We start from the raw sequence: 56,009 nt of genomic DNA, 5'->3' as shown, positions 1-56,009 counted from the left end.
GGAAGGTTTCTACACCGACCTGATGCTCTCGGTGATGCCGAAGAACCGTCCGGGCGACACCGATCTGGCCTATGCCTTCATCAACCACTCCCTGGATCCGCTGGTGCAGGGCAAGATGGCTGAAGACATCTTCAACGGCCCGGTCAACGCCAAGGCGATCATCTCCGCCGAAGCGCGCAAGAGCCCGTACATCCTCACGCCTGAACAGATCTCCGAGAAGGCGATCATGCATGACAACGCCTTCCTGGCGACCGTGCATGACCAATGGATTCGTCGTTACACGGAAATCTTTTCTTCCTGATCCGCGTTAGGCGTCGGGCCTGAATAGCCCCCTGCAGGAGCAGCCTTCGGCAGCTCCTGCAGGGATCGGGGATTCAGGGACTCCTTCGCCAATGATTGTCCATTGACGAGACCCTTGCTATGGAACACCAACCTCTGACCCATCCGGTGAGTGCCGCCCCCGTGCGCGCCGATCGCGGTGTTTCGCCGACGGCCCGTGCCTGGTTTTTCCTCACGCCGTCGATGCTGTTTCTGGGTGTGCTGATTGCCGCGAGCCTTCTGGTACTGCGCATGAGCGTGGGCACCAAGGGCGCGGAATGGTCCGGGTTCAGCCTGGCCAGCTACGCCCAATTGCTCGAACCCTATTACCTCAAGTCCCTGCTGCTGACCCTGCGTCTGGCCGCGATCAGTGCGGTGATCGCCGTGGCGCTGGCCATTCCGGTGGCCTACACCATGTCGCGCCTGACCTCGCCCTTCGTGCGCCGGGTTTTCCTGGCGGCGGTGCTGCTGCCGCTGCTGGTCAACCTGTTGCTGCAAAGCTACGGCTGGCTGGTGATTCTCGGCCCGGGCGGGATGCTCAACCAGGCGCTGATGGGCCTGGGCCTGATCAAGCGCCCGATCATGCTGCTGTACAACCAGAACGGCGTATTGATGGGCCTGGTGCAGACCGCTTTCCCGCTGGCCGTGTTGCCGATTGCCAGCGCCATGCGCGGCGTCGCCCGCAGTTACGAAGAAGCGGCCGCCACCCTCGGCGCCAGTCGCCTGCAGGTGTTTCGCCAGGTGGTGTTGCCCATGAGCCTGCCGGGGATCATCACCGGCGCGACCCTGGTGTTCGCCTACAACGCCAGCAGTTTCGTGGTGCCGCTGCTGCTCGGTGGCCGTCGCGTGCCGATGCTGGCGGTGATGGTGCATGACCAGATCGCCCCGCTGATGAACTGGCCCGCCGCGTCCGCCGCCGGTGTGGTGCTGATCGTCACCACCCTGGTGATCATGACGCTGTCCGAATACATCACTGGCCGTCGTCGGCGCATGCTGGAGGCTTCGCAATGAGTACCCTGATCAAAAAGCGCCAGTCGCTGCTGCCGGGCGAGACCGGAAAGTTCGCCGGGAGCCTCTCGGGCGTCATCCTGTTTCTGGCGGTGCTGCCGATCCTGACCATGATCGTCATGTCGTTCAGCGGCTCGGCCAACCTCGACTTTCCGCCCACCAGCTACAGCCTGCAGTGGTACAAGGCGGCCTGGCATACCTTCGTCTCGCCGGACGCCAGCGATGTGCTGAGCCTCGGCCAAGCCATGGCCACCAGCCTGCTGGTGTCGTGCCTGACCATGATCTTCGCCACGCTGATCGCGGTGCCGGCGGCCTACGCGCTGACCCGTTGCGAGTTCCGCGGCAAGGCCGTGGCGCTGCAACTGATGTCGCTGCCACTGGTGTTCCCGATGGTGGTGCTGGGCCTGGCCCTGCTGCTGGTGTTCGACAGCCTGCCGTTCCACATGACCACCTCGCGCCTGGTGATCGCCCACGTGATTCTCGCCTTGCCCTTCGTGGTGAAGAACTGCACGGCAGCCATGCTCTCCATCGGTACTGAAGTGGAAGAGGCCGCGCAAATGCTTGGTGCCTCTCCCATGCGGGCGATTGTCGATGTGGTGGTGCCGTTGATGAAGTCGGGGATTCTGGCGGGCATGCTGCTGGCGTTCATCGTCTCGTTCAACGAATTCACCGTGACCTATTTCCTCTACACCATCGACGTGATGACCGTGCCGATCTGGATGTACAGCCGCACCGTGTCGTCCCTGGACCCCACCGTATTTTCGTTTGCCGTGCTGATCGTGCTGATCGACTTCGTCCTGATCTGGGCGCTGGAGAAGCTGGTTGGTGAAGGTGGCGTTTCGTTCTGATTTCTTGAGGTAGTTCTTATGTCTGGTCTGATTCTGGAAAACGTCGAGAAACATTACGGCTCGGCCTGCGCGGTAAAGGATGTGAACCTGCATTTGCCCGAGGGCAAGCTGGTGTGTTTCCTCGGGCCTTCGGGCTGTGGCAAGACCACTCTGCTGCGGATGATCGCCGGGCTCGAATCCCTGACCGGCGGCGAGATCCGCCTGGACGGCGAAGACATCGGCCACACCCCGGCGCACCTGCGCAATTTCGGCATGGTCTTTCAATCCCTGGCGTTGTTCCCGCACATGACGGTGGGGGAGAACATCGCCTATCCGCTGAAGCTGCGCGGCGTCAGCAAGGCTGATCAGCACAAGCGGGTGGTGGAGTTGCTGGAGCTGATCCAGCTCAAGCCGATGATCGATCGTCCGGTGGCCAAGCTGTCCGGCGGCCAACGCCAGCGCGTGGCGATTGCCCGGGCGATTGCCTCGCACCCGAAAATTCTCCTGCTCGACGAGCCGCTGTCGGCGCTGGACGCCAAGCTGCGCGAATCGATGCAGGTGGAAATCCGTCAGCTGCAACAACGCCTGAACATCACCACCATCATGGTGACCCACGATCAGCGCGAGGCCATGACCATGGCCGATATCGTGGTGGTGCTGGGTGAGCATCGGGTGCAACAGGTGGGTACGCCGATCGAGATCTACCGGCACCCGGCCAACGAATTCGTCGCCGACTTCATCGGCTCCGGCAACATCTTCCCGGCCACGGCGCTGGGCGACGGCAAGGTCAGCCTGCCGGGCGGCGACGCTCTGCAGGTGCCGATCTGCAGCAGCATTGTGGTGGGGGAGAAGGTGAAGATGCTGATTCGCCCCGAAGACCTGCAACTGTCGGCGCCGCAGGCGTCGGCGGGTAATCGTCTGCTGGGCAAGGTGACGTTCGTGCGCGATATCGGCGCGACCATCGAGACCACGGTGGAGTGTTCCGGGGTGACCTTCACTGCGCTGAGCACGCCGAATCAAGGGATCGGGTTGAACATCGGGCATCCGGTGTCGGTGACCTTGCCGGCTGAGGCTTGTCGGGTGCTGGGGGCGTAATGCTCACCACCTCCCCCTGTAGGAGCGAGGCTTGCCCGCGAAAGCGTCATATCGGCCAGCATCAATGTTGAATCCGAAATAGCCTTCGCGGGCAAGCCTCGCTCCTGCAAGGGGGAGGCAATCCGTTAGACGGACAACCGCAACCGCGCCAAATCCCGCAACGGCGGCGCACCGAACAACCGGCTGTACTCCCGGCTGAACTGCGACGGGCTCTCATACCCGACGCGATACCCCGCCGCCGAAGCCTCCAGCCCTTCGGCCAGCATCAGCCGCCGCGCCTCCTGCAAGCGCAGCTGCTTCTGATACTGCAACGGACTCATCGCCGTCATTGCCTTGAAGCGGTGATGCAGGGTCGACACGCTCAGGTTCACTTCCCTGGCCAGATCATCGATGCGCAACGGCTGCTCGAAGTTGCCGTTGAGCCATTTGATCGCCTGGCTGATGCGGTGGCTTTGGCTGTTGGCAATGGCGATTTCGTACAGCCGATGACCCTGGGGACTGCGCAGCAGGCGATAGAGAATTTCCCGGCGAATCAGCGGCGCGAGCATGGCGATGTCTTTCGGTGTGTCGAGTAATCGTGCCAGGCGCAGCACCGCATCGAGCATCGCGCTGTCCAGGCGTTCCACGTACAGCCCGCGTCCGGTTGGCCGCGCCGGGACGCCCATGGGCCCGGCGTCGGCGATCAGCGCGGTGATTTCCGTAGGGTCGATGTCCAGGCGAACCGCGAGGATCGGTTCTGCGGCCGTGACATTGACCACACGCCCGCTGAGCGGCATCGACACCGACACCACCAGGTAATTGAGCGGATCGTAATTGAAGTACTCGTCCGCCAGCCGCACCTCCTTGCGGCCCTGGGCCATGATGCACAGCGCGGGTTGGGCGAGCACCGGGGCGAATTCGTGGTTCTGGCTGTGGCGCGACATGAACAGCGAATCGATGGCGGTGGCATAACTGCCATCTTCGCCGGTGGTGCGCCGGATGATCGCCGCCAGTTCCGCGCGCTGCTTTTCCATCTCTGCATCCGCGGGGGCTTGAAACTGATCGAATGAAGACATGCCAGGCATCCTCGTTAACGCATCGGTAATGGGCCGAGCATAAGTTTGTGCAAGCGAGAGCGGTAGACACATCCTGCATCATGCTTGCCTGATTCTGCACGGGCTTGTGAATCGGCCCGGACATGGCAGGACGTAGAGGGCGAAACTTGCTTGAAACTCGTGTGACGGAACCGTGACCGGGTTTTACATATTTTTACAGGTTGCCACGGCTCTTTCGCAGGATCGTGCAACGCAGCGGCAGGAATCGACTAACGACGCGGGCGCGGCACCCCTTAACCTTTGATCCTGTCGCAGCCCGTCCCAGGCTGCCACGCCACTCCCCGGGAGGATTGAACATGTCGAAACAGATCCCCGTCAGTCATATGGCTTTTGTCCGGGCACGCGCCGGGCGTTCGCAAGAGCTGGGTGTGCGCCTGAGCGCGCTGATCGAGCCGTCCCGCGCGGCCTCGGGCTGCCTGAGTTTCGCCCTGCAGCATTCGCAAGGCGATCCGGACCTGTGGCTGGTGTCCGGCTTCTGGGCCAATCAACAGGCCATGACCGCGTATTTCAGCACCCCGGCCATGGAGGTGTTTGCCGAGCTGGTGCAGGACCTGGTGGTCAACAGCCTGGATTTCCACACCTTCAAGGAAGTGTCGGAGGCCCAGGCCCTGCGTCAATCCGCAGCGGCGGTACACAAACTGGCGGGTTGAGGGTTTAATGGCGGCTTTCTCAATCAGCCAGGATGTATGACATGGCACGCAAAGCCTTTGAACACTTCGAAGCCGTATCGGCTGTAGTCCCCCGCGAAGGCGGGTATTACGCGGCAATCGCCACCAAAGCCATCGACGGCTCCGGTGCGCCTCGTTTCAACAAGCTGCTGGAAGAGCAGACCTTCAAGACCGCCATGGACGCCGACGAAGCGGCGGCCCGGGAGCTCGCCAATCTCAAGGATGTCAGCGAAGACGGCGAGTTGATCTGGTAGCTATTTGGCAGACTGGGGGTTCTTCGCCCCCGGGCGATACATCTTGAACAACGCCTCGGGCCCCAGCTGGAAGTAATCCGCCGGCCCGCCGCCGCGCAGAATCGGTTCTGCCGCGGCGGTGTCGTAGACCCCGTCCTTCAATAGCCATTTGGCGATATGCACGGCGACCACTTCGCCGAGGATCAGCCAGCTCGGCACCACGTTTGCGTCCGCGCGCTGCAACTGAATGATCTGCGTGACCTTGCACTCGAAGGACACCGGGGTTTCGGCCACCCGTGGCACCGAGATGATTTTCGAGGCCACCGGGGTCAAGCCCGACAGCTCGAACTCGTCGACCTCGGGACCGACGTTGGCACAGCTCTGGTTCATCTGCTCGGCCAGCGGCCGGGTCGCCAGGTTCCAGGCGAATTCGCCGGTCTGTTCGATGTTGTTCAGGCTGTCTTTGCGACCGATGCTGGAAAAACCAATGATCGGCGGAATGTAGTTGAAGGCGTTGAAGAAGCTGTAAGGCGCCAGGTTCAACCGGCCCTCGGCATCCTGTGAAGAGATCCAGCCAATGGGGCGAGGGCCGACGATCGCGTTGAACGGATCGTGAGGCAGGCCGTGGCCGTTGGCGGGTTCGTAGAAGTGGATGTCGTCGGGCATGGGGCAATCCTGGAGTTCACAAGTCGCCCATGGTGCAAGGCCGCACGACATTTTTCCAGCCAATCCCATTTCCTGCAGGAGCTGCCGCAGGCTGCGATCTTTTGATCCTGCTTTTGAAAGTCAAAAGATCGCAGCCTCGTTGCACTCGGCAGCTCCTACAGATTGGGTGTTGTACCGTTTTTTGCTGCCCCCCGGAAACGACCAAGCCCGGCCGAAGCCGGGCTTTGCTGTCACGCTGGGTGAATCAGCTGATGGACGCACCACCTGTGCGGTCATAACCATCTTCGGCAACGGTAGCGCCATTGGTGCGGTCGTAACCATCTTCGGCAACGGTAGCGCCGTTGGTGCGGTCGTAACCGTCTTCGGCAACGGTGGCGCCGTTGGTGCGGTCGTAACCGTCTTCGGCAACGGTGGCGGAACCGGTGCGATCGTAGCCGTCAGCAGCAACAGTGGCAGAACCGGTGCGGTCATAGCCATCCGCTGCAACGGCGGAGCCAGTGCGGTCGAAACCGTCGGCGGCGAAGGTGTTGGCGGCGAGTACGGACAGGGCGATGGCGAGGAACAGTTTGGTTTTCATTTTCATTTCTCCAGATTCTTTGGCGTTTTGTGTCTTGGGCATGGGTTTCATGCTACGCCAATTAAACTGATTAAAAAGCGCAAAATAATGGTAGTAACGATCGATTAATTAGATGTTAAAGCCGTCGGCCTTTTTCGCTTTCAGGCATCGAGTGAGCGAAGGGCAATTAATCGATCAGGCAGGATCAAGGATGGAGGGCGGGCATTAACTCGTGATTAATCTGCCTTCCATGGGGATGAAGGAATTTTCATACAAGCATTCCAGACACGAAAAAGGGGCAGACCCCCGACGGTCTGCCCCTTTTGGTGAAGCGCGGCTGGACTTAGTCCGTAACGATCCGCGAATGCTTCTGGGTGTCCTTCATGGTGACGTACACCAGCAACGAAATGGCGATACAGCCGGTGACGTACCAGTAGTAGCCGGTTTCCATGCCGATGCTCTTGAACCACAGGGCGATGTATTCAGCGGTACCGCCGAAGATCGATACGGTCAGTGCGTACGGCAGGCCGACGCCCAGGGCGCGGATTTCGGTCGGGAACAGTTCGGCTTTGACCACCGCGTTGATCGAGGTGTAGCCGCTGACGATGATCAGCGCGGCCATGATCAGGAAGAACGCGCCCCACCAGGTCTGGATGGTGTGCAGAGTCATCAGGATCGGCACGGTGAAGATCGTCCCGAGCACGCCGAAGGCGATCAGGATCGGGCGACGTCCGATCTTGTCCGACAGGCCGCCGATGATCGGTTGCAGGCACATGAACAGGAACAGCGTGGCGGCGGAAATGGTGGTGGAGTCGGAAATGCTCATGCCGACGGTGTTCACCAGGTACTTCTGCATGTAGGTGGTGTAGGTGTAGAACGCCAGCGTACCGCCCATGGTCAGGCCGACCACGGTCAGCAGTTCCTTCGGATGGCGCAGCAAGGTGCGCATCGCGCTTTCCTTGGCTTTGTCTTTCTTCACGAACGATTCGGTTTCTTCCATGCCGCGACGCAGATAGAGCGCGACTACGGCACACAGTGCGCCGATGGCGAATGGAATGCGCCAGCCCCAGGCGTACAGCTCTTCGGTGGTCAGAACCTGTTGCAGGATGATCAGCACCGCCAGCGCGATGAGCTGACCGGAAATCAGGGTCACGTACTGGAAGCTGGAGTAGAAGCCGCGACGCTCCTTGGTCGCCATCTCGCTCAGGTAAGTGGCGGAGGTGCCGTATTCGCCACCCACCGACAGGCCTTGCAGCAGACGGGCGAACACCAGCAGGATCGGCGCGCCGATACCGATGGTTTCGTAACCCGGGCTCAGGGCGATCAGCAGGGAGCCGAAGCACATCAGGTACACCGAGGCCATCAGTGCACGTTTGCGACCGGCACGGTCGGCGTACAGGCCCATCAGCCAGCCACCGATCGGACGCATCAAAAAGCCCACGGCGAAAATCGCAGCGGTGTTCATCAGCTGTGCGGTTGAAGAACCGGCAGGGAAAAAGGTCTTGGCAAAGTACAGCGAGAAGGCGGCATAGACGTACCAGTCATACCACTCGACCATGTTGCCGACGGAACCGCTGAAGATGGATTTGATACGGCTGGAGGTGGTGCGTTCTTTTGCCGGCACGGCGGCCGACCCACGGGGCAGGGTATTGGAGTTATCCATCTAAGGATCCTTCATCTAATTGTTTTTGCGGAGCGTTATGAAACGCAGCCTGCGGGGGCTATAGCAGGAGCTGTGCCAAACCGGAGAGGGCCGGTTTAGAGGGGGTAAGCCGCTTTGGTGAGCGGAAATCCGCTTATATACAGCTGGGCGTGAGCGGAAAGTCGCTCATGAGGCTTGTAGTCATTTGTTGCCTTTACCGGCCTCTTCGCGGGCAAGCCCGCAGTTGATCGGTGTACGCCGGACCATTGTGGGAGCGGGCTTGCCCGCGAAGAGGCCGGTCCGGGCGCTACAAGAACATCTCTCTGGAGAGCCCATGCCGCTGCATCTTTTCATTGAAGGTCCGACGCGGCAGTTGCAGTTCTTCCAGCACCGCCTTCACATCCCCCTTGTGCCGGGTCAGCGCCGCACGCAGGCACTGGGCTTCGAAGGCTTCCTGCTGCGCCGCCAGTGATTGTCCGGGCTCTATGCCCGCCGGCACCGGCTCGCCGAGGCCGAGCACCTGACGTTCGGCCGTGTTCGCCAGTTCGCGCACATTGCCCGGCCAGTCATGACTCAGCAGGTGGCTCAACTGCGGGCCATTCAAGGGGGAAAAGCTGCGACCCAGGCGCTCGGCGGCCTGTCGGGCGAAGGATTCGTACAACAGGGGAATGTCTTCGCGCCGGTCGCGTAGCGGCGGCAGGCGCAGTTCAGCAACGTTCAGGCGATAAGCCAGATCCTCGCGAAAACGCCCGGCCCGGGCTTCGTCGAGCAGGTCCGGCTTGGTCGCGGCGATGATCCGCAAGTCCACGCGAATGCTCTGGTTCGACCCCAGGCGCTCGAGCTTCTGCTCCTGCAGCACCCGCAGCAATTTCACCTGCTGCGCCAGGGGCATGCTTTCGATTTCATCGAGAAATAGCGTGCCGCCATCGGCGTACTCAAGCTTGCCGATGCGCTTGCCCTGGGCGCCGGTAAAGGCCCCGGTTTCATGGCCGAACAGTTCGGCCTCGAACAGCTGCTCGGGGATCGCCGCGCAGTTCAGGGCTACGAAGGGTTTGTCGGCACGGGGCCCGAAGTCGTGCAGGCAACGGGCGACCAGTTCCTTGCCGCTGCCGGTTTCGCCACGAATCAACACATTGACCGGCAGTGTCGCCAGGTCCAGCACCTGACCGCGCAGGGTTTGCAGGCCTCGGGAAACACCGAGGAGCGTCGCATCGAGCTTGGCGCGGTTGTCGGCCTGTTCGTGCAGGGCGCGGTTTTCCAGGACCAGCCGGCGTTTTTCCAGCGCGCGGTTCAGGCTGCCGAGCAGGGTTTCGGGGCTGAAGGGTTTTTCCAGGAAGTCGTAGGCGCCATCGCGCATGGCATCGACCGCCATCGGCACATCGCCGTGGCCGGTCAGCAGGATCACCGGCAGGTCGGCATCGCGTCGTTGGACTTCGGCCAACAGTTCCAGGCCGCTCATGCCGGGCATGCGCACGTCGCTGAGAATCACCCCGGCAAAATGCCTGGGCAGATGCGCCAGGCATTCCTCGGCGCGACTGAACAACTGCACCTCGAACCCCGACAGGCTCAGCCATTGCTCAACGGCGCTGCGAATGCTGCTTTCGTCGTCGACCACCATCACTGAGTTGAGCATTAGCCGTGGGCCTCCAGATCGATGGGCAGGGTCATGGCAAACACCGCGCCGTTGCCATGATTATCGGCTGTCAGGCGTCCGCCCGATTCATGCACGATAGCGAAAGACACCGCCAGACCGATACCCAGGCCATCACCCACCGGCTTGGTGGTGAAAAACGGATCGAACACCTTCGGCAGATTTTCCTCGGCGATACCGCCGCCGTTGTCGATGACGCTCAAACGCCAGATCTGCTCGTCGGCTTCGAGGCGAATTTCCAGACGCTTGCAGGGTTTGTCCTGCATCGCGTCCATTGCATTGCGCAGCAGGTTGATCAGCACCTGCTCCAGACGGATCGCATCACCGCGCACCCAGGCCGGTCGGGTCAGGTGCAGCACGGTGCTGACCTGTTCATCGCGCAGGCGGGTGTCGAGCAATTGCAGCGACTGGTCCACCACCGCCGCCAGGTCCAGGCGCTCGCGCAAGCCGCTGGGGCTTTTGCGGGCAAAGGTTTTCAGGTGACCGGTGAGGGCGGCCATGCGGGTCAGCATTTCGTCCACCGGTTTGAGTGCGGCGTAGGCTTCATCGACCCGCCCGTGGTCGAGCAGCAGACGCAAGGTGGCCAGTTGCATGCGCTGCGCGGTCAGCGGCTGGTTGATTTCATGGGCCAGGGCCGCCGACATCTGCCCGAGGGCGGCCAGCTTGGCCGACTGCACCAATCCCTCTTGGGCGGTGCGCAGGTCACGGGTGCGTTCTTCCACCAATTGTTCGAGTTCTTCGCGGCTGCGCTGGCGCATTTTCGCCAGGCGCCAGCGCTGGTTGAGGAACAGCAGCAGGAACACCAGGGTCAGCCACAGGCCGGCGGCGGCCAGTGCGGCGTTGCGACTGTCTTCGAACGCCACCTGTGGGCGACGCAGCAGGTGCAGTGTCCAGCCTTCGGCGGCCAGCGGCAGGGATTCCCAGAGGTAATCCGCCTGACCGTTCGGGCCTTGTACGCGGGCCAGTTCGCTGTTGTCGTCGAAGTGGCGCAGCGACTGATATTCAAGCGGTGTCAGTGGTTGCTTGTCGTATTGGCGAGTGGACTTGAGTTCGCTGTGATCCTTGTCATTCAGCGGTTTGAGCAGGCGATAACGCCAGCCCGGCTGGTTGGCGATGAACACCACGCCACGGGCGTCGCTGACCAGCAGGGTGTCGCTGCCCTGGCTCCATTCCCGTTCCAGTTCCGGGAACTCCAGTTTCACCACCATGGCGCCGAGAAACTGCCCGTCGTCACTGGTCACCGCGCTGGACAGGAAGTAACCCGGAATGCCGCTGGTCACCCCCACGGCATAAAAGCGTCCGGTGCCCTGGGTGCGGGTCTGGTTGAAGTAGGGGCGGAATCCATAGTTGTGCCCGACGTAGCTGCTGGGCAGTCGCCAGTTGCTGGCAGCCACGGCAAGACCGGTGCGGTCGAGCAATTCCAGGGTCGAGGATTCGGCGGCGCCGTTGATTTGTTCCAGCTTGCGGTTCAACAGATCCTGCTGTTCGGGGCTGACCGAACCCCTGAGGGCGTTGCGCAGTTGCGGGTCCAGCGCCAGCACCGAGGGCAGGGTGCGGTAGCGATCGATCAGGGTATGCAGGGACGTGGCATACAGCCCCAACTGCTGATTGGCCCGGGCCGCGTCTTCGACCATGGACTGGCGCACGGTGTGGCGCATCGCCAGGGTGGCGGCGATGACGGCGCCGGCGATGATCAGCAGGGTATAGAGCGCAAGGCGCAGGGGGCGGGAGGACAGAAACATGCAGGCATTACACATGGGGTACGGAGGGGGCGCACCATAACATGGGGCCCGCCTGTCATCACGCGCCCTGAATACGCTGCCGCAGGTTGAAATCCGTTGGTCGTTTTTTCGGCCACCGCGAATCAGGGCCGGTGTGATGCCGCAGAGGGCAATCGCGTCATTTCAGGTAATAAAAAAGGCGACAGGGGGATAAGCCCTGTCGCCTTTTTCGGGTCGGTCGAAATGCTTACTGCACTTCTACCGCCAGGCTTTCACTGATCTTTTGCTGCCAGATGGCGGGACCGGTGATGTGTACCGATTCGCCCTTGCTGTCGACCGCAACGGTCACTGGCATGTCGGTCACGTCGAACTCGTAGATCGCTTCCATGCCCAGTTCAGGGAACGCCACCACGCGGGATTTCTTGATCGCTTGCGCCACCAGGTAAGCCGCGCCGCCCACTGCCATCAGGTAAACGGCCTTGTAGTCCTTGATCGCGTCGATAGCGGTCGGGCCGCGCTCGGATTTGCCGATCATGCCCAGCAGGCCGGTTTGATCGAGGATCTGACGGGTGAACTTGTCCATCCGCGTCGCGGTGGTCGGGCCAGCCGGGCCAACCACTTCTTCGCGCACCGGATCGACCGGGCCGACGTAATAGATGAAGCGACCCTTGAGGTCCACCGGCAGGGTTTCACCCTTGTTCAGCATCTCGACCATGCGCTTGTGCGCCGCGTCGCGACCGGTGAGCATCTTGCCGTTGAGCAGGATGGTTTCGCCCGGCTTCCAGCTTTGCACTTCTTCCGGAGTCAGGGTGTCGAGGTTGACGCGGCGAGCCGATGGACCGGCTTCCCAGACGATTTCCGGATAGGCGTCCAGCGGTGGCGCTTCCAGTGCGGCCGGGCCGGAACCGTCGAGCACGAAGTGCGCGTGACGGGTGGCGGCGCAGTTGGGGATCATGCACACCGGCAGGGACGCGGCGTGGGTCGGGTAGTCCATGATCTTCACGTCGAGCACGGTGGTCAGGCCGCCCAGGCCCTGGGCGCCGATGCCCAGCTGGTTGACCTTCTCGAACAGCTCCAGACGCATTTCTTCAATACGGTTCTGCGGGCCGCGGGCCTTGAGCTCGTGAATGTCGATGGATTCCATCAACACTTCCTTGGCCATCACTGCGGCTTTCTCGGCGGTGCCGCCGATGCCGATGCCCAGCATGCCCGGTGGGCACCAGCCGGCGCCCATGGTCGGAACGGTCTTCAGAACCCAGTCGACGATCGAGTCGGACGGGTTGAGCATGGCCATTTTCGACTTGTTCTCGGAACCGCCGCCCTTGGCTGCCACGTCCACTTCCACGGTGTTACCCGGGACGATGGAGTAGTGGATAACGGCAGGGGTGTTGTCCTTGGTGTTCTTGCGAGCGCCTGCCGGGTCGGCGAGGATCGAAGCGCGCAGGACGTTTTCCGGCAGGTTGTAGGCGCGACGAACGCCTTCGTTGATCATGTCGTCCAGGCTCAGGGTGGCGCCATCCCAGCGCACGTCCATGCCCACGCGGACAAACACGGTCACGATGCCGGTGTCCTGGCAGATCGGACGGTGGCCGGTGGCGCACATGCGCGAGTTGATCAGGATTTGCGCCATGGAGTCACGGGCCGCCGGCGATTCTTCGCGCAGGTAGGCTTCGTGCATTGCCTGGATGAAATCCACGGGGTGGTAGTAGGAAATGAATTGCAGGGCGTCGGCAACGCTCTGAATCAGGTCTTCTTGCTTGATCACGGTCATGAGTCGCGCTCCTCTAAAAGACGGGAACATTCTATGGGGCAGCTACGAGCTTCAAGCCACAAGCGGCAAGATGAAGCTGTATGAGTACTGCTCTGAGCTTGCTGCTTGAAGCTTGAGGCTTGCAGCTGCTCTTCTGGCTAAAAAGGCGCGGCAGTATACCGCGCCTCGCTCAAGGGCACACCCGCCGGCAGTCAATCGTTGGTCTTATAGATGACGCCTGCCCCCTGTAGGAGCTGCCGAAGGCTGCGATCTTTTAAAGCAAGATCAAAAGATCGCAGCCTTCGGCAGCTCCTACACGGATGGTGTAAGGCGCCGGGAGAAAATTGGATGGTCATTTATCGGCCACGCCACTAAAGTGACATACGGTCTGTAGAGTAGGACGCTCTACCAGCCTCCTTTCATTCGGTGAGTCAACGATTGACCCATAACGCCATTCAACGTCTGCTGATCAAACGTTTTGCCCTCGCAGCCGGCACCTACGCCCTGGCTTTGCTGTTGGTGTGGCTGGCGTTTTTTACCGGCCACTACGAGGACTCGCTGGCGGGCATGGCCATCGGCAGTTCGCTGGTGGTCATCAGTCAGGCGGCGCTGTTCGCGGTGTTCTATTCCGGCTACAACCTGCGCCTGGGCGATCCCAGCCTGACCGAAGCCCAGGTGATGCTCGGCCTTGGCTGGCAAACCTGGCTGATCGCCCACCTTGATGACGCCCGCGGGGCCTTCCTGGTTTTCTATGTGCTGATCCTGCTGTTCGGGCTGTTCCATCTGTCCCGACGCGCGTTCCTGCGCTGCGCCATGCTGGTGTTCTTCAGTTTCAGCGCGATCACCCTGTGGGAGGGTTATCACTTCCGGTTGCCCGACCCGGCCCTGGCGGCATTGCAGGTGTGCGTGCTGTTGATCGTGCTGGTCTGGCTGGTGCTCTACGCCGGTTACGTCCAGGCCACGCGCCATCGCATGCGCCAGCGCCGCTTCGCCTTGCAGGCCCACCAGGACACGCTGCGCGGGATGATGCGCCAGCTCGAGGACCTGGTGGCCACCGACGAATTGACCGGTCTGTTCAATCGTCGGCATTTCCTGCGCCTGGCCACCCGCGAACTCAACGTGATGGATCCCAGTGTGGTGCACGGCCTGGCGCTGATCGATCTTGACCATTTCAAGCGCATCAATGACCTGCACGGCCATGCCGCTGGCGATCAGGTGCTGCAAGCTTTCGCCGGTGTGGCCAATGCCTGCCTGCGGGACGGTGATGTGCTGGCCCGCTACGGTGGCGAAGAATTTGTGGTGCTGTTGCCCGATTGCGATGCGGACAGCCTCACCTCCTGCTGCGAGCGGCTGCGCATCGCGTTTACCGACGTCGAGTTGATCGGCTTGAATGTCCGTAACCTCAGCCTGTCCGCCGGCATGACCCTGCTGGAACATGGCGACGATCTCGATGACGCCCTGCAGCGGGCCGATCAGGCGCTGTATCGCGCCAAGCGTGACGGGCGCAACCGTTGTGCGGCTGCCTGGGAAAACGTCGATGCCTGAGTTACGCGTGGGTGAACACCAATGGTCGGTGGCGGCGGGCAGCAATCTGCTCGATGCACTGAATCACAATGGCGTGGCAGTGCCCTATAGTTGCCGCGCCGGAAGTTGCCACGCGTGCCTGGTGCAATGCGTGAATGGCCTGCCGGCCGACAGTCGTCCCGATGCCCTGAGCGCGGAGCAGCGTCAGCAGGGCTGGCGCCTGGCCTGTCAGTGTCAGGTGGTGGAAGACTTGCAGGTCCACACTTTCGACCCGCTGCAGGACGGGCGCCCGGCACAAGTGACCGCGGTCGATTGGTTGAGCGACAGCGTGCTGCGCTTGCGTCTGACGCCGGAGCGCCCGCTGCGTTACAGCGCCGGCCAGCATCTGGTGCTGTGGGCCGGGAATGTCGCGCGTCCGTATTCCCTCGCCAGCCTGCCGCAGGACGACCGTTTCCTGGAATTTCACCTCGATTGCCGCCTGCCCGGTGAATTCAGCGACGCCGCGCGCCGCTTGAACATCGGCGATCCGATCCGCCTCGGCGAATTGCGCGGCGGGGCTTTGCACTACGATCCGTCCTGGCACGAGCGGCCGTTGTGGCTGTTGGCGTCCGGTACCGGGTTGGGCCCCTTGTTCGGCGTGCTGCGCGAAGCGTTGCGTCACGATCACCAGGGCGCGATCCGCGTGATTCACCTGGCCCATGATGCCAGTCAGCATTATCTGGCCAAGCCGTTGCAGGCCATGGCGGCCAGCCGACCGAACCTGGATATCGAGCTGTGGACCGCGGCCGAGTTACCAGCGGCCCTGTCGCAGCTGCGGCTTGTTTCCCGGCAAACCCTGGTCCTGCTCTGCGGAGCCCCCGACAGTGTCGACGCCTTTGCCCGACGCCTGTATCTGGCGGGATTGCCGCGTAATCAACTGCTGGCGGATGTGTTTCTGCCCCGCGGTTGAGTGTTGATTTAGAGAGTAATAACAGACATTGAGTCTTGTGTTGGCTGTGCCGGCCTCTTCGCGGGCAAGCCCGCTCCCACAGGGTTTTGTGCTGTGCACAATTTCCGGAACACCATTGAAACCTGTAGGCGCGAGGCTTGCCCGCGAAGGGGCCGGTACAGGCACCGCATCTTAAGGATCAGAAAACAAAAAGCCCCGCCATTCACATGGCAGGGCTTTTGTCTTTCAGCAACCGGTCACTCAGACCATCGGGTCGCCAACGTGCAGGATCTTCATGCCGTTGGTGCCACCGATGGTGTGGTAGCTGTCGCCCTTGGTCAGGATGACCCAGTCGCCTTGTTCCACGACGCCGCGCTTGAGCAACTCGTCGATGGCGGCCTGGCTGACCTGGCTTGGCGGCAGGGATGCCGGGTCGAACGGGATGGTGTACACGCCACGGAACAGCGCGGTGCGGGCCTGGGCTTCGCGGTGCGGGGTGAACGCGTAGATCGGCACCGAGGAACGGATACGCGACATGATCAGCGGGGTGTAACCGCTTTCGGTCAACGCGATGATCGCCTTCACGCCCGGGAAGTGGTTGGCGGTGTACATGGTCGCCAGCGCAATGCTCTCGTCGCAACGCTCGAAGGTCTTGCCGATGCGGTGGCTGGAGGTTTTGCTGGTCGGGTGCTTTTCCGCGCCGATGCAGATACGGGCCATGGCCTGTACCGCTTCGAGCGGGTAGGCACCGGCGGCGCTTTCGGCCGACAGCATCACGGCGTCGGTGTAGTCGAGCACGGCGTTGGCCACGTCGGACACTTCGGCACGGGTCGGCATCGGGTTCTGGATCATCGACTCCATCATCTGGGTCGCAACGATCACCGCCTTGTTGTGGCGACGGGCGTGCAGAATGATCTTCTTCTGGATACCCACCAGCTCGGCATCGCCGATTTCCACGCCCAGGTCGCCACGGGCCACCATCACGGCGTCGGACGCCTGGATCAGGTCGTCGAGGGTTTCGTCATCGGCCACGGCTTCGGCGCGTTCGATCTTCGCCACCAGCCAGGCGGTGCCGCCGGCTTCGTCGCGCAGTTGACGGGCGTATTGCATGTCGGCGGCGTCACGCGGGAAGGAGACGGCCAGGTAGTCCAGGTCCATTTCCGCGGCGAGCTTGATGTCGGCCTTGTCCTTTTCGGTCAGGGCCGGAGCGGTCAGGCCGCCACCACGACGGTTGATGCCCTTGTGGTCCGACAGCGGGCCGCCGATGGTCACCACGCAGTTCAGTTCGGTGGCGGTGGCGGTTTCGACACGCATCACCACGCGGCCGTCGTCGAGCAGCAACTCGTCGCCCACGCCGCAGTCCTTGACCAGATCCGGGTAGTCGATGCCGACCACCTGCTGGTTGCCTTCGGTCAGCGGATGGCTGGTGGAGAAGGTGAACTTGTCACCGATCTTCAGCTCGATGCGCTTGTTGGCGAATTTGGCGATACGGATTTTCGGGCCTTGCAGGTCACCCAGCAGGGCGACGAAGCGGCCGTGCCTGGCGGCCAGATCACGCACCAGCTTGGCGCGAGCCTTGTGCTCGTCGGGGGTGCCGTGGGAGAAGTTCAGGCGGGCGACGTCCAGGCCAGCCAGAATCAGCTGTTCGAGAACTTCCGGCGAGTTACTGGCCGGGCCAAGGGTGGCGACGATTTTGGTACGACGGACGGACATGCAAAGACTCCTGAGTTCAAGCGCTGAGTGAGGCTACTATGGTCGGACGCTGTAGTCATTGTTCGTTTGCACTACTTAATTCTTTCTTTATTGAACACCTCAACTTTGTGCCGGGCCGCTGAAGATTTCCGTCCACGGGTCGATACAGCGTTCAAGACAGGAGATTTCCCATGCGATTCGTACTCATTGCCGCCCTTGCCTTATTCAGTGTCACGGGTTGCACCCGTTTTGCCATGAACCATCATTTGAACAATGCCTACAGCGCCTATGACCGCGGCAATTGCGAGCAGGTGATGCTCGAGCTGTCCAAGGTCGAGCGCGACAGCCGGGCCCGGCCGTACGTGTGGCCGGAAGTGTCGATGATGCGCGGCCAATGCCTGGAGCGGCAGAAAATGTTCATCGATGCCGCCCAGACCTACCAGTTCATCATCGCCTCCTACCCGCAGAGCGAATACGCCTACCGCGCCCGCGCCCGTCTGGAAACCCTGGCCAGCCTGGGCCATTACCCGATGCGCAGCTCGGCAACCGTGCGGCCGACACAGTTCTGATGCTGGTTGTCATTCAATAGGTGGCCGACCGGCGGTAGTGAGCTATAGTCCAATAGATCGGTTTAGAGGCTGGTTTCTAAACTGTGGCAACACCTGTGATCGGTAGGAGTAAGCGGCAACGGTACACGGACTGTCGCACCAGGATCGGGGAGAGCGGGCCGCATCTGCCGGGATATCAGTTGGCAGGCCTGTTCCGAAGCATTAGTGCGGTCCTGCTTAAGGACCTTGCGTAGCGAATTCAGCATGTTCACTGACCGCCGGATCGAGCGGCATCAACTGCCGTATTTTCTGAAAGTGTTCAACAGTGTCACTGACAAACCCATCGGTTATCTGGGCAATGTTTCCGAACACGGGCTGATGCTCATCAGCCAACTGCCCATGATGATCGGCGCGGACTTCGGTCTGCGCCTGAAAATCCCCGTCGGCGATGGGTGCCAGCAGATCATCGATCTGCGGGCGTGTTGCCTGTGGTGCCACGAAGATCAAACGCCCCAATACTACGACGCCGGGTTCAGCCTGCAACGAGCCCCACCGGAATATGGGCAACTGGTGGAGGCGTTGAAGCAGTACTTCAGTTTCCAGACGTTGTCGGCTTCGGCCTGATCAAAGCCTTAAAAGCTTCGCGAGCAAGCCCGCTCCCACATTTGCCGCGTTCCTGTTGTCGGAACACGGTCCGCTGTGGGAGCGGGCTTGCTCGCGAAGGCGTCTTTACAGACGATGAAAATCTCAAAGGCCAATCAAACACCACCACTGCGTTTCCAGCTCAAATACTGCGTCACCATCTGCGTGCCCAATTCCCCGGGCCGCGCATCCAGCACCGGTACACCGTGGGCGCTCAGGCGCTCGTGCAGTTCGGCCCGGGCATTGAGGTAATCCACCGTACCGCAATAGGCCAGCGCCTCGGGCAATGTCTGCACCGGCGTTTGCCGCAGGTTGTCGAGCACTTCTTCGCGCAGGCTGGCGACCAGGACCCGGTGCTGGCGGCTCAGGCGTTTGACGGCGGTGAGCAGTTCTTCATCGTCCTCGTCCCGCAGGTTGGTCACCAGCACCACCAGCGCCCGGCGTTTCTGGCGGGCGAGCAGCTCGGTGATGGCCGCTTGATAGTCGGCGCTGCGCTGGCTGCTGTTCAGGTCGTAAACCGTGTTGAGCAGCACATTGAGTTGCCCGCTGCCTTTGACCGGGGCGAGGAAGCGCGGCTGTTCGCTGGCGAAGGTGCACAGGCCCACCGCGTCCCCCTGGCGCAGCGCGACGTAGCTAAGCAGCAGGCAGGCGTTGAGCGCATGATCGAAATGCGCCAGCTCGCCGTCCTGGCTGCGCATGCGACGCCCGCAATCGAGCATGAACATGATCTGTTGGTCGCGCTCGTCCTGGTATTCCCGGGCGATGGGCGTGCGCTGGCGGGCGGTGGCTTTCCAGTCGATTTGCCGCAGGCTGTCGCCCTCGCGGAATTCACGCAACTGGTGAAACTCCAGCCCCTGGCCGCGGCGTTGATGCCGGCGAACGCCGAGCTGGCTCAGCCAGTTATCCACCGCCAATAGTTGGCCACCATAAAGGTGGGCGAAGTCGGGATAGACCCGGGTCTGGTCAGCCACCTCGAGCAGGCGCTTGTCGGACCAAAGGCCCAGCGGACCTGGCAGGTTGATTTCGCAGTGTTCGAAACTGAAGTGACCGCGCATGAGCGGACGCAGGCGATAGTCGATCAGGCTGCGCTGGCCGGGTTGCAACTGCACGATCAATGGCAGGTGCTCGAAGCTCAAGCCGTCGGGAACGTGATCAAAGAGTTGTAGATGCATCGGTTGCGCAAAATCGTGTTCGAGCTCCAGCCGCACCTCGCTCCAGCGTCCCAGGGCCAGACTGCCGGGCATCTGCCGCAGCAGGCGCGGCGAGGGCAGACGCTTGAGCCGCACCGCATCGAGCAGCGCCAGGGCCAGCAGCGCCAGGAGCAAGCCCCAGTTGATCCGCGGCAGGTACGCGGGCAACGCGATCCCCATTGCCTGCAAGCTGCCCAGCACGATGCCGATGGCCAGCAGCAAGGCGAGCCAGAGCAATAGCAGGCGAGTGGGTTTCATGCCGTGCCACCCTTCAGGCAGATCAAGAGATCGCAGCCTGCGGCAGCTCCTGCAGAATGTGCACAACCCTGCAGGAGCTGCCGAAGGCTGCGATCTTTTATTCGATGCACGATATTCACAACCGCGGCGCCGGTACTTGATCGAGCAACTGGCGCAGCACGTGATCCACGTCCAGTCCTTCGATATCCAGTTCCGGCGCGATCCGCACGCGATGGCGCAGAACCGCCAGCGCGCAGCTTTTGATGTCATCCGGAATCACAAACTCGCCGCCCCGAATCAATGCCCGCGCCCTGGCGCAACGCACCAGGGCAATCGAGGCCCGTGGACCGGCGCCGAGGGTCAGGCCTGGCCAGGCGCGGGTGGTGCGGGCCAGGCGTACGGCGTAATCGAGCACTTGATCGTCCAGCGGCAGGTCACTGGCGATCCGTTGCAGGGCCAGTACATCCTTGGCCTGCAACACCGTGCGCAGCGGCTGCACGTCGAGCATGTCGGCGCGGGTCGAGCGACTGACCTGACGCACCATGTCCAGTTCCTGATCGGCGTCGGGGTAATCCATGCGCACCTTGAGCATGAAGCGATCCAGCTCGGCTTCCGGCAGCGGGTAGGTGCCTTCCTGTTCGATCGGGTTTTGCGTGGCCAGCACCATGAACGGTTGCGCGATCGGCAGGGCGCGGCCTTCGAGCGTGACCTGACGTTCCTGCATGGCTTCGAGCAGCGCGGCCTGGGTCTTGGCCGGAGCGCGGTTGATCTCGTCAGCCAGCAGCAGGTTGGTGAACAGCGGACCTTTACGCAGTTTGAATTGCTCTGTCTGCAGGTCGTACACCGCGTGCCCGGTGACATCACTGGGCATCAGGTCCGGGGTGAACTGGATGCGCGCGAACTCGCCACCGAAGCAACGGGCCAGGGCGCGCACCAGCAGGGTCTTGCCCAATCCGGGCACGCCTTCGAGCAACACGTGGCCACCGGCAATCAATGCACTGAGTACGTCGTCGATGACACTGTGCTGGCCGATCACGGCCTTTTGCAGTTCGCCGCGTATTGCCTGAGCCAGCTGGCTGGCGCGTTGTCGTTGCTGCATGGCGTGACCGGCGCTGTCCGGCTCTTTCGGATCAATCGTCACAAAGCGTTCCTCAAGGTTTGCAGATGGGCGACCTGACGACTGAACTCGGCGCTGGATAGCCGCTGCTTCGGTCGCGGGCTCATGGCCTGGCTGATGGCGCGAGTGGGTTGTCGGGTCAGGCGGGACAGCACCAGCCATTGTTCGGCGACGGCCAGTTGGTCGTAACCGGGATGGCGGTGGCGCACCCGGCGCAGGATGTCCTGTTGCAAGGCGTGCAGCAGGCTGTGCTGACCGTTGCGGCGCAACATGAAGTCGGCACTGGCGCGCACATGTTCCAGCAGTTGCCGGCGGGCTTTCGCGGCCGGCGCCTGCACGGGGCCGTGGCGCACAGCCGCATGCCACAGGCCTGACGCGACAAGGGCAATCAGGGCCACCAGCGCCTGGGGGAAGTAACGCAGCAACAAGGTCCACAAGCTGTCGTGGTCGGTGTCGTACATCAAGGTCACATGGGTGTCGGCCGTCAGGTACCAGAGCAGCCAGGCATTGTCGTACTCACCGATCGCCGGGGTTTTCCACAGGTCGGCGTCCGTTACCACGATGATCGAACCCAGCCCGTGGTTCAGTTGCATCATGTGCGTGGCCTTGGCGCTGTTGGCCCAGGCCTGGGCGAGGTTGTTCGGGTCTTCGAGGTGAAAGGCGGTATCGAAGCCGGCATAGGCCGGAGCGTCTTCGTTTTCCAGATACAGCTTGGTCAGTTTCGGATAGGGATCGTCACCGTTTTCGCTATTGGGCGGCGGGTCTTTCAGGTCCTTGCTCAGGGATTGATGCAGCTGTACCCGGTCGAGCAGCAGGTCGTTGCTTTGCCCGGCCTTTTCGTCCCACAGCGATTGGGCGACGAACAGAAGACGCCCGCCGGCCCGGGTCCAGTTCATGACCTGGTCGATCTGCCGGGGCGTCATGTTGTAGCGGTCGCCGAACAGCAGCAGGCTGTTCTGGCGAGGCTCCAGGCTGGGCAGGATGTCGAGGCTGTTGGCATGGCTGACGGTCAGGCCCTGCTGGCGCAGGAAGTGTTCGGCGGCGAGGTAGGGATTGGCCTGGGCTTCGGGCGAGGGGCCGTGATCGATTTGATCCGTGTAGGGCACGGCCTTCATATAGAGATAGATGCCAAGCGCACCCAGCAGCACGGCGAGCAGAATGCCGAGCGCCAACGGCCAGGCGCGCCGGCTCAACGGTTTGCCCCCGAACCGAACAAGGCACGCCAGCCATCGCACAATTGCTGCTGCGAATCCGCCGGCGGCAAGCGGTGCCCGTAGGCCATGTTTTGCCAGTGCATCGTCAGGTTCCGGCTGAAGGCCAGCAGGGACGGTTGCTGCAATTGTTCGATGCGTTCAAGCACCTGGCCTTCGGTGTCGGCGGCCTTGAGCACGAGGTTGAAGTCGTGCAGCAAATGACTGAGCAGGGCGCGATAGAGCAGGCCGAGCGCCTCGCGCGGCTGGGTTTGCCAGAGGCTTTCGGCGCTGGCGGCGATATCGGCGGGCAAGGTTTCGCGGTCCAGATCCAGGCCGAACGCCTGTTTCGGCAGCGCTGACGGGGCTTTCTTGCGGGGAAGGGGGCGACGGCTGACGAAGGTCTGCAGCCAGTCGCGGTAATGCCAGATCAACAGGCCGATGGCGGTGATCACCGCGCCCCACAACAAGGTTTCGATCAGCGACGCCACGGTGCCGAAGCGTTGGCTGCCGAACAGATCGAACAGGGCCTTGAGCCATGCGGGCGGCTGGTCATTGTCCGGGGATTCGGCGTTGGTCCTGTCCTCACCGAAACGGTAACGGGTCACGGTTTCCGGGTTCTTGAACGGCGGTTGTTCGAGGATCGTCTGGATGCTGTTGCGAGAGGCCTGGCTGGTCAGCGGTTGCTCCAGCAGACGCGGGCTGTCGGGTGAAGGGGCGGCCTCTGCGGCCCAAACGCTTTGGCTGGCAGGCATCAGCACGATCATCGCCAGCAACAGAACCGCGGCGGTGCTGCTCAAGCGCTGGCGCAGGCGGCGGAACACCAGTTCGATATCCCAGGCTTCCAGTACGGTGCGGCGGTTCAGATACAGGCTGAAACCGCAGGCCACATAAATCGGCTCCCACACCACCAGCACCAGGACATAAAAGGCATTGGTCAGGTGCTCCAGCCAGCGCCAGTCCTGGGTCGCGGCGGTGATCAGCGTCTGCCAGCTCCAGTCCACGGCCACCTGTTGCGGCAGCAGCAGGTAGAACAGCACCGTCAGACCGATCCACAGCGCTGTCTCCAGGTGCGCGCCAATGATCGTCAGCCAGCGCGCCGCATTGGCATCGCGCTGCAACAACACCTGCAAACGTTGCTGTCTTGCTTCGCCGCCCAGGCCTTCGAGCTGCACCACCGGCAGCAGAAAGCTGCGGCTCAGGCTCAACCGACGCCAGGTCAGGCTGGCCAGCAGTTGCGGTTTGAGCAGTCGTGGCCATTGGCGCAGGGCCTCTTTCAATGTGGGTGTTTCACCGAACATGGCCTTGGACAGGATGTACAGCGGCAGGCGTTCGAACGCCGGTTTCAACCACCAGAAGATGAACACCGCAAGAGAGGGCGAGTCCCAGAACAGCCAGGTCAACAGGGCGAAGACCGGCACCGTCAGCACGGCCCAACTGGTCATCAGCAGGCGGCGATGGCGCTGGCTCAGCAGCACCCCCAGGTCCATGGCTTCCCAGGTCGGGCGCGGGCGGATCACCACGGTGGCGTCACTCAGGCGCATGGCGGCCCCGTCCGGCAAACAGCAGATACGCCAACACCAGCAGCCAGAGCGCAGCGCCAACCAGGTACTTGGTCAGCGGCGTCGGCGTGGTCATCGACGACCAGTAGGCTTCGATAAAGGCTGCAATCAGCAGAAACAGCATCACCCCGCAGATCAGCAACACGCTTTTGCGTGCCGCCAGGCGCAGGGCTTCGGCGCGGGGCAAGCGTCCGGGGGCGATCAGGGCCCAACCCAGTTGCAGGCCGGCCGCTCCGGCCAGGGCGATGGCGGTCAGTTCGAACGCGCCATGCCCGATCACGAACGACCAGAAGGTCTGCCCGAAGCCGATCTGCGTCAGGTGCCCGGCCACCGCGCCGATGATCATTGCGTTGAAGAACAGGAAAAACACGCTGCCCAGGCCAAACAGCAAACCGCTGGCGAAGGTCTGAAAGGCGATCCCGATGTTGTGCATGATGTAGTAGCCGAACATCACCCAGTCTTCGCTGGCGGCCCGGTCCGCTGAGCGTCCCAGATGACCGGCCTGCGGGTCGTACATGCTTTGCATGTCGGCGATCTGCTCGGCCGGAAGCAGGTTGTAGATCAGCTCCGGAAACAGGTACACCAACAGCGCAAAGCCGATCAGGCTGGCGAAAAACATCAGGCTGGCGGCCAGCACGAAACGCCACTGTTCGCGCACCAGGCGGGGGAAGTCGGCGAGGATGAAGGCCAGCACATTGGCGCCCAGTCGGCTGCGATGGCGGTACAGCTGCTGATGCCCGCGCAGCACTTGTTGCTGCAGGGAATCGATCAGGAAACTGCTGTAGCCACGCTCCCGGGCCAGGGCCAGGTGTTGGCAGATGCGCCGGTAGTCGCCGGGAAAGTTGTCCATCCCGCTGGCGTTGCGGTCGCGCTCCAGCCTCTCCAGCAGCAGGGAGAACTGCTCCCACTCGGCCATGTGCCGATGTTCGAAAAGACTTTGCTTCATGTCGGGCCCAACAGGCCGTGGGCGATGCCGTTGAGTTCTGCAACTGCTTGCGATGCGGGAACCTTCAGCGGCGGGGCGAGGATGGCGGCCAGTTCGTTGACCCTGGCATCGGAGAGTTCGGTCTGGCGTTCGGCGAATCCGAGGATGGCGCGCTGCTCGGTCAATGTCAGGGCAAAGGCCGGATGGCGCGGCGGGGCGGGCGGCAGTTGTGGGCGGGTAAGAGGATGTTCGCGATAGATCACCAGCGTGCCGGCGGCAATGTCACCGAGACGCTTGAAACCTGGGGTTTGCAGGCAACTGATGGCGCCGAGGAAGTAGGCGAACGGCAGCAGATCGACAAACCGCAACAGGTTACGCAACAGCGACGCGGACCAGCCAATCGGCGTGCCGTCATCCTGCACGACTCTCAGGCCCATCCACTGCTTGCCCGGTGAGCGGCCCTGGTTGAGGACTTCGAACAGCACCATGTACCACCAGCTCACGGCGAAGATCAGCAGCGAACTCAGGCCCATGCCCAGTTTGCCGAGCATCGAAAGCGCCACGAACAGCACGCCGAGGATCACGCCGCGTAGCGCCAGGTCGATGGAGAACGCCAGCGCACGAACCATCAGCCCGGCCGGACGCAAGGGCAGATCGATGCCTTCCGGCGTTTCGACCTGATACCGCGTATCCAGTGGCGGGGACAGCGTCGCTTTCCTTTGCAGTGCTGCAGTCTCGAGCATGGGCAACCTGATGATGTGGCCTGATCGGGATGGTCTCGTCTTTTCGATGCTAGCAGCCTTGCCCGTGAAAACGACATAACAAAGTGTTGCCGATGGCTGCGCAGTCACCATTGCACACAAGATCGCTGGCCGCGGCGGGACCTGAACGCCTAGACTTCGCCGATCTCCCGTTCAGGAAACGCCTGTGACTTCCATCTTCTGGTACGACTACGAAACGACGGGCATCAACCCCCGTAGCGATCGCCCCCTGCAAATGGCGGGGCTGCGTACTGACTTCGATCTCAATGAAATCGATGAGCCGGTCAACCTCTATTGCCAGCCCAGCGAAGACATCCTGCCGCACCCCGCGGCCTGTGCCATTACCGGTATCACCCCTGCTCGATTGTCCGAACAGGGTCTGAGCGAAGCCGATTTCATGACCCGGGTAAACGCCCAGTTGGCGGCGCCGGGCACTTGTGGCGCGGGTTACAACACCTTGCGTTTCGACGACGAGATGACCCGCTACAGCCTGTATCGCAACTTCTTCGACCCCTATGCACGGGAATGGCAGGGCGGCAACAGTCGCTGGGACCTGATCGATGTGGTGCGCGCCGCCTACGCCTTGCGCCCGGATGGCCTTGTCTGGCCAACCGACGACGAGGGGAAGGTGACGCTCAAGCTCGAACGCCTGACCGCCGCCAACGCAATCGACCACGGCAATGCCCACGAAGCGCTGTCGGACGTTCGCGCCACCATCGCTCTCGCGCGTCTGATCCGGGAAAAGCAGCCGAAGCTGTATGACTTTCTGTTCCAGTTACGCAGTAAACAGAAGGTGCTGGATCAGGTCCGTCTGTTGAAGCCGATGGTGCATGTGTCCGGGCGTTTTTCCGCGGCGCGCAACTTCATCGGTGTGGTGCTGCCCCTGGCCTGGCATCCGCGCAACAAGAACGCACTGATTGTCTGCGACCTGCATCTTGATCCCGAGGGGCTGCTGAATCTGGATGCCGACACCTTGCGCCAGCGCTTGTACACCCGGCGCGAGGATTTGGTGGAAGGTGAGTCGCCTGTACCACTCAAGCTCATTCACATCAATAAATGTCCGGTGGTGGCACCTCTGGGTGTTCTTCGCCCGGAAGATCAACAGCGACTCGGGCTGGATATGGCGCTGTATCAACAGCGCGCGCTGCGACTCAGTGACGCGCAGAAAGTCTGGCAGGAGAAAGTTGCGCAGATTTATGCCGGCGAGGAATTCGCTCCGAGCCAGGACCCGGAACAACAGTTGTATGACGGTTTCATTGGCGACCGCGATCGCAGGCTTTGTGAACAAGTGCGAGCGGTCGATCCGATTCAATTGGCGCAACAGCAATGGCCTTTCGATGATGAACGCTTGCCTGAATTATTGTTTCGATATCGCGCACGCAACTTTCCCGACACCTTGAATGCGCAAGAGCAAGAGCGCTGGCGAATATTCTGTCAGAAACGTTTGTCGGCACCGGAATGGGGCGCGCCCAATACCCTGGAAAGTTTCACGCAGGCCGCAGCCCAATGGGCTCTTACAGCGACGCCTTTTCAGCAAGAGGTGCTCGATCAATGGCAGCTCTATGTTGTTGAGTTGCGCAAACGTTTGAATCTTTGAATTCGAAAATGTCGGGCGCTGAATTCGAGGCATAAAAAACGCCAGCGTATGCTGGCGTTATTTTTTGTCACAGATTTGTCTGCAACAAGTGCTATGGCTTAGCCCAGCAGGGTAGACCAGCCTTCAACCACGTCACCGCCCCACTTGGCTTTCCACTCTTTCAGAGTCTTGTGGTTGCCGCCTTTGGTTTCAATGACTTCGCCGTTGTGCGGGTTTTTGTATTGTTTAACTTTGCGAGCACGCTTGGTGCCGGTAGTTTTTACTGCTGCGCCGCGTGGTGCCTTGGTTTTGGATTCCGGATCCAGCAAAGCGATGATGTCACGCAGGGACTTGGAGTATTCGCCCATCAGGGTGCGCAGTTTGCCTTCGAATTCCAGCTCGGTTTGCAGTTTGTCGTCTTGGGACAGGTTCTTCAAACGGGCCTGCAGCTCTTTGATAGCTTCTTCGGTGGCGCGATATTCGTTGATCAAGGACATGATTACTACCTTATGTAGAAACAGGATGGCAGGGGGACAGTGCGGCAATAATAGTCAGGGTATTTCATCAAGTAAACATTAAACCGATGTTTATTTAATTAAGAAACGGCGACTTCATCCCACATTGGATCAGCAGTTAAAAGTTCGAGGCAGCCACCGCGGATATTCAAAATTGAATGTGTATATAGCCTCAACAACACGGCCAGGCCACGGCTTCGCAGAGGCTGGCGGTAGTCTCGCAAGCGACCATCGGGCACCACGCGAGGTGATCAATACTGCGGTTTTGCTGCGTTATCGCTAGAATGGGCGCCTTTGCGAAGTTCTGGAGTTTCCCCCTCATGCACACATATCGGCTGGTGATTTCCTGCCCGGACCGCGTCGGCATCGTTGCTAAAGTCAGTAACTTTCTGGCGTCCCACAACGGCTGGATCACTGAAGCGAGCCATCACTCGGACAATCAGAGTGGCTGGTTCTTCATGCGTCACGAGATTCGTGCCGACTCGCTGCCGTTCGGTATCGAAGCCCTGCGTGAAGCCTTTGCGCCGATTGCCGAAGAGTTCTCGATGGACTGGCGCATCACCGATACCGCGCAGAAGAAACGCGTGGTGCTGATGGCCAGCCGCGAATCCCACTGCCTGGCCGATCTGTTGCACCGCTGGCACAGCGACGAGCTGGACTGCGAAATCGCCTGCGTGATTTCCAACCACGACGACCTGCGCAGCATGGTCGAGTGGCACGGCATCCCGTACTACCACGTGCCGGTCAATCCGCAGGACAAGGAGCCGGCCTTCGCCGAAGTCTCGCGCCTGGTCAAACAGCACGATGCCGAAGTGGTCGTCCTGGCGCGCTACATGCAGATCCTGCCGCCCGAGCTGTGCAGCGAATACGCCCACAAGGTCATCAACATCCACCACAGCTTCCTGCCGTCCTTCGTCGGCGCCAAGCCGTACCACCAGGCGTCGATGCGCGGTGTGAAACTGATCGGTGCGACCTGCCACTACGTGACCGAAGAGCTGGACGCGGGCCCTATCATCGAGCAGGACGTGGTGCGTGTCAGCCACAGCGACAGCATCGAAGACATGGTGCGTTTCGGTCGCGACGTCGAGAAGATGGTGCTGGCCCGCGGCCTGCGTTATCACCTGGAAGACCGCGTTCTGGTGCACGGCAACAAGACCGTGGTGTTCTGATTTCATCAGGAACCGGTTGAAAATCGAAGGGCCTGGGCGTTCAATCGCTCAGGCCCTTCGCCGTTTCCGAGGACACGAACATGAGCGATCCACTGGACAAAGCCACTTCCAAGGCGCCAGCGACATTGGGTGAGGGATGTTTGAGCCGTTATGACCCGGATGACATGAGCCCGGAGGATGGCACCGAATTTCCCGGCGCTGCGCAGCTATGGCAACAGCTACAGGAAGAAAACCCCTGTGGGAGCGAGCCTGCTCGCGATGATGGCAAACGATAACGCTGGCAGCCTGATGCCCCGCGGTGTCCATGCCTCCATCGCGAGCAAGCTCGTTCCTACAGGGCCTGTTTGAATTTCAACAGCTTCTTGAGCAAGGGCCGCCCCAGCATCAGCAGAAACACCGGCCCACCCACCAGCAGATAGAAGTAATAGGTCACCGCCCGCCAGATCAGGATCGCCGCGGCCGCCGTGGACTTGCCCACCATGGGCGCCAACAGCGCCGCCGATGTCAGCTCCGCCGCCCCGGCGCCGCCAGGCAGCAGGCTGAATTGTCCCGCGCTCAGTGAAAGCATCTGGATCAGAAAACTCCAGGCCCACTGCAAATCCGCATCGAGTCCGCGCAGGGCCAGATACAGCACGCTGTAGCGCAGGATCCAGTGCAGGCAGGTCAAGGCGAACACCGTGATCAATGTCTGAAACGGCAGCTTGAGGGTGTCGGTAAACGCCGCCAGAAAATGCAGGAGCTTTCGCGCCCAGCGCATGCGGGTGGTGGACTGCACGTTCAGGCGTACCAGCAATCGGCCGCTCAGGCGAATCAGCAGGCGATGGTAGCGCGCCACCGCAACGCAGCAGATCAGGCCGCCGAACATCGAGATCGCGCTGACGATCAGCAGCCACTCCATCCGCTGGCTGAGGTGCTGGAACAGCGCATAAATGAGGATTGCGCTCAACGCGCAGAGAAAAAACAGCAGATCGCTCAACTGGTCCATGGCGAACACCGCGCTGCCTCTGGCCGGGCGAACACCGCTGCGCGCCAGCAGCGCCATGATCGTCAGGGGCCCGCCACTGCCGCCGGGTGTGGCGCAGTAGGCAAACTCGGCAGCCATCACCACGCCGAGGCTTTTGAGCGGGCTGACCTTCTCCCGTTGATCTCCCAGCAGCAGGCGCAAACGCAGGGTGTTGACCACCCAGCACAGCAGGATCATGCCGAACATCACCAGCAACCCGCTCAGTGGAAAACTGCTCAGACGAGACCAGGTTTCGCTGCCGCCCAACAGCCACGGAATCAGCACGGCCGCGAGCAAGCCGGCCAGCAGCAGAATCCCGCGGCTCATGCGGCGCGCTCCATGTGTTCGTTCTGCCGAGCCAGCCAACACGCCTTGGTCAGCGGCATCCGTCCTTCGTCGAGCAGGCGCTGCAGGGTGTTCAGCCAGTACGTCCGTGAAAACTCATGGCGCATATCCACCGGATGAATGCCCAACCTGATGACCGGGGCCTGGCGCCAGCGGTGTTCGAGTCGGTCACTGACAAGCTTCGACAAACCCCGACGCCAGGCGCTGCGTGCGCTCCAGACCAGGCCGGGGGCGTCGACCTGGGTGAAGTCGGGAAGACGATACAGATGTTGCGCATCGCTGGTGTAGGTCAGGGGCAGCTGGCGCAGCGCCTGGCGCGTGCCTTCGCTCATCAGCCAGGCCGGCGCGACAAAACCCTGCAATGGCCATTGGTAGCGCTGGAACAGGTCGATACCGGCACACAACCGGGCGAGGGCTTCTGCCTGCGACAGTTGGTAGAACTCACCTTCGTGGGTATAGACGCGGCGCATGAACCAGTCCCGTGGATTGACCGCCAACGGCTGATCATCGCAATGAAAATAGCCGTGCAGCGCCAACTCGTCACCGCGTTCGAGACGCCCGGCCAGCATGCGGCGAAATTCCGGATGGTCTTGCAGATCGTTGTGTCGGTGAAAGTCCGGCACCACCAGCCAGGTCATTGGCACGGCACCGAGGGCGTCGACGGCTTCGACGAAGGGCTGGTAATCGATCCAGGTCTGCGGTGCGACATCGTGCAGCACCAGCAGCAGGCTGGGCGACGGCATGGGCTCAACCATTGGCCGCTCGCGGCCACTGGCTGCCGAGTACCGCGTGATAGTGGCCAAGCAGGCTGTTGACCACGGTATCCCAGGCGTAATGCTGCTCGACATGGCGTCGGGCCTGCTGGCCAAGGGCTGCGCCACCCTGGCTGAACAGCTCGCGAATGGCGTTGGCCATGGCCAGGGGATTGTTCGGGGTGCAGAGCAGGCCACATCGATCGTTGATGATTTCCTCGAATGCACCGGCGGCCACCGCCACCACCGGAATGCCGCACGCCATGGCTTCGAGGATCACCAGGCCGAAGGTTTCCTGGTCACCGGCGTGCACCAGGGCATCGGCGCTGGCCATCAGGCGGGCGACTTGCGCGGCAGGGCAGAAATCATCGAAGACGGTCACGTTGCCCGGCACGCTGTTCGGCATCGACGAGCCGACCAGCAGCAAGTGATAGCGCCGGCCCAGGCGCTTCATGCAGTCGAGCAGGACCGGCAGGTTTTTTTCCTTGGAGCCGCGGCCGGCGAAGATCAACAGGTGCGTGTCATCGTCCAGGCCCAGTTCGGCTCGCAGACCGGGATCGCGGGCCTGGGGATGAAACATTTGCAGATCGACGCCCAGAGGCTGCACGAACACGTTGCGCACGCCCAGGCCCGTGAGCTTGTCCGCCATCACCCGGCTGGGCGCCAGGACCCGGTCGAAGTTGCCGTAGAGTTTGCTGACATAGGCCTCGACATTGGGAGTGACCCAGTTGCCCATGCGATTGCTCACCAGCAGTGGCAGGTCGGAGTGGTAGAAGCCGATCACCGGCACATCCAGTTGCCGCCGCGCATCCAGGGCCGCCCAGGCCGTGAGGTAGGGGTCGCCGACTTCGATCAGATCCGGTTGCAAATCGTGCAGGACATTGCGCCAGGGCGCGAGGCGAACGGGGAAGCGATAACCCTTGCCAAAGGGCAGGGCGGGCGCCGGAACGGTGTAGATGCCATCCTGTTCGCTGAAGTAGGCCCCAGGGATCAGCAAACTGTGGCGAGTGCCCGGCCTCGTGCAGAGACGATGGTGCTTGGCATCCAGATAAGTACGAACGCCACCGCTGGCAGGGGCGTAGAACATGGTTATGTCAGCGATATGCACGATGAACATCCCTCCGGTCAGTCGCTCTCCCTTGGTTGACCTTTATGAAGAATAGATGTTCGGTCGGGGTTGTGTGGTGGGGTGTCCGGGAGGTGTGGGCTGGCTGGGCGGGCCCCTTAGCGGGCAAGCCTCGCTCCTACAGGTTCAGGTGATCCTGTAGGAGCGAGGCTTGCCCGCGAAGAGGCCGGTTCAGGCACTAGATACGGAAACTGCCAACCAGCTGTTTCAACCGCACCGCCTGCTGCTCAAGCTCGGAACACGCCCGCAACGTCGACTGCAGATTCTCCACCCCTTGCTGGTTCAGCGTATTGATCTCGGTGATGTCGACATTGATCGACTCCACCACCGCCGTCTGCTCCTCGGTCGCGGTGGCCACGGACTGGTTCATCCCGTCGATCTCGCCGATGCGCCGGGTCACGCTGCCCAGGCGTTCGCCGGCCAGGTTGGCGATTTCCACGCTGTCCTGACTGTGGCGCTGGCTGTCGTTCATGGTGCTGACCGATTCCCGGGCGCCGACCTGTAACTCCTCGATCATGCTCTGCACCTGCTGCGCCGATTCCTGGGTGCGGTGCGCCAGGTTGCGCACTTCATCGGCGACCACGGCAAACCCGCGCCCGGCTTCACCCGCCCGTGCCGCTTCAATGGCGGCGTTGAGGGCCAACAAGTTGGTTTGCTCGGAAATGCTGGTAATCACGTCGAGAATCTGCCCGATGTTAACGGTCTTGCTGTTGAGCGCTTCGATGTGGGTACTCGAGGCGTCGAGCAAATTCGACAGCTGATCCATCGCGGCAATGCTGCGCTGCACCACCTGTTGCCCGTCTTCGGCCAGATTGCGGGCATCGCTGGCCTGGGTCGAGGCTTGTGCTGCGTTGTGCGCAATTTCCTGGGCCGCGGCGCCGAGTTCATTGATGGCGGCGACAACGCTACTGGTGCGAGAAGCTTGCTGGTCGCAATTCTCCATCGACGAGTTGGAGGCCGCGACCACCCGCAGCGCGACTTCGTTGACGTGCGCGGTGGCCGAAGACACTTCACGGATCGATCCATGAATGCGCTCGACGAACCGGTTGAATGCCTTGCCGAGCAGGCCGAACTCGTCGTTGTTCTGGATGGTCAGGCGCTTGGTCAGGTCGCCTTCACCGTCAGCGATGTCTTCCATGGCCCGGGTCATGACCTGCAGCGGCTGGATCAGGATGCGAATCAACAGGCCCAGCAACGCGATGATGATCCCGGCGGCGATGACCGTGGCCACCACCGCCGAAGCGCGAAACTCGCTGAGCTTGGAGAAGGCCTTATCCTTGTCCACCGACAGGCCGATGTACCAGTTCACCGAAGACAAACCGTCGATCGGGGTGAAGGTGATGATCTGGGTTTTGCCATCGACCTGGATTTCGCTGAAATCGCTGCTGACCCGCGGGGTGTTTTTCGGGTACGCCTCGGCCAGGGACCTGGTGACCAGATCCTTGTCCGGGTGCACCAGGATCTTGCCGTCGGCGCTGACCAGGAAGGCATGACCCATGCCGCCGAAGTCCAGCGCGTTGAGGCTGTCGATGATCATTTGCAGGCTCAGGTCGCCACCGACCACGCCGATGTGCCGGGTCTCATCGAACACGCTCTGGACGATGGAAATCACCAGTTTGCCGGTGGAAATGTCGATGTAGGGCTCGGTCAGTACCGATCCGCTGGAGGTCTGGGCGCTCTTGTACCAGTCCCGTTTGCGAGGGTCGAAGCCCTCCGGCATGTTCGCGTCCGGGCGGATGATGAAAAAGCCATCGCTGTTGCCCATGAACACAGCGACAAACGCCGTGGCCATCGCCTTCTGTTCAAACAGATCGGTGATGTTTGCAAGCGTCGGGTTGAGTGCGATGTTTTGCGCGAGGTTTTCCACCAGCAGGCTGCGACCGTTCAGCCAGGTCTGGATGTTGTTGGCAGTCACGCTGCCCATTTCCTGAAGGTAGTTGTCGAGGTTGTTGCGGATCGCATGGCGCTGCATCCAGTCGTTGTACAACGTGAATGCGGCGAAGGCGAGGGTGACGATGAGGGCGGCGGCAAGCAGGATCTTATGGCTGAAGCGCATATTTTTATTCATGGCTTGGGTTTTCCAATAAGGTCTTAATGCCCTCGGCGTGCTTTATTAAAGGAACGCCGTGGGCGGCGTTGAATCAGGTCGGTGTTTGCGCCGTCGCCTTAGCGCAAGACCAACACTGTTCAATCATGGATATCGGCCGCGATCGATCAAAGATTAATCAAGGTGGGCAAAATGCACGATTCAGCGCAACTCGTTATCGGGGCTGATCCTTCAGGGCAGCCGATTTCCCAGGCCATGCGCCTGGCCAATCGTCACGGTCTGATCGCCGGAGCGACCGGTACCGGCAAGACGGTCACCTTGCAACGATTGGCCGAAGCCTTCAGCGATGCAGGCGTGGCGGTGTTTGCCGCGGATATCAAGGGTGACCTGTGCGGTCTGGGGGCCGCGGGTAATCCACAGGGCAAGGTCGCCGAGCGGATCGCCGGGATGCCCTGGCTGAACCACAAATCGGCGTCATATCCGGTAACGCTTTGGGATATCCACGGCAAATCCGGTCATCCCTTGCGCACGACATTGAGCGAGATGGGACCATTGTTGCTGGGCAGCCTGCTGGAACTCACCGACAGCCAACAATCTGCGTTGTATGCCGCGTTCAAGGTCGCCGATCGCGAAGGCCTGTTGCTGCTGGATCTAAAGGACCTGAAGGCGTTGCTCAATCACCTCAAGGACCATCCGGAACTGCTGGGCGACGACGCGGCGCTGATGACCACCGGTTCCAGTCAGGCCTTGTTGCGGCGCCTGGCGACCCTTGAACAGCAGGGCGCCGAGGCACTGTTCGGCGAGCCGGCGCTGCAACTGGAAGACATTCTGCAACCGACCGCCGACGGGCGAGGGCGCATCCATCTGCTCGATGCCAGTCGTCTGGTGCACGAAGCGCCGAAGGTCTACGCGACCTTCCTGTTGTGGCTGCTGGCCGAATTGTTCGAACAACTGCCGGAGCGCGGCGATGCGGACAAACCGCTGCTGGCGCTGTTTTTCGATGAGGCGCATCTGCTGTTCACCGGCACGCCCAAGGCTTTGCAGGATCGTCTGGAACAGGTGGTGCGGCTGATCCGCTCGAAAGGCGTCGGGGTGTATTTCGTCACCCAGTCGCCGGGTGACTTGCCGGACGATGTGCTGGCTCAGCTCGGTCTGCGTATCCAGCACGGTTTGCGCGCGTTTACCGCGAAGGAGCAGAAATCCCTGCGGGCGGTGGCGGACGGCTTCCGGCCGAACCCGGCATTCGATGCCTTGGCGGTACTGACCGAGCTGGGGATTGGTGAAGCGCTGGTGGGCACCTTGCAGGAAAAGGGCACGCCGGAGATGGTCCAGCGGGTGCTGGTGGCGCCGCCGCAGTCACGGATCGGGCCGCTGAGCGATACCGAGCGCACGATGCTGATCGCGGGTTCGCCGTTCCAGGGGCGTTACGACAAACCGATCGATCGCGAATCGGCCTATGAAGTGCTGATGGGGCGCAAGGGGCTGGCGCCGGAGGCCGAGCCTGAAAAGCCGACAAAGCAGGAGCCAAGCTTCACCGAGCAGGCCGGAGAGTTCCTCGGTACGGCGGCGGGGCAGGCGCTGAAATCGGCGATGCGCCAGGCGGCGAATCAATTGGGCCGGCAGTTGGTGCGGGGATTGATGGGATCATTGCTCGGCGGCAGCAAACGCCGCTAACCCCACCCACCTTGTAGGAGCGAGGGTTGCCCGCGAAGAGGCCCTTGAGGCTGCTAAAAGCTTCGCGGGCAAGCCTCGCTCCTACAGGTATTGTCTGGGCAGGATTCAGGCCTTCGGCCTGGCATGCGCCGCCAACCGCTCCAGCGCCGCGCGCAGATTCGGATCGCTGATGCCCTCGGCCGTCGCCTGAATGGTCGCCGCCGCATCCACGGACAAATCGATGGTATGCCCCGCAGCCCCGCGATGAACGGTGGGCGGCTGGACCTTGAACAGGATTCGCATGAGGCTGGAAAACTCATCGAACATCTGCAACTGGCGTTGCAGGCGTTTTTGCTGGTAGCGCAGGCGGGTGGCCCAGTGACCATCGGTGACGATCAGCAACAGATTGCCATCACGCCACGAGGCCACATGGCAGTGTTCGCGGGCGGCGGGTTGCAGTTGGCTGTCGAGCAGTCTTTGCAGATGGCTCAGGCGTTGGGCGTGACCGAGCATGGCTTTGAGCGGCTTGGCTTCGCGTAGCAGGACGGCGGGTGCTCTGGCCGTGAGAGGGCGAAATGCCATGATCAGACACCTGAAGTAACAGAGCCGCCATGGTAGCAGAAAGCAGCAGATTCGCCCGACCCATTGCTTTGCGCGCGCTTTCCCCATTAAATCAACAGATAACTTCTTCCATTCATGGCTTGAAGTTGACCCATTTGCCCCTATTTTAAATGAGCCCCGTCAAAGCGCTGAGCCAGCATCGTGGAATAACGCCACTTTCCTCACCATCGTTTCCGGGTAGAATGCTCGTTCGCATGCGGCCATGAGGGCTGCACGGGCGACGCTCACGGGGCCGCCCTCCATCCCTTTAGTGTGGAAGATCCTGCCGATATGTTTGCGCCTTTGTTAAAGAAACTTTTTGGAAGCAAGAACGAGCGTGAAGTCAAACGCATGCTCAAGACGGTACAAGTCGTCAATGCCTTCGAAGAGCAAATGGTGGCCCTTTCGGACGATCAATTGCGCGCCAAGACGGAAGAGTTCAAGGCCCGCATCGCCAAAGGGGAAACCCTCGACAAGCTGCTGCCAGAAGCCTTTGCGGTTGCCCGTGAAGCCGGCAAGCGCGTCATGGGTATGCGTCACTTCGATGTCCAGCTGATCGGTGGCATGACCTTGCATGAAGGCAAGATCGCCGAAATGCGTACCGGTGAAGGCAAGACCCTGGTGGGTACCCTGGGCGTTTACCTCAACGCGCTGTCCGGCAAGGGCGTGCACGTTGTGACCGTGAACGACTACCTGGCCCGCCGTGACGCCAACTGGATGCGTCCGCTCTACGAATTCCTCGGCCTGACCGTCGGCGTGGTCACGCCGTTCCAGCCGCCTGAAGAAAAGCGCGCCGCCTACGCCGCCGACATCACCTACGGCACCAACAACGAATTCGGTTTCGATTACCTGCGCGACAACATGGCGTTCAGCATGGAAGAAAAATTCCAGCGTGAACTCAATTTCGCCGTGATCGACGAAGTCGACTCCATCCTCATCGACGAAGCCCGTACTCCGCTGATCATTTCCGGTCAGGCCGAGGACAGCTCCAAGCTGTACATGGAGATCAACAAACTGATCCCGCAGCTGGAACTGCACGTCGAGGAAGTCGAAGGCGAAGTCACCAAGGCCGGTCACTACACCGTCGACGAGAAGACCCGTCAGGTCGAACTCAACGAAGCCGGTCACCAGTTCGTCGAAGAAGCGCTGACCCGCCTGGGCCTGCTGGCTGAAGGCGAAAGCCTGTACTCGGCGCATAACCTGAGCCTGCTGACTCACGTATACGCCGGTCTGCGCGCGCACAAGCTTTTCCATCGCAACATCGAGTACATCGTGCAGGAAGGCCAGGTCGTGCTGGTCGACGAACACACCGGCCGTACCATGCCGGGCCGTCGCCTGTCCGAAGGCCTGCACCAGGCCATCGAAGCCAAGGAACACCTGAACATCCAGGCCGAAAGCCAGACACTGGCCTCGACCACCTTCCAGAACTACTTCCGTCTGTACGAAAAACTGTCCGGCATGACCGGTACGGCCGACACCGAAGCATTCGAATTCCATCAGATCTACGGCCTGCCGGTGCTGGTCATCCCGACCAACAAGCCACTGGCCCGTAAAGACTACAACGACCTGGTGTTCCTGACCGCCGACGAGAAATACGCGGCGATCGTCAACGACATCAAGGAAAGCATGGCCGCCGGCCGTCCGGTACTGGTAGGTACCGCGACCATCGAAACCTCCGAGCACATGTCCAACCTCCTGGTGAAGGAAGGCATCGAGCACAAGGTTCTGAACGCCAAGTTCCACGAAAAGGAAGCCGAGATCATCGCCCAGGCCGGTCGCCCAGGCGCACTGACCATCGCCACCAACATGGCCGGTCGTGGTACCGACATCCTGTTGGGCGGTAACTGGGAAGTGGAAGTGGCTTCCCTGGAGAACCCGACGCCAGAGCAGATCGCACAGATCAAGGCCGACTGGCAGAAGCGTCACCAGCAAGTGCTCGAGTCGGGCGGCTTGCAGGTGATCGCCTCCGAGCGTCACGAATCGCGCCGTATCGACAACCAGCTGCGTGGTCGTGCCGGTCGTCAGGGCGACGCCGGTTCCAGCCGCTTCTACCTGTCCCTGGAAGACAGCCTGATGCGCATCTTCGCCTCTGACCGGGTGAAGAACTTCATGAAGGCCCTGGGCATGCAGCCTGGCGAAGCGATCGAGCACCGCATGGTGACCAACGCCATCGAAAAGGCCCAGCGCAAGGTTGAAGGCCGCAACTTCGACATCCGCAAGCAACTGCTCGAGTTCGACGACGTCAACAACGAACAGCGTAAAGTGATCTATCACATGCGTAACACGTTGCTGGCCGCCGACAACATCGGTGAAACCATTGCCGACTTCCGTCAGGACGTGCTTAACGCTACCGTCAGCGCGCACATTCCGCCGCAATCGCTGCCTGAGCAGTGGGACGTGGCGGGCCTTGAAGCCGCGCTGCAGAGCGATTTCGGCGTGGCATTGCCGATCCAGCAGTGGCTCGACGAAGACGATCACCTGTACGAAGAAACCCTGCGCGACAAGCTGATGCAGGAACTGGTGGCCGCGTACAACGAGAAAGAAGACCAGGCCGGCGCCGAAGCGCTGCGCACCTTCGAGAAGCAAATCGTTCTGCGCGTTCTGGACGACCTGTGGAAAGACCACCTGTCGACCATGGACCACCTGCGTCACGGTATCCACCTGCGTGGTTATGCGCAGAAGAACCCGAAGCAGGAGTACAAGCGCGAGTCGTTCACGCTGTTCTCCGAGCTGCTGGATTCGATCAAGCGCGACTCGATCCGCGTGCTGTCCCACGTTCAGGTCCGCCGCGAAGATCCGGCCGAAGAAGAGGCCCGTCTGCGTCAGGAAGCCGAGGCACTGGCCGCGCGCATGCAGTTCCAGCACGACGAAGCCCCGGGCCTCGAGCAGACCGAGATGCTGGGTGAAGAGGTCGATGTGGCCCTCGCCGCCGCCCCGGTTCGCAATGAGCAGAAGCTGGGCCGCAACGAACTGTGCTACTGCGGTTCGGGCAAGAAGTTCAAGCATTGCCACGGGCAGATCCAGTAAAACCCGTTTGATACCTTGAAATACCCGCGCCGCGACCGGCTTCTGCCGTCGCGGCGTTTTGCCATTCAAACCACCGCCTTCTTGAAAAAAAGAGCGTAGCGGTGCTGACATCATTGTAAGGAGCTCATTCATGGCTGTTGGTCTTGGTCCTTTGCCAACGTTGCACCCGGTTGCCGGTTTTGAACTCGGTATCGCATCGGCCGGCATCAAGCGCCCGGGGCGCAAGGATGTCGTGGTCATGCGCTGTGTCGAAGGCTCGACCGTCGCGGGCGTGTTCACCCTGAACGCTTTCTGTGCAGCGCCTGTGATCCTGGCCAAGCAACGCGTGCAAGGCCCGGTGCGTTACCTGCTGACCAACACCGGCAATGCCAACGCCGGTACCGGTGAGCCGGGCCTGGCCGCCGCCGAGCGCACCTGCGCCAAGCTGGCCGAGCTGACTGGCGTCGATGCCAGCCAGGTGCTGCCGTACTCCACCGGCGTGATCGGTGAGCCGCTGCCGGTCGAGAAGATCGAAGGCGCGCTGCAAGCGGCCCTCGACGACCTGTCGGTCAACAACTGGGAAGCAGCCGCCACCGGCATCATGACCACCGATACCCTGCCGAAGGGCGCGAGCCGTCAGTTCCAGCACGATGGCGTGACCGTCACCGTGACCGGCATCAGCAAGGGCGCGGGCATGATTCGTCCGAACATGGCCACCATGCTCGGCTACATCGCCACCGACGCCAAAGTCTCCCGTGACGTGCTGCAGAACCTGATGCTCGACGGCGCCAACAAGTCGTTCAACCGCATCACCATCGACGGCGACACCTCGACCAACGACTGCTGCATGCTGATCGCCACCGGTCAGGCCGCGCTGCCGGAAATCACCCGTGCCGAAGGCGAACTGTTCGCCAAGCTCAAGCAGGCGGTGTTCGAAGTGTGCATGGAGGTGGCCCAGGCCATCGTTCGCGACGGCGAAGGCGCGACCAAGTTCGTGACCGTTGAAGTCAATGGCGGCGGCAATCACCAGGAATGCCTGGACGTCGGCTACACCGTGGCCCACTCGCCGCTGATCAAGACCGCACTGTTCGCCTCCGACCCGAACTGGGGCCGCATCCTGGCCGCCGTTGGCCGTGCCGGCGTACCGAACCTGGACGTGAGCAAGATCGACGTGTTCCTCGGCGAAGTGTGCATCGCCAGCCGTGGCGCCCGCGCTGCCACCTACACCGAAGCCCAGGGTGCGGCGGTCATGCAGCAGGAGGAAATCACCATCCGTATCGAACTGGGTCGCGGCGATTGCAGCGAAACCATCTGGACGACCGACCTGTCGCACGAGTATGTGAAGATCAACGCCGAGTACCGGACGTAAGATCGCGTCGACCCCATCGCGGGCAAGCCCGCTCCCACAATGGCCTGCATTGACCTTGTGGAGCGAGCCTGCTCGCGATGGCGGTTTGTCAGTCACTGACTAGACTGGCTTGTCCCCCTATATAAAGGTCCCGAACATGAGCCTTCACCTGATCATCGGCGACAAATTGCTTTCCTCCTGGTCGCTGCGCGGCGCCCTGGCTCTCGACCTGACCGGTGCCCCCTATACCGAAGAACTGATCAAACTGAACCAGCCGGACACCCGCGAGCGTCTGCTCAAGCATTCGCCGACCGGCAAGGTCCCGCTGTTGAAGACCGGGCACGGCACCATCGCCGACTCCCTGGCGATTGCCGAATACCTGGCCGAGCAATTCCCCGACAAAAACCTGTGGCCAACAGACACCTCGGCCCGCGCCCAGGCGCGTTCGGCCTGTGCGCAGATGCACAGCGGCTTCTTCGGCATGCGCGGCAACATGCCGTTCGACCTGAGCCATGACGCGCCGCTGACGCCGGTTCCGGCGCAAGTGACGGCGGATGTCGAGCGCATGTCCGCCCTGTGGGCCGAATGTCGCGCCGCGGCCACCGAGACCGGCCCGTACCTGTTCGGTCGCATCTCCTTGGCCGACGTGTTCTTCGCACCGATCGCCGTGCGCCTGCGTACCTATCAGGTCAAGCTGTCGGCGGTGGACGAAGCCTATGTTGAAACCATTTACCAATGGCCAGCCTTCAAGGCCTGGCAGAAGGCCGGACTTGCGGAGATCGAGCGGTGAAACGCGTACACGTAGCAGCCGCCGTCATCCGTGATGGCAGCGGCAAAATCCTCATCGCCCGGCGCGCCGACACCCAGCACCAGGGTGGGCTGTGGGAATTTCCCGGTGGGAAGGTCGAGGCCGATGAATCGGTGGAAACCGCACTGTCTCGTGAGCTGCAGGAAGAGCTGGGCATCGTGGTCAGCGCGGCGCGCCCGCTGATCAAGGTCCATCACGATTACCCGGACAAGCAGGTGTTGCTGGATGTCTGGGAAGTCTCGGCCTTTACCGGCGAGCCCCACGGAGCCGAAGGCCAGCCATTGGCCTGGGTCACGGCGCGGGAGTTGTCGGGATACGAATTCCCCGAGGCGAACCGCCCGATCGTTGCGGCCGCACGCTTGCCCGAGCAGTATCTGATCACCCCGGAAGACCTCGAAGCCCCAGCGTTGCTGCGCGGCATTCAGAAAGCCATCGCGGGCGGGATCAAGTTGATCCAGCTGCGCGCACCGAACGGTTACGACCCGAAATACCGCGATCTGGCGGTTGATGCCGCCGGGCTGTGTGCCGGCAAGGCGCAGCTGATGATCAAGGGGCCGTTCGAATGGCTGGGGGACTTTCCCTCCGCAGGCTGGCACATCACTTCGGCGCAGTTGCGCAAGTACGCGGCTGCGGGTCGACCATTGCCTGCATCGCGCTGGCTGGCCGCTTCCTGCCATAACGCCGAGGAACTGGCGCTGGCTGAAGAGATGGGCGTGGACTTCGTGACCCTGTCGCCGGTGCAACCGACCCTGACCCATCCCGATGCTCAGCCGTTGGGCTGGGAGCAGGCTTCGACCCTGATCGAAGGGTTCAGCAAGCCGGTGTTTCTGTTGGGTGGCGTTGGCCCGGCAGAGATTCAGAAAGCCTGGGCGGCGGGTGCCCAGGGTGTGGCGGGGATTCGGGCGTTCTGGCCTGAGGCTTGATTGGGTGGTGTAGCTGCTGGCCTTATCGCGGGCAAGCCTCGCTCCTACGGGTTGCGCGGATCTGTAGGAGCGAGGCTTGCCCGTGAAGACGTCCTGACAGGCGCCGCCTAAGCCCCAGGCTTGCCCGCCGCCTGCCAAAGAATCTCCGCAACCCCCTGCCGCCGCGCAATCACCCGCGCCACCACAAACAGCAAATCCGACAACCGATTGATATACGCCAGACCCACCCCGGCCAACGGCTCGAGCGCATTCAGATGCTGACAGCGACGCTCCGCGCTACGGGCCAGGCTTCGGCACACATGCGCCTGGGCAATCAGCGCTGAACCACCGGGCAAGATGAAATTCTCCAGCGGCCCCAGCTCTTCATTCCACACATCGATCGCCGCTTCCAGGCGTTCGATTTCCAGCGCATTCAGCGCCTGATATTCGGGCATGGCCAACTCGCCACCCAGGTCGAACAACCGATGCTGGCAGGGCGCCAGGACGTCGATCACCTCCTTGAGCCCTGGATGTTCGACGCTTTGCGCCACCAGCCCGGCCAGCAGCACGCCGACCTGACTGTTCAGTGAATCGACTTCGCCAATGGCTTCGATCCGCGGGTGATCCTTGGGTACGCGGCGGCCATCGCCAAGGCCGGTTTCGCCCTTGTCGCCGGTGCGGGTGTAAATCTTCGACAAGCGAAAGCCCATGGCTTACCTCGAAATCTGGTTGAGTTCTTGAGAGATCACTGGAGTGCCCGTCAGGGGCAGGCGCAGGGTGAAACAGGTGCCCTGGCCCAGGGTGGATTGCACTTCCATCTGCCCTTTGTGGTTGTTGGTGATGATGAAGTACGACACCGACAGGCCAAGGCCTGTGCCCTGGCCGATTTCCTTGGTGGTGAAAAACGGCTCGAAGGTCCGCTTGCGCACGCTTTCGCTCATGCCGATGCCGTTGTCTTCCACCTGAATTTCCGCCCACGGCGGGTTGAGCCGGGTGCGCAGGATGATCCGTCCCGGCTCACGATCGTCTTCACGCAGGTGAATGGCCTGGGCGGCGTTTTTCAGCAGGTTGAGCAGCACCTGTTCCAGCTCGTTGGCGGTGCCGGGCACCGGCCCCAGCGCGGGGTCGAACTGGCGGATGATGGCCTGCCCCTTGAAGTCGAAGCCGATGGCCAGGTCAAAGTCGTTCCCGGCGATCTCCACGGCCTGATCGATCAGCGCCGGCAGGTCGCAAGGGGCCATTTGCCGGGTACTGCGGCGACTGAAGCTGAGCATGTGGGTCACGATCTTCGCCGCCCGGGCGCCGGCCTGTTGAATGCCATCGAGCAGCTGCGGCACCTCCCGCGCCTGCAGGTAATCATTGACCGTGGACAGCTCGATGCCGATCTGTTCGGCCTGTTCGAGGTTCTTCGGCAGTTCCGGGGACAGACGCCGGCGGATGTTCTGCACGTTGTGCAGGATCGCGCCCAGCGGGTTGTTGATCTCGTGGGCCATGCCGGCCGCCAGGCCGCCGACGGAGAGCATTTTCTCCGACTGCACCATCATTTCTTCCAGGGACAGGCGCTGGGTGATGTCGTCGATACGGATAACCACACCCCGTCCCGCGCCACCCATCAGCGGGTAGAAGGTCAGGGCGTAATGCCGGGCGTCGTCGTCCTTGACCCAGGTCACGCGCTCGATCTTGGCCACGGTGTGTTGCTCGACGGTTTGCTTGAGCTGCGGCAGGAAGGGCTTGAGCGGTTCGAAGGCGAGGAAGATCGGCTGGTTCAGGGCCTCGTCCAGGCGCGTGCCGGAAAGGGCGCTGGCCTCCTGGTTCCATTGCGTCACGTAGAGCTGTTCGTCCAGGGCGATCAGCGCCGAAGGCATGGAGTCGATGATGCTGTTGAGGTAGTTCTGGAACCCGGTGAGTTTCTTCTCGATCTTGCTGCGCACCTGGACTTCGAGTTCCAGCTTGCGGTTGGTGTGCCGGGTTTCTTCCGCCAGGCCCTGGGCCTGATCGTAGGCGGCCTGGGAGTCATCCCGGGCACGCTTGAGTTGCTGCTCCCGCGCTTCGATGCGCGAAAGCATGGTGTTGAAGGCTTCGGCGAGGCTGCCGATCTCGTCGTGGTTGCCGCGGGAGGCGCGCAGGGCGTAGTTCTCTTCCCGGGTCACTTGCCGGGAAAGCTCTTCGAGCTGATGGATCGGCCGGGTAATCAGGCGTTTGATCTGCCGCGCGATCACCAGCCACAACAGCACGCTGAAAATCAGGATGCCGAGACTGGCGGTCAGGGTCCCGGTGTAGAACGCCACCGGCAATTCGCTGCTGGCCACCAGCAGCAGGTGCCCGGAAGCGGCGCCCGGGCGGGGCAGGGTGATCACCTGATTGCTGCGAAACTCGGTGGCTTGCCAGGACTCGATATGCCGGTAGCGTTCGGGCAGGTTCAGATGATCGCCATGTTGCAATTGCGCCAGGCGCTCGCCCTTGCCGTCATAAAGGGCGGCGGCGCGCAGGGGCGAGTAGCTGTTGAGTTCATCGAGCAGGCGTTGCGCGCTTTGTGGCGACGCCAGGGCTTCGGAGATCAGGCTCGGGTTGGACACCAGTCGGCCGATGGTTTGCAGGGCCTGGGGCGCCATGCTTTCCTGGGAGATGTAGTAGGCGGCGCTGATAAAGGTCAGATTGGCGACCAGCAGGACAGTGGTCAACAGCACCAACAGGGCGGCCAGCAGTTTCTGGCCGACCGGAAGGTTTTCAAGGCGCTGGCGCAATGGCATCAGGTTTATCGCTGCAAAGGAACAAGTGGCCAGCGTAGCCGCTGCTCAGTCGCTGGGCAATCCAAGGCTGTGCAGGCGAGCGATCAGCCTGGACTCAAGCTGATTGAGGTGCGGCAGGTTCAATTGGTGGCGCGTGGCGACTTTGCAGGCATGACCCAGCAGATAGCTGATTTCTGTGCGCCGCCCGTTACTGACGTCCTGATGCATCGATGAGAAGTTGGCGGCGGTGGCGTGGATCACCCGCTCGACTTCCTGTTGCAGGTTCTCGGCGGCGGCAGGCTGGCCGCAACGTTCGAGCAGCTCGGTCAGTTCGCCGCAGAGGGTGGCGACCTCGCAATGATGTTCCTGCAAACCGCCGTTGCGGCAGTCGTGCAGGACCGTCAACGGGTTGATCGCGCAGTTGAGCGCCAGTTTGCGCCACAGTCGGGTGAGGATTTCGGTGCTCCATTCATGGGGGATACCGGCGTCCGTCAGATCGTCCAGCCAGATCGGCGCGACGGGATGACCGGCATCTCCCAGCCAGGTGAATCCATGGCCGGCGAACACCACCCGCCAGTCACCATCGCGGAAGGCGCCTTCGGTGCTGGAGGCATAGATGCAGCGCGCCTGGGGAACCTGCGCCGCCACCGCATCCTGGCTGCCCAGGCCGTTCTGCAGCAGAATCACCTCCGCACCGGGCGCCAGGCGTTGCGCCAGTTGCGCCACGGCAGGTTCGGCGTCGTAGGCCTTGCAGGCGACCAGCAGGCGCTGGATGGGCTCTTGGCTATCCGCCGTTTCAGCCGGGACCGGGTAACACTGTTCCTTGCCGTGTTCGACCAGGGTCAGGCCGCCGGCCGCTTCATAAGCCTGCAAACGGCCGGCGTCGCGCAGGATCAGGCGTACCGGCACTCCGGCCCGAGCCAGACGCGTGGCCCACAACGTGCCGAGACTGCCGGCGCCCAGGACATGCCAGGTGGTGGCCATCAGCTTTTTGCTCTGTTTATCGCGCGCATTGACAGCTCGCAGTGAATGATGGGAAAGACCCGTTATAATCAGCGCGGATTTTTATCGCAAGCCAGGCGTGCCTCATGCGTGCGCCTTTATTTGGAGAGATTACATGCCGTCGTTCGACGTGGTATCCGAACTGGACAAACACGAAGTCACCAATGCGGTCGAGAACGCCGTCAAGGAACTCGATCGCCGCTATGACCTGAAAGGCAAGGGCAGCTTCGAGTTCAAGGAAAAGGACCTGACCGTCAACCTGACCGCCGAAGCGGATTTTCAGCTTGAAGCGATGATTGAGATCCTCAAGCTGGCGCTGGTCAAGCGCAAGATCGACGTGCAGTGCCTCGAGGTCAAGGACGCGTTCGCCTCGGGCAAGCTGATGAAGCAGGAAGCCGTCCTCAAGGAAGGCATCGACAAGGAGCTGGCGAAGAAGATCGTCGCTCACATCAAGGACGCCAAACTCAAGGTCCAGGCCGCCATTCAGGGCGAGCAGGTCCGTGTGACCGGCAAGAAGCGCGATGACCTGCAGGAAGCGATCGCTGCACTGCGTGGCAAGGAATTCGGCATGCCGCTGCAGTTCAACAACTTCCGCGACTGACCTGCAAATCGGGAACCTCTCGGCGTTTTTGGCGTCCGAGCCCCAAGTAACGGTAGAAACGATTGAACCTGAACGGGTTCGGTTTTTTCTGCCGTTTATTTTTCGTGTGCCGGGTACCCGGAAATCAGGAGAACAAACATGGATTTGAATGCTGAGGTAGACAACCTGGTCAAGGTGTCCCAAGCCTGGATTCCGATGATCATGGAATACAGTAGCCGCGTATTGCTGGCGGTGATTACCCTGGCGATCGGCTGGTGGCTGATCAACAAGGTCACTCGCAAGCTCGGCAGCCTGATTGCACTGCGCAATGCCGATCAGGCCCTGCAAGGATTCATCAGTACGCTGGCGAACATCGTTCTGAAAGTGCTGCTCATCGTCAGCGTGGCATCGATGATCGGTGTGGAAACCACCTCGTTCGTGGCGGCCATCGGTGCGGCGGGTCTGGCCATCGGTCTGGCCTTGCAGGGCAGCCTGGCGAACTTCGCCGGCGGCGTGCTGATTCTGCTGTTCCGTCCGTTCCGGATTGGTGACTGGATCGAAGCCCAGGGTGTGGCCGGTACTGTCGACAGCATCCAGATCTTCCATACCGTGCTGCGCACGGGTGACAACAAGACCATCATCGTGCCGAACGGTAATCTGTCGAACGGCATTATCACCAATACCAATCGCCAGCCGACTCGAAAAGTCGTGTTTGATGTAGGCGTCGATTACGAAGCGGATTTGCAGAAGGCCTGCAAAGTCTTGCTCGACATGGCCAAAGATCCGCGGGTATTGGCCGATCCGGCACCGCAAGCAGTGGTTTCGACGCTGGGTGATAGTTCGATCACTGTTTCCCTGCGTGTCTGGGTGAAAACAGCGGATTATTGGGACGTGATGTTCATGTTTAACGAGCAGTCCCGGGATCATTTGAAAACAGCCGGTATCGACATTCCATTTCCTCAGCGCGTAGTTCGCGTGGTTCAGGAAGCGGCAGTGCAGTAAATGTGTTTTGCTTGTTACTGAATAAGCCCGGGAGATTAAAAATCTCCCGGGCTTTTTTGTGACTATTGATCAGGTCATTTAAAAAAGTATTAACGTCATGCGCCGAAGTTGTTTGCTGCTGTATTGGGCGTATGGCAGGCATAAAAAAACGCCCACCTGAAGAGGTGGGCGTTTTTTGATCAACAGTACTTCCGGTAGTGCACCTGGATTACAGGATGCTCAGTGGGTACTCGACAATCAGGCGGACGTCGTTGTTGTCTGCAGTGTAGTCAGCGTTGTACGCACCGTTTGCACGGTAAACTGCGCTACGCAGGCGGAACGACAGATCCTTGGCTGGACCTTCTTGCAATACGTACTTGGTTTCGAAGTTGAACTCGTGTTCCTTACCTTCGGTACCCTCGGTCGTTTCGATGTTGTCACCGTATACGTAACGAGTCATGAAGCTCAGGCCTGGCACACCGTAGGTAGCCATGTTCAGATCGTAGCGAGCCTGCCAGGATTTCTCTTCGCGACCGATGAAGTCGGAGATCTGGATGGAGTTGGATACGAAAATCGCACTACCACCGTCTACACCGTACAGGTAGTTGGTGTCGCCGGACGAGCGCTGGAACGCGAGGGTGAATTTGTGAGCGCCCAGGCTGTAGGCCGCTGCAAGGCTCCACAGTTTGTTATCCAGTTCGCCATACAGTGCTTCACCCTGATCTTTGGTGCGGTAGGCGTTCAAGTCAAAGTTCAGCGATTGATCGTCAGTGATCGGAAGTGTGTAGTTGGCGTTGATGTATTGCTTCTTGAAGTAATCATCAACGTCGGACGCAGCGACACCAGCAACGAAATTGTCGGTGAACTGATAGGTCGCGCCAGCGATGTTGGCACTGGTCAGGCCCGGAGTATGCTTACCGTTAATGGTGTCTTTGCCCATGCCGGTTTGCGAGCTCAGTGCGGTAAAACGACCGGCGCTGAGTTCCAGGCCTTTGATTTCTTTACTGGTGAGCAAGGTACCTTCAGCAACTTCTGGCAGCAGACGGCTGTCGTCGGTAGCGAAAACCGGGCTGGCAACGAATTGACGGCCGTATTTCAGAGTGGTGTCGGAGAGGCGGAATTTGACGGCTGCACCGCCTTTGCCCTGGCTTTTTTCCGGGTTGCCGTCGCTGTCAGTAGCAAACAGGCCGTTACCGGCACGACCCGAGCCGCCATCCAGTTTGGCGGTGCCCATTACCATTGCATCGAGGCCGACGCCGATGGTGCCCTGAGTGAAGCCCGATTCGTAGGTCAGCAGTTGGCTGATACCGGTATCTTGACGGTAGCCGCTTTTGAAACCGCCATTGCCATCAGGAATGTTACCGGCGCCATTACGGAAGTCGCGGTTCATGTACTCAAGACGGGTTTTCAGTTTCAGGCTCGAATCTTCGATGAAACCCTTGGACTCATCCTGGGAAGACGCTACTGCGAACTGCGAGGTACCAGCTGCAACAGCCAGTGCGATCATGCTCCACTTCATCACGCGCATCGTGATTTGCTCCTTTGGTTTTTAGAAGAGTATTGCCGTCCCACCTGTTTTATTATCTGGGCGGCTCTTTCTTTTTGTGTCGGCGCAAACTTATATCACGTCGACCAATGTTGGCGATACTTGCGCATCTAACCTTTCAGCTTCTTTACGACCCTGTCGCTAACAGCTTGCTAGATGTCGCAAATTTACAGCCCCGATGCAACCGGACTGACAACTTTAGTGTTGTTTTTCTGGACTGGCGCATCGGTAAAAAGAGTCCCTGGTGAAACGTTTGTATCTCCATCGGGCTACCCTGCCACTGTTTTATTTAGTCCTGAGGCTTCCACTTCCCGTGGGCCTTATAGACGATGTGGGTGTGAATGCAACAAGCGTGCACAAATCGCTGTGTCGCCCATATTTTTTTCAAAAAGTCTGACTGATACCGTAAAAACCCCATGAAACCGGGGGGCACATCGTGCTTGCGCTGGGGGTTGACGCCTTTCTCGACATGGTGTTGAACATCGTGTTACCGCCCCGTGACAACCAAAAATGTTACCGGTTCACCCCGCCAGTGAGTAATTGGCGGATGCTCGAAGCAGTCAGCGTAGACGCACTGTCCGGTTTTGGTGCAAAAAATTTTAATTGCTGTACTGAATTCACACAGTCGGTTGGCTCCTGAGGCGTGAACGAACCCTTGCCCGGCGGTCATTCCAGCATTTTTTCTGCTGGCTGTGGTTCTGTAATGGTGCGTTTTGGCGCCTGGTGTCACATCTCGGAGCGAGGTTGGCGCGATCACCGTGAAGACGACTGCATTCACAGGTATGCTGCCGTCCTGTCGCTTGGTGCTCGATCCGTGGTGGATGGGCGCTAAGCTGAAATTGATGACCCGGCGGGAGTGCGCGCAGTGTTCGCTTTAGATCCACGACTTCAACAAGACACCTTGCCGATCGGTGATTTCCCGCTGTGTCGGCTACTGCTGTCCAACGATTCGAACTATCCCTGGTTCATCCTGGTACCTCGTCGTGACGATATCAGCGAGATATTTCAGTTGGGTGTCGCAGATCAACAGATGCTCTGGCAGGAGACCACCTTGCTGGCGGAGCTGCTCAAAAAGGCATTCACGGCGGACAAGATGAACATTGGCGCCCTAGGTAACGTGGTCAGCCAGTTGCACATGCATGTGATCGTGCGCATGCGTGAAGACGCTGCGTGGCCGGCTCCGGTCTGGGGCAAGCATCCGGCTGTTCCCTACAGCGCCGATCAGGTGGCCGCGCTTCGCGAGCAGCTGCGGGCCGTGTTACCTGAAGATTTCAAGTTTGTGCAGGAGTGAGCCATGAGCCTGGAAGATCGCGTTACCGATCTTGAAAGTCAGCTGGCGTTTCAGGATGACACCATCCAGGCCTTGAATGATGTGCTGGCAGCGCAGCAGCGTGAGGTTGAGCGTCTGCAGTTGCAAATGGCGGCATTGCTCAAGCGCCAGGAGGAAATGGCCGGTCGGTTCGAGTCGTTCGAGGACGAGGCACCGCCACCGCATTACTGATCGTCATTAAAACCGTCAGGCAATAAAAAACCGCGAACAGCACAACTGCCCGCGGTTTTTTTTATGCCTTCGAATCAGCGTCGCGGCAGAGCGGCGATCACATCTTCGGCTTGCAGGCCCTTGTCACGATTCATGACGGAGAACTCTACACGCTGGCCTTCGACCAGGACACGGTGGCCTTCGCCGCGAATGGCCCGGAAGTGCACGAAAATATCGTCGCCGGAATCGCGGGAAATGAAGCCGAAGCCCTTGGAGGTGTTGAACCACTTGACGGTGCCGGTATCGCGGTTGCTCATGTCATAGGTGGTTGGAGCAGCGGCCGGTGACGATTTATAGAAGCTGATGGCCAGATGCAGAACCACGGCGATGAAGGCCGCGATCAGGCTGAACAGTACAGTGGGCTGGCCGGCAATGACGGGCATTGGCGCGATCAGCGTGAGGGTTTGCAGAACGACAGCCAGCATCAGCAGGGCGCTGACCAGGTTTTGCAGGTGATGACGCGCACCCTTGTTCCAGTTGGGAATCACTGGGGCAAGGACAAGGTTGAGCAGGCCGAACAGAGCCAGGTACAACGCGTCGGGTTGTTGCAGATAAGGAACAGCTTCGGTTCGCAGGCTGGGTATGAAGGACAACAGCAAGGCTGCCGTGCCCAATAGCAGGTGGACGATTTTCAACATTTTTATTGACTCACGTTAAGACGGATCACAAGGAAGAGCTGACGGGGGACGGTTCGCTTCGAAATGAACAAGAAGAGGCGGTGGGCACGTTTCCGTCATCAGCCTATGCGCAGTGCCCGGAAAATAAGGGCGCCAGCGACACGGCATCTATTTAACAGCAAAGCTTGTGGCTACTCAAATCAAGGAGTCCAGCGGTGCATTGCAGGCGTTTGCAGCAGGGCAGGTCACGTCCAAAGCTGCGATGCCGTGACAGGCTTGCTAGAGTGGTCCTGCACCTGTCGGATGAAATTCATCACCTTTAGGGGAAAAGCATGGCAATCGATATCGGAATCAGTGAAGAGGACCGCAAGTCCATCGTCGATGGTCTTTCGCGGCTGCTGTCGGACACTTATGTACTTTATTTGAAGACCCACAACTTCCATTGGAACGTGACCGGGCCCATGTTTCGCACGCTGCACCTGATGTTCGAAGAGCAATACAACGAACTGGCGCTGGCGGTCGACTCCATCGCCGAGCGTATTCGCGCCCTCGGTTTTCCCGCGCCAGGCGCCTACTCGATCTATGCGCGGCTGTCCTCCATTAAAGAAGAGGAGGGTGTGCCCAGCGCTGAAGAAATGATCAGGCAACTGGTGGCGGGGCAGGAAGCGGTCACGCGCACCGCCCGCGGGATCTTCCCCTTGCTGGACAAAGTCAGCGACGAGCCAACCGCCGACCTGTTGACCCAGCGCATGCAGGTTCACGAAAAAACCGCCTGGATGTTGCGCGCCTTGCTCGATCAGTAACACTTGCACACGCGCGGACGGACTGTTCGCGCGTTGCACTTCTCATCAAAGCTTTTCCGTCGAAAAGTACCTGCTGTTTGAGTGAAATTTCGCCTGTCAGACCAGGAAAAGGTCAGGCGTAGGACGCACTCCATGATCTGCCTGCCGTTGTTGGCTTCTCCTACAGGGAAGGGAAAAAAGTCGTCTGGATATAACTTTGTCCTCGCGGTTCCATGAGCGCACAAGCGCTACGCAAACCAGGGATGGCAAAGGAGTGTCAACGCAATGGTTCATGGAGAGAGGAGAAGTGAGAGAAGGGTGGGGGCGTCCAAGGGTATCAAGGTCGATCCATTTGTCAGCGAGTTCGATATGGGGCTGGCTCAACCCTTGTCCCGGTCGGTGCGGCTCAATGGCTTCGCCACCTGTTTGCGGCTTGAACAGGTGTACTGGGATATCTTGAGCGATATGGCCAAGGTCAACAGCTGTTCGGTCAGCGCGTTGTTGTCTCACCTTGATCGTGAGGTCCATTTGCGCCATGGCGGCGTGAAGAACTTCAGCGGTCTGGTGCGGGTGATCTGTGTTGTACACAGTCTCAAAGAAGCGGGATGCGCCTCCAGGGTCGAGTCCCGGCCATGAAAGCGCAGCATGTCGATCTGTGCAGTCTTACGGCTGCACAGGCCGCATTTAATGGATATAATCTCGCCCTTTGCCGCAATACCCAGCGTGCGCGGTAGCAATCTGATCGCCGAGACAACCCCATGCCGATGTACGATTACCAATGTGCTTCCTGTGGTCATCAGTTGGAAGCCATTCAAAAGATCAGCGCGCCGCCGCTGGTAGACTGCCCTGCATGTCAGGCGCCAGAGCTCAAGAAGATGTTGTCGATGCCGGGTTTCCGTCTCAGCGGCAATGGCTGGTACGAGACCGATTTCAAGACCGGTTCGAAGAAGAATCTGGCCGGCGGCGATAAAGCTGACTAGGGTTTTGCCCTGAACTGAATCACACACGCGAGCGCTTGCACCATCGGTCAGCCGATATGCGCAAGGTCTCCAACCGAATTTCGAATTACGAGAAGTGAAACCACGACCATGATGCGCAGCCATTATTGCGGCCAACTGAACGAAAGCCTGGACGGCCAGGAAATTACCCTTTGCGGATGGGTTCACCGTCGCCGTGACCACGGTGGGGTGATTTTCCTCGATATCCGTGATCGTGACGGTCTGGCCCAGGTGGTGTTCGACCCGGACCGCGCTGAAACCTTCGCCGCTGCCGACCGCGTGCGCAGCGAGTACGTCGTGAAAATCACCGGCAAGGTGCGTCTGCGTCCTGCTGGCGCTACCAACCCGAACATGGCCTCGGGCATGATCGAAGTGCTGGGCTACGAACTGGAAGTGCTGAACGAAGCGGAAACCCCGCCGTTCCCGCTGAACGAGTTCTCCGATGTGGGTGAAGAAACCCGCCTGCGCTACCGCTTCCTCGACCTGCGTCGTCCGGAAATGGCCGAGAAGCTGCGTCTGCGTTCGCGCATGACCACCAGCATTCGTCGCTACCTGGACGAAAACGGCTTCCTCGACGTCGAAACCCCGATCCTGACCCGTGCTACCCCGGAAGGCGCCCGTGACTATCTGGTGCCGAGCCGTACCCACGCCGGTTCTTTCTTCGCCCTGCCGCAATCGCCACAGCTGTTCAAGCAACTGCTGATGGTCGCCGGCTTCGACCGTTACTACCAGATCGCCAAGTGCTTCCGCGACGAAGACCTGCGTGCCGACCGTCAGCCTGAGTTCACTCAGATCGACATCGAGACCAGCTTCCTCGACGAAAAAGACATCATGGGCCTGACCGAAGGCATGATCCGCAACCTGTTCAAGGAAGTGCTGGGTCTGGAATTCGGCGAATTCCCGCACATGACTTTCGAAGAAGCCATGCGTCGCTACGGCTCCGACAAGCCGGACCTGCGTAACCCGCTGGAGCTGGTAGACGTTGCCGACCAACTGAAAGAAGTTGAATTCAAGGTCTTCAGCGGCCCGGCCAACGATCCGAAATGCCGTGTTACCGCACTGCGCGTACCGGGCGGGGCGAGCATGCCGCGCAGCAAGATCGACGACTACACCAAGTTCGTCGGCATCTACGGTGCCAAGGGCCTGGCGTACATCAAGGTCAACGAGCGCGCCAAAGGCGTCGAAGGCCTGCAGTCGCCAATCGTCAAGAACATCCCTGAAGCCAACCTCAATGTGATCCTTGATCGCGTTGGCGCGGTTGACGGAGACATCGTGTTCTTCGGTGCCGACAAGTTCAAGATCGTCAGCGAAGCCCTGGGCGCGCTGCGGATCAAGCTGGGTCACGACTTCAACCTGCTGACCTGCGAGTGGGCGCCAATGTGGGTCGTCGACTTCCCGATGTTCGAAGAGAACGACGACGGCAGCTTCAGCGCCCTGCACCACCCGTTCACCGCGCCGAAGTGCACTCCGGCCGAGCTGGAGGCCAACCCGGCCACCGCTCTGTCCCGCGCCTACGACATGGTGCTGAACGGCACCGAGCTGGGTGGTGGTTCGATCCGTATCCACCGCAAGGAAATGCAGCAGGCCGTGTTCCGTCTGCTGGGCATCGAAGAGGCTGAACAGGAAGAGAAGTTCGGCTTCCTGCTCGACGCCCTGAAGTTCGGCGCGCCTCCGCACGGTGGTCTGGCCTTCGGTCTGGACCGTCTGGTGATGCTGATGACCGGCGCCCAGTCGATCCGTGAAGTGATCGCCTTCCCGAAAACCCAGAGCGCGGCAGACGTCATGACTCAGGCACCGGGCCAGGTAGATGCCAAGGCCCTGCGCGAATTGCACATTCGTTTGCGCGAAACGCCTAAAGCCGAGTAAGGCTGTCTGAAGGGCGCATCTTCGGATGCGCCTTTTTTTATACGCCTTCTGTTAAGAAGCAAGATCGTTTTTTTGTTTGCCGGCCAGCCCAAGGGGCGGCGGGCAATGTTCCAAAGAGAATTCGGAGCGAGTTATGGCAGGTCATTCCAAGTGGGCGAACATCAAGCACCGCAAAGAACGTCAGGATGCCAAGAGAGGCAAGATCTTCACCAAGTGGATTCGTGAGCTGACCGTCGCAGCCCGTCAGGGTGGCGGCGATCCGGGCTCCAACCCGCGTCTGCGCCTGGCCCTGGACAAGGCCCTGGGTGCGAACATGAGCCGCGACATCATCGATCGTGCCATCGCCCGTGGTACCGGCGCCGCCGATACCGACGATGTGGTCGAGCTCACCTACGAAGGTTACGGCCCGGGCGGCGTGGCGGTGATGGTCGAGTGCATGACCGACAACCGCAACCGTACCGCGGCGGCCGTGCGTCATGCGTTCAGCAAGTGCGGCGGCAACCTGGGTACTGACGGCTCTGTTGCTTACCTGTTCGAGCGCAAGGGGCAGATTTCCTTCGCCGCCGGCGTGGATGAAGATGCGTTGATGGAAGCGGCGATGGAAGCCGATGCCGATGACGTGGTCACCAACGAAGACGGCTCTGTCGATGTCTTCACCTCGTTCGCCGGCTTCTATGCGGTGCGTAACGCGCTGGAAGCAGCGGGTTTCAAGGGTGATGACGCGGAAATCGTCATGCTGCCGACCACCAGCGCCGAGCTGGATCTGGAAGGCGCCGAGAAAGTCCTCAAGCTGATCGACATGCTCGAAGACCTCGATGACGTGCAGAACGTCTACTCCAACGCGGATATTCCGGAGTCGGTCGCCGCGCAGCTCGGCTAAGGCAGTCCGATCCCCTGTGGGAGCGGGCTTGCTCGCGAAGGCGGTGTGTCAGTCCAATCTCGGTAACTGACACACCGCCTTCGCGAGCAAGCC

At 60.9% G+C, this 56,009-nt stretch carries 52 protein-coding genes and 1 pseudogene (1 of these 53 running past the window's edge); 27 read left to right on the top strand and 26 right to left on the bottom strand.

Going from position 1 to position 56,009, the window contains the following annotated elements; genetic code table 11:
* The 4 genes from HNO86_RS23780 to HNO86_RS23765 form a co-directional block, all read left to right on the top strand.
* On the top strand, positions 1 to 301 hold the final stretch of the coding sequence (locus tag HNO86_RS23780; protein ID WP_175379366.1) for an ABC transporter substrate-binding protein. Its footprint begins 803 nt before the window's first position; 301 of the gene's 1,104 nt are visible here — the last part of the coding sequence; its start codon lies off the left edge, out of view; its stop codon occupies positions 299 to 301.
* Positions 302 to 420: 119 nt separating this feature from the next.
* Positions 421 to 1,329 carry an ABC transporter permease gene (locus HNO86_RS23775; protein WP_175379365.1) on the top strand — a complete coding sequence of 303 codons (909 nt, stop codon included), beginning with the start codon at positions 421 to 423 and terminating at the stop codon, positions 1,327 to 1,329.
* Positions 1,326 to 2,174 carry an ABC transporter permease gene (locus HNO86_RS23770; protein WP_175379364.1) on the top strand — a complete coding sequence of 283 codons (849 nt, stop codon included), beginning with the start codon at positions 1,326 to 1,328 and terminating at the stop codon, positions 2,172 to 2,174. Before HNO86_RS23775 ends, HNO86_RS23770 begins: the two co-directional genes overlap by 4 nt.
* Positions 2,175 to 2,192: 18 nt before the next feature.
* On the top strand, positions 2,193 to 3,248 hold the full coding sequence (locus HNO86_RS23765; RefSeq protein WP_175379363.1) for an ABC transporter ATP-binding protein: 1,056 nt from the start codon (positions 2,193 to 2,195) through the stop codon (positions 3,246 to 3,248).
* A 125-nt stretch (positions 3,249 to 3,373) separates the two neighbouring features.
* Here HNO86_RS23765 and HNO86_RS23760 read toward each other — a convergent pair whose 3' ends face one another.
* A complete protein-coding gene (locus tag HNO86_RS23760) occupies positions 3,374 to 4,303 on the bottom strand; it encodes an AraC family transcriptional regulator (RefSeq protein WP_175379362.1) in 930 nt (309 codons plus the stop codon).
* Between the two features lie 335 nt (positions 4,304 to 4,638).
* Here HNO86_RS23760 and HNO86_RS23755 point away from each other — a divergent pair, with 335 nt between their 5' ends.
* Both HNO86_RS23755 and HNO86_RS23750 read left to right on the top strand, forming a co-directional pair.
* Positions 4,639 to 4,992, top strand: coding sequence for an antibiotic biosynthesis monooxygenase family protein (locus HNO86_RS23755; protein WP_175379361.1), 354 nt, complete (start codon positions 4,639 to 4,641; stop codon positions 4,990 to 4,992).
* 41 nt (positions 4,993 to 5,033) lie between these two features.
* Positions 5,034 to 5,264 carry a hypothetical protein gene (locus HNO86_RS23750; protein WP_175379360.1) on the top strand — a complete coding sequence of 77 codons (231 nt, stop codon included), beginning with the start codon at positions 5,034 to 5,036 and terminating at the stop codon, positions 5,262 to 5,264.
* Here HNO86_RS23750 and HNO86_RS23745 read toward each other — a convergent pair whose 3' ends face one another.
* The 6 genes from HNO86_RS23745 to HNO86_RS23720 form a co-directional block, all read right to left on the bottom strand.
* Entirely contained in the window at positions 5,265 to 5,909 is a 645-nt protein-coding gene (locus tag HNO86_RS23745; protein WP_175379359.1) for a flavin reductase family protein, read from the bottom strand.
* A 244-nt stretch (positions 5,910 to 6,153) separates the two neighbouring features.
* Positions 6,154 to 6,486 carry a hypothetical protein gene (locus tag HNO86_RS23740; protein ID WP_175379358.1) on the bottom strand — a complete coding sequence of 111 codons (333 nt, stop codon included), beginning with the start codon at positions 6,484 to 6,486 and terminating at the stop codon, positions 6,154 to 6,156.
* A gap of 322 nt (positions 6,487 to 6,808) precedes the next feature.
* Positions 6,809 to 8,128 carry an MFS transporter gene (locus HNO86_RS23735; RefSeq protein WP_175379357.1) on the bottom strand — a complete coding sequence of 440 codons (1,320 nt, stop codon included), beginning with the start codon at positions 8,126 to 8,128 and terminating at the stop codon, positions 6,809 to 6,811.
* A 286-nt stretch (positions 8,129 to 8,414) separates the two neighbouring features.
* Positions 8,415 to 9,740 (bottom strand): sigma-54 dependent transcriptional regulator, encoded by a 1,326-nt coding sequence (locus HNO86_RS23730; RefSeq protein ID WP_175379356.1) that lies wholly within the window; start codon positions 9,738 to 9,740, stop codon positions 8,415 to 8,417.
* Entirely contained in the window at positions 9,740 to 11,500 is a 1,761-nt protein-coding gene (locus HNO86_RS23725) for an ATP-binding protein (protein ID WP_175379355.1), read from the bottom strand. The genes HNO86_RS23730 and HNO86_RS23725 overlap by 1 nt, the downstream gene beginning before the upstream one ends.
* 226 nt (positions 11,501 to 11,726) lie before the next feature.
* Entirely contained in the window at positions 11,727 to 13,250 is a 1,524-nt protein-coding gene (locus tag HNO86_RS23720) for a fumarate hydratase (RefSeq protein ID WP_175379354.1), read from the bottom strand.
* Between the two features lie 417 nt (positions 13,251 to 13,667).
* Here HNO86_RS23720 and HNO86_RS23715 point away from each other — a divergent pair, with 417 nt between their 5' ends.
* Complete coding sequence (locus HNO86_RS23715; RefSeq protein WP_175379353.1) at positions 13,668 to 14,774, top strand: diguanylate cyclase; 1,107 nt, start codon at positions 13,668 to 13,670, stop codon at positions 14,772 to 14,774.
* Positions 14,767 to 15,702, top strand: a complete 936-nt coding sequence (locus tag HNO86_RS23710) for an iron-sulfur-binding ferredoxin reductase (protein ID WP_175379352.1) — start codon at positions 14,767 to 14,769, stop codon at positions 15,700 to 15,702. Before HNO86_RS23715 ends, HNO86_RS23710 begins: the two co-directional genes overlap by 8 nt.
* A gap of 240 nt (positions 15,703 to 15,942) precedes the next feature.
* Here the strand turns inward: HNO86_RS23710 and pyk are convergent, their stop codons facing one another.
* On the bottom strand, positions 15,943 to 17,394 hold the full coding sequence (gene pyk / locus HNO86_RS23705; protein ID WP_175379351.1) for a pyruvate kinase: 1,452 nt from the start codon (positions 17,392 to 17,394) through the stop codon (positions 15,943 to 15,945).
* Positions 17,395 to 17,564: 170 nt separating this feature from the next.
* On the opposite strand from pyk, the gene HNO86_RS23700 reads away from it, so the two are divergent.
* Both HNO86_RS23700 and HNO86_RS23695 read left to right on the top strand, forming a co-directional pair.
* Positions 17,565 to 17,942, top strand: a complete 378-nt coding sequence (locus HNO86_RS23700) for a tol-pal system YbgF family protein (protein ID WP_175379350.1) — start codon at positions 17,565 to 17,567, stop codon at positions 17,940 to 17,942.
* 243 nt (positions 17,943 to 18,185) lie between these two features.
* A complete protein-coding gene (locus HNO86_RS23695; RefSeq protein WP_110964647.1) occupies positions 18,186 to 18,545 on the top strand; it encodes a PilZ domain-containing protein in 360 nt (119 codons plus the stop codon).
* A gap of 134 nt (positions 18,546 to 18,679) precedes the next feature.
* Here the strand turns inward: HNO86_RS23695 and HNO86_RS23690 are convergent, their stop codons facing one another.
* From HNO86_RS23690 to HNO86_RS23665, 6 genes are all read right to left on the bottom strand, one after another.
* Positions 18,680 to 20,011 carry a DUF58 domain-containing protein gene (locus HNO86_RS23690; protein ID WP_175379349.1) on the bottom strand — a complete coding sequence of 444 codons (1,332 nt, stop codon included), beginning with the start codon at positions 20,009 to 20,011 and terminating at the stop codon, positions 18,680 to 18,682.
* 115 nt (positions 20,012 to 20,126) lie between these two features.
* Complete coding sequence (locus HNO86_RS23685; RefSeq protein WP_175379379.1) at positions 20,127 to 21,089, bottom strand: MoxR family ATPase; 963 nt, start codon at positions 21,087 to 21,089, stop codon at positions 20,127 to 20,129.
* Positions 21,090 to 21,127: 38 nt separating this feature from the next.
* Positions 21,128 to 22,300 carry a DUF4350 domain-containing protein gene (locus HNO86_RS23680; RefSeq protein ID WP_175379348.1) on the bottom strand — a complete coding sequence of 391 codons (1,173 nt, stop codon included), beginning with the start codon at positions 22,298 to 22,300 and terminating at the stop codon, positions 21,128 to 21,130.
* Positions 22,297 to 23,841 carry a DUF4129 domain-containing protein gene (locus HNO86_RS23675; protein ID WP_175379347.1) on the bottom strand — a complete coding sequence of 515 codons (1,545 nt, stop codon included), beginning with the start codon at positions 23,839 to 23,841 and terminating at the stop codon, positions 22,297 to 22,299. The genes HNO86_RS23680 and HNO86_RS23675 overlap by 4 nt, the downstream gene beginning before the upstream one ends.
* Positions 23,828 to 24,805, bottom strand: a complete 978-nt coding sequence (locus HNO86_RS23670; protein ID WP_175379346.1) for a stage II sporulation protein M — start codon at positions 24,803 to 24,805, stop codon at positions 23,828 to 23,830. The genes HNO86_RS23675 and HNO86_RS23670 overlap by 14 nt, the downstream gene beginning before the upstream one ends.
* Positions 24,802 to 25,527, bottom strand: a complete 726-nt coding sequence (locus tag HNO86_RS23665) for an RDD family protein (RefSeq protein ID WP_175379345.1) — start codon at positions 25,525 to 25,527, stop codon at positions 24,802 to 24,804. The genes HNO86_RS23670 and HNO86_RS23665 overlap by 4 nt, the downstream gene beginning before the upstream one ends.
* A 184-nt stretch (positions 25,528 to 25,711) precedes the next feature.
* On the opposite strand from HNO86_RS23665, the gene sbcB reads away from it, so the two are divergent.
* Positions 25,712 to 27,142, top strand: coding sequence for an exodeoxyribonuclease I (gene sbcB / locus HNO86_RS23660; protein WP_175379344.1), 1,431 nt, complete (start codon positions 25,712 to 25,714; stop codon positions 27,140 to 27,142).
* Between the two features lie 98 nt (positions 27,143 to 27,240).
* Here the strand turns inward: sbcB and mvaT are convergent, their stop codons facing one another.
* Positions 27,241 to 27,618 (bottom strand): histone-like nucleoid-structuring protein MvaT, encoded by a 378-nt coding sequence (mvaT, locus tag HNO86_RS23655; protein WP_175379343.1) that lies wholly within the window; start codon positions 27,616 to 27,618, stop codon positions 27,241 to 27,243.
* A gap of 338 nt (positions 27,619 to 27,956) precedes the next feature.
* Between mvaT and purU the strand changes: the two genes are divergently transcribed.
* Positions 27,957 to 28,805, top strand: coding sequence for a formyltetrahydrofolate deformylase (gene purU, locus HNO86_RS23650; protein ID WP_110964641.1), 849 nt, complete (start codon positions 27,957 to 27,959; stop codon positions 28,803 to 28,805).
* Between the two features lie 80 nt (positions 28,806 to 28,885).
* A complete protein-coding gene (locus HNO86_RS23645) occupies positions 28,886 to 29,080 on the top strand; it encodes a hypothetical protein (protein ID WP_175379342.1) in 195 nt (64 codons plus the stop codon).
* Between the two features lie 56 nt (positions 29,081 to 29,136).
* Here HNO86_RS23645 and HNO86_RS23640 read toward each other — a convergent pair whose 3' ends face one another.
* The 5 genes and pseudogenes from HNO86_RS23640 to HNO86_RS30665 form a co-directional block, all read right to left on the bottom strand.
* Positions 29,137 to 30,135, bottom strand: a complete 999-nt coding sequence (locus tag HNO86_RS23640) for a lysylphosphatidylglycerol synthase transmembrane domain-containing protein (protein WP_175379341.1) — start codon at positions 30,133 to 30,135, stop codon at positions 29,137 to 29,139.
* Positions 30,132 to 30,908 (bottom strand): DUF2334 domain-containing protein, encoded by a 777-nt coding sequence (locus tag HNO86_RS23635; RefSeq protein ID WP_175379340.1) that lies wholly within the window; start codon positions 30,906 to 30,908, stop codon positions 30,132 to 30,134. The genes HNO86_RS23640 and HNO86_RS23635 overlap by 4 nt, the downstream gene beginning before the upstream one ends.
* A complete protein-coding gene (locus tag HNO86_RS23630; protein WP_175379339.1) occupies positions 30,901 to 32,022 on the bottom strand; it encodes a glycosyltransferase family 1 protein in 1,122 nt (373 codons plus the stop codon). Before HNO86_RS23630 ends, HNO86_RS23635 begins: the two co-directional genes overlap by 8 nt.
* A 187-nt stretch (positions 32,023 to 32,209) precedes the next feature.
* Positions 32,210 to 32,974 carry a methyl-accepting chemotaxis protein gene (locus tag HNO86_RS30670; RefSeq protein ID WP_372242555.1) on the bottom strand — a complete coding sequence of 255 codons (765 nt, stop codon included), beginning with the start codon at positions 32,972 to 32,974 and terminating at the stop codon, positions 32,210 to 32,212.
* A gap of 93 nt (positions 32,975 to 33,067) precedes the next feature.
* Positions 33,068 to 33,955, bottom strand: a pseudogene (locus HNO86_RS30665) (cache domain-containing protein); the annotation flags it as partial.
* A gap of 315 nt (positions 33,956 to 34,270) precedes the next feature.
* Between HNO86_RS30665 and HNO86_RS23620 the strand changes: the two are divergent.
* The gene (locus tag HNO86_RS23620) at positions 34,271 to 35,752 is read left to right on the top strand and encodes a helicase HerA-like domain-containing protein (protein ID WP_175379337.1); all 1,482 of its coding nucleotides are present in this window, start codon (positions 34,271 to 34,273) and stop codon (positions 35,750 to 35,752) included.
* Between the two features lie 105 nt (positions 35,753 to 35,857).
* On the opposite strand, the gene HNO86_RS23615 is transcribed toward HNO86_RS23620, so the two are convergent.
* Positions 35,858 to 36,313 carry a DUF721 domain-containing protein gene (locus HNO86_RS23615; protein WP_175379336.1) on the bottom strand — a complete coding sequence of 152 codons (456 nt, stop codon included), beginning with the start codon at positions 36,311 to 36,313 and terminating at the stop codon, positions 35,858 to 35,860.
* Positions 36,314 to 36,622: 309 nt separating this feature from the next.
* Here HNO86_RS23615 and secA point away from each other — a divergent pair, with 309 nt between their 5' ends.
* The 4 genes from secA (at position 36,623) to HNO86_RS23595 (ending at position 42,416) form a co-directional block, all read left to right on the top strand.
* A complete protein-coding gene (gene secA / locus HNO86_RS23610; RefSeq protein ID WP_175379335.1) occupies positions 36,623 to 39,358 on the top strand; it encodes a preprotein translocase subunit SecA in 2,736 nt (911 codons plus the stop codon).
* Between the two features lie 130 nt (positions 39,359 to 39,488).
* Complete coding sequence (gene argJ / locus HNO86_RS23605; RefSeq protein WP_175379334.1) at positions 39,489 to 40,706, top strand: bifunctional glutamate N-acetyltransferase/amino-acid acetyltransferase ArgJ; 1,218 nt, start codon at positions 39,489 to 39,491, stop codon at positions 40,704 to 40,706.
* A gap of 136 nt (positions 40,707 to 40,842) precedes the next feature.
* A complete protein-coding gene (locus HNO86_RS23600; RefSeq protein WP_175379333.1) occupies positions 40,843 to 41,475 on the top strand; it encodes a glutathione S-transferase family protein in 633 nt (210 codons plus the stop codon).
* Positions 41,472 to 42,416 carry a Nudix family hydrolase gene (locus tag HNO86_RS23595; RefSeq protein WP_175379332.1) on the top strand — a complete coding sequence of 315 codons (945 nt, stop codon included), beginning with the start codon at positions 41,472 to 41,474 and terminating at the stop codon, positions 42,414 to 42,416. The genes HNO86_RS23600 and HNO86_RS23595 overlap by 4 nt, the downstream gene beginning before the upstream one ends.
* Before the next feature lie 107 nt (positions 42,417 to 42,523).
* Here the strand turns inward: HNO86_RS23595 and HNO86_RS23590 are convergent, their stop codons facing one another.
* The 3 genes from HNO86_RS23590 to HNO86_RS23580 are packed head-to-tail and all read right to left on the bottom strand — an operon-like array spanning position 42,524 to position 46,108.
* Entirely contained in the window at positions 42,524 to 43,105 is a 582-nt protein-coding gene (locus tag HNO86_RS23590) for a cob(I)yrinic acid a,c-diamide adenosyltransferase (RefSeq protein WP_175379331.1), read from the bottom strand.
* A gap of 3 nt (positions 43,106 to 43,108) precedes the next feature.
* Positions 43,109 to 45,145 (bottom strand): HAMP domain-containing sensor histidine kinase, encoded by a 2,037-nt coding sequence (locus HNO86_RS23585; protein ID WP_175379330.1) that lies wholly within the window; start codon positions 45,143 to 45,145, stop codon positions 43,109 to 43,111.
* A 45-nt stretch (positions 45,146 to 45,190) separates the two neighbouring features.
* Positions 45,191 to 46,108, bottom strand: a complete 918-nt coding sequence (locus HNO86_RS23580; RefSeq protein WP_175379329.1) for a putative 2-dehydropantoate 2-reductase — start codon at positions 46,106 to 46,108, stop codon at positions 45,191 to 45,193.
* A 133-nt stretch (positions 46,109 to 46,241) separates the two neighbouring features.
* Between HNO86_RS23580 and HNO86_RS23575 the strand changes: the two genes are divergently transcribed.
* Both HNO86_RS23575 and HNO86_RS23570 read left to right on the top strand, forming a co-directional pair.
* Entirely contained in the window at positions 46,242 to 46,727 is a 486-nt protein-coding gene (locus HNO86_RS23575; RefSeq protein ID WP_042728748.1) for a YajQ family cyclic di-GMP-binding protein, read from the top strand.
* Between the two features lie 138 nt (positions 46,728 to 46,865).
* Positions 46,866 to 47,708: a mechanosensitive ion channel family protein gene (locus tag HNO86_RS23570; protein WP_175379328.1), complete on the top strand. Its 843-nt coding sequence runs from the start codon at positions 46,866 to 46,868 to the stop codon at positions 47,706 to 47,708.
* 208 nt (positions 47,709 to 47,916) lie between these two features.
* On the opposite strand, the gene HNO86_RS23565 is transcribed toward HNO86_RS23570, so the two are convergent.
* Positions 47,917 to 49,215, bottom strand: a complete 1,299-nt coding sequence (locus HNO86_RS23565) for an OprD family porin (RefSeq protein WP_175379327.1) — start codon at positions 49,213 to 49,215, stop codon at positions 47,917 to 47,919.
* An 883-nt stretch (positions 49,216 to 50,098) separates the two neighbouring features.
* On the opposite strand from HNO86_RS23565, the gene HNO86_RS23560 reads away from it, so the two are divergent.
* Both HNO86_RS23560 and HNO86_RS23555 read left to right on the top strand, forming a co-directional pair.
* Positions 50,099 to 50,524 (top strand): HIT domain-containing protein, encoded by a 426-nt coding sequence (locus tag HNO86_RS23560; protein ID WP_175379378.1) that lies wholly within the window; start codon positions 50,099 to 50,101, stop codon positions 50,522 to 50,524.
* 3 nt (positions 50,525 to 50,527) lie between these two features.
* Positions 50,528 to 50,734, top strand: coding sequence for a SlyX family protein (locus tag HNO86_RS23555; RefSeq protein WP_175379326.1), 207 nt, complete (start codon positions 50,528 to 50,530; stop codon positions 50,732 to 50,734).
* 74 nt (positions 50,735 to 50,808) lie between these two features.
* On the opposite strand, the gene HNO86_RS30480 is transcribed toward HNO86_RS23555, so the two are convergent.
* The gene (locus HNO86_RS30480) at positions 50,809 to 51,411 is read right to left on the bottom strand and encodes a cold-shock protein (RefSeq protein WP_175379325.1); all 603 of its coding nucleotides are present in this window, start codon (positions 51,409 to 51,411) and stop codon (positions 50,809 to 50,811) included.
* Positions 51,412 to 51,722: 311 nt separating this feature from the next.
* Between HNO86_RS30480 and HNO86_RS23545 the strand changes: the two genes are divergently transcribed.
* The 5 genes from HNO86_RS23545 to HNO86_RS23525 all read left to right on the top strand — a co-directional run bounded on the left by HNO86_RS23545 (position 51,723) and on the right by HNO86_RS23525 (position 55,916).
* Positions 51,723 to 52,193: a Dps family protein gene (locus HNO86_RS23545; RefSeq protein WP_175379324.1), complete on the top strand. Its 471-nt coding sequence runs from the start codon at positions 51,723 to 51,725 to the stop codon at positions 52,191 to 52,193.
* A 264-nt stretch (positions 52,194 to 52,457) separates the two neighbouring features.
* On the top strand, positions 52,458 to 52,808 hold the full coding sequence (locus HNO86_RS23540) for a ribbon-helix-helix domain-containing protein (protein WP_175379323.1): 351 nt from the start codon (positions 52,458 to 52,460) through the stop codon (positions 52,806 to 52,808).
* 122 nt (positions 52,809 to 52,930) lie between these two features.
* Complete coding sequence (locus HNO86_RS23535; protein WP_110964621.1) at positions 52,931 to 53,152, top strand: FmdB family zinc ribbon protein; 222 nt, start codon at positions 52,931 to 52,933, stop codon at positions 53,150 to 53,152.
* 108 nt (positions 53,153 to 53,260) lie between these two features.
* Positions 53,261 to 55,036: an aspartate--tRNA ligase gene (aspS, locus tag HNO86_RS23530; RefSeq protein ID WP_175379322.1), complete on the top strand. Its 1,776-nt coding sequence runs from the start codon at positions 53,261 to 53,263 to the stop codon at positions 55,034 to 55,036.
* A gap of 133 nt (positions 55,037 to 55,169) precedes the next feature.
* Positions 55,170 to 55,916: a YebC/PmpR family DNA-binding transcriptional regulator gene (locus HNO86_RS23525; RefSeq protein WP_175379321.1), complete on the top strand. Its 747-nt coding sequence runs from the start codon at positions 55,170 to 55,172 to the stop codon at positions 55,914 to 55,916.
* The last annotated feature ends 93 nt before the right edge of the window (positions 55,917 to 56,009 follow it).

The organism is Pseudomonas sp. C1C7, from assembly GCF_013359595.1.
Lineage (GTDB): Bacteria > Pseudomonadota > Gammaproteobacteria > Pseudomonadales > Pseudomonadaceae > Aquipseudomonas.
The sequence above is the reverse complement of the archived record's forward strand: the minus strand, read 5'-3'. Positions and strand labels throughout refer to the sequence as shown.

Bases quoted from the DNA above. Each gene is read 5' to 3' on its own strand.
- aspS (WP_175379322.1), top strand. From the start codon at position 53,261: ATGATGCGCAGCCATTATTGCGGCCAACTGAACGAAAGCCTGGACGGC.
- HNO86_RS30670 (WP_372242555.1), bottom strand. From the start codon at position 32,974: ATGGAGAATTGCGACCAGCAAGCTTCTCGCACCAGTAGCGTTGTCGCC.
- HNO86_RS23710 (WP_175379352.1), top strand. From the start codon at position 14,767: ATGCCTGAGTTACGCGTGGGTGAACACCAATGGTCGGTGGCGGCGGGC.
- HNO86_RS23565 (WP_175379327.1), bottom strand. From the start codon at position 49,215: ATGCGCGTGATGAAGTGGAGCATGATCGCACTGGCTGTTGCAGCTGGT.
- HNO86_RS23740 (WP_175379358.1), bottom strand. From the start codon at position 6,486: ATGAAAACCAAACTGTTCCTCGCCATCGCCCTGTCCGTACTCGCCGCC.
- HNO86_RS23575 (WP_042728748.1), top strand. From the start codon at position 46,242: ATGCCGTCGTTCGACGTGGTATCCGAACTGGACAAACACGAAGTCACC.
- HNO86_RS23675 (WP_175379347.1), bottom strand. From the start codon at position 23,841: ATGCGCCTGAGTGACGCCACCGTGGTGATCCGCCCGCGCCCGACCTGG.
- HNO86_RS23765 (WP_175379363.1), top strand. From the start codon at position 2,193: ATGTCTGGTCTGATTCTGGAAAACGTCGAGAAACATTACGGCTCGGCC.
- argJ (WP_175379334.1), top strand. From the start codon at position 39,489: ATGGCTGTTGGTCTTGGTCCTTTGCCAACGTTGCACCCGGTTGCCGGT.
- HNO86_RS23775 (WP_175379365.1), top strand. From the start codon at position 421: ATGGAACACCAACCTCTGACCCATCCGGTGAGTGCCGCCCCCGTGCGC.
- HNO86_RS23720 (WP_175379354.1), bottom strand. From the start codon at position 13,250: ATGACCGTGATCAAGCAAGAAGACCTGATTCAGAGCGTTGCCGACGCC.
- HNO86_RS23700 (WP_175379350.1), top strand. From the start codon at position 17,565: ATGCGATTCGTACTCATTGCCGCCCTTGCCTTATTCAGTGTCACGGGT.
- HNO86_RS23735 (WP_175379357.1), bottom strand. From the start codon at position 8,128: ATGGATAACTCCAATACCCTGCCCCGTGGGTCGGCCGCCGTGCCGGCA.
- HNO86_RS23635 (WP_175379340.1), bottom strand. From the start codon at position 30,908: ATGGTTGAGCCCATGCCGTCGCCCAGCCTGCTGCTGGTGCTGCACGAT.
- HNO86_RS23580 (WP_175379329.1), bottom strand. From the start codon at position 46,108: ATGGCCACCACCTGGCATGTCCTGGGCGCCGGCAGTCTCGGCACGTTG.
- HNO86_RS23615 (WP_175379336.1), bottom strand. From the start codon at position 36,313: ATGGCATTTCGCCCTCTCACGGCCAGAGCACCCGCCGTCCTGCTACGC.
- HNO86_RS23630 (WP_175379339.1), bottom strand. From the start codon at position 32,022: ATGTTCATCGTGCATATCGCTGACATAACCATGTTCTACGCCCCTGCC.
- HNO86_RS23670 (WP_175379346.1), bottom strand. From the start codon at position 24,805: ATGAAGCAAAGTCTTTTCGAACATCGGCACATGGCCGAGTGGGAGCAG.
- HNO86_RS23585 (WP_175379330.1), bottom strand. From the start codon at position 45,145: ATGCCATTGCGCCAGCGCCTTGAAAACCTTCCGGTCGGCCAGAAACTG.
- HNO86_RS23745 (WP_175379359.1), bottom strand. From the start codon at position 5,909: ATGCCCGACGACATCCACTTCTACGAACCCGCCAACGGCCACGGCCTG.
- HNO86_RS23640 (WP_175379341.1), bottom strand. From the start codon at position 30,135: ATGAGCCGCGGGATTCTGCTGCTGGCCGGCTTGCTCGCGGCCGTGCTG.
- HNO86_RS23535 (WP_110964621.1), top strand. From the start codon at position 52,931: ATGCCGATGTACGATTACCAATGTGCTTCCTGTGGTCATCAGTTGGAA.
- HNO86_RS23760 (WP_175379362.1), bottom strand. From the start codon at position 4,303: ATGTCTTCATTCGATCAGTTTCAAGCCCCCGCGGATGCAGAGATGGAA.
- HNO86_RS23685 (WP_175379379.1), bottom strand. From the start codon at position 21,089: ATGCAGCAACGACAACGCGCCAGCCAGCTGGCTCAGGCAATACGCGGC.
- HNO86_RS23730 (WP_175379356.1), bottom strand. From the start codon at position 9,740: ATGCTCAACTCAGTGATGGTGGTCGACGACGAAAGCAGCATTCGCAGC.
- purU (WP_110964641.1), top strand. From the start codon at position 27,957: ATGCACACATATCGGCTGGTGATTTCCTGCCCGGACCGCGTCGGCATC.
- HNO86_RS23555 (WP_175379326.1), top strand. From the start codon at position 50,528: ATGAGCCTGGAAGATCGCGTTACCGATCTTGAAAGTCAGCTGGCGTTT.
- HNO86_RS23620 (WP_175379337.1), top strand. From the start codon at position 34,271: ATGCACGATTCAGCGCAACTCGTTATCGGGGCTGATCCTTCAGGGCAG.
- HNO86_RS23645 (WP_175379342.1), top strand. From the start codon at position 28,886: ATGAGCGATCCACTGGACAAAGCCACTTCCAAGGCGCCAGCGACATTG.
- HNO86_RS23725 (WP_175379355.1), bottom strand. From the start codon at position 11,500: ATGTTTCTGTCCTCCCGCCCCCTGCGCCTTGCGCTCTATACCCTGCTG.
- HNO86_RS23540 (WP_175379323.1), top strand. From the start codon at position 52,458: ATGGTTCATGGAGAGAGGAGAAGTGAGAGAAGGGTGGGGGCGTCCAAG.
- HNO86_RS23770 (WP_175379364.1), top strand. From the start codon at position 1,326: ATGAGTACCCTGATCAAAAAGCGCCAGTCGCTGCTGCCGGGCGAGACC.
- HNO86_RS23750 (WP_175379360.1), top strand. From the start codon at position 5,034: ATGGCACGCAAAGCCTTTGAACACTTCGAAGCCGTATCGGCTGTAGTC.
- HNO86_RS23570 (WP_175379328.1), top strand. From the start codon at position 46,866: ATGGATTTGAATGCTGAGGTAGACAACCTGGTCAAGGTGTCCCAAGCC.
- HNO86_RS23695 (WP_110964647.1), top strand. From the start codon at position 18,186: ATGTTCACTGACCGCCGGATCGAGCGGCATCAACTGCCGTATTTTCTG.
- HNO86_RS23525 (WP_175379321.1), top strand. From the start codon at position 55,170: ATGGCAGGTCATTCCAAGTGGGCGAACATCAAGCACCGCAAAGAACGT.
- secA (WP_175379335.1), top strand. From the start codon at position 36,623: ATGTTTGCGCCTTTGTTAAAGAAACTTTTTGGAAGCAAGAACGAGCGT.
- HNO86_RS23690 (WP_175379349.1), bottom strand. From the start codon at position 20,011: ATGAAACCCACTCGCCTGCTATTGCTCTGGCTCGCCTTGCTGCTGGCC.
- mvaT (WP_175379343.1), bottom strand. From the start codon at position 27,618: ATGTCCTTGATCAACGAATATCGCGCCACCGAAGAAGCTATCAAAGAG.
- HNO86_RS23600 (WP_175379333.1), top strand. From the start codon at position 40,843: ATGAGCCTTCACCTGATCATCGGCGACAAATTGCTTTCCTCCTGGTCG.
- HNO86_RS23665 (WP_175379345.1), bottom strand. From the start codon at position 25,527: ATGCTCGAGACTGCAGCACTGCAAAGGAAAGCGACGCTGTCCCCGCCA.
- HNO86_RS23590 (WP_175379331.1), bottom strand. From the start codon at position 43,105: ATGGGCTTTCGCTTGTCGAAGATTTACACCCGCACCGGCGACAAGGGC.
- HNO86_RS30480 (WP_175379325.1), bottom strand. From the start codon at position 51,411: ATGTTGAAAATCGTCCACCTGCTATTGGGCACGGCAGCCTTGCTGTTG.
- HNO86_RS23545 (WP_175379324.1), top strand. From the start codon at position 51,723: ATGGCAATCGATATCGGAATCAGTGAAGAGGACCGCAAGTCCATCGTC.
- pyk (WP_175379351.1), bottom strand. From the start codon at position 17,394: ATGTCCGTCCGTCGTACCAAAATCGTCGCCACCCTTGGCCCGGCCAGT.
- HNO86_RS23755 (WP_175379361.1), top strand. From the start codon at position 4,639: ATGTCGAAACAGATCCCCGTCAGTCATATGGCTTTTGTCCGGGCACGC.